Raw genomic sequence first — 56,655 nt, 5'->3', positions numbered from 1 at the left:
AGGGCCCCGAGGTGGGGGAGGAGTCGCTGCGCAGCCGCGTGCACGCGCTGGTCGACATGACGGCGGAGCAGCTGGGGTTCGCGCCGTCGGTGCGGCTGGACGGGCTCCTGGACACGGCGGTCGACGACCTGACGGGTGAGCATCTGCTGGCCGTGGTGCAGGAGGCGCTGTCCAACGTGGCCCGGCACGCCCAGGCCACCCAGACGGCGGTGAACGTCGATGTCGGCGACGATGTCACCGTGCGGGTCGAGGACAACGGCGTCGGCATCCCCGAAGGCGGCCGCCGCAGCGGACTCCGCAACATCGATGAACGGGCCACGGCATTGGGCGGCTCGTGCACGGCCGAGCCGCGGCCGGGTGGCGGGACCACGCTGACCTGGTGCGTCCCACTCAAACCGGAGTGACCTGGTCAAGGGCCTGGCGATCGCCGCCCTAGCGGGTCCGCTCAGACGGTGTGGTGATCTCCGGCTTGACTCTCCGCCAGGTCGAGTAATCCCGGTCCGCCCCGCCCCGTGCAAGGGACTTTGGTCCCTAGCCCCCCGGTACCGGACCTCGGCGTTCTGGTCACACCGGGCCTGGGCCGGATTGTGTTCACGCTGCACGCCCTGCCGGCGATCCGGCTGGTCAACCACCTCGTTGACGGGGACGCCGTCATCCCCGGGTCGCCGGCGGGATGGACCACGTCATCTCCGTCCACGTCGACATGATCACCGGCATCCGGCTCGTGGAGAGATAGCCCCACCACGCTGAATGTCCGATCGCCGTCGCCGGCCGTCCCGGGGGGAGCCGGTCGGTCCTGCCGGAGAGCCGGGCCTTGTCAGCGGCGTACCACCGCCAGGGGACAGCGTGCGCTGTGGACGACTCTGCGGCTGACCGAGCCGAACAGTTGTTCCTTGAAGACGTCGCGGGCGCGGGCCCCGACCACCAGCAACTCCGCCTCGTCCCCCAGCGTGGCCAGGACCTCTGCCGGATCACCTCGATGTGCCTCTTCCGTGACGTCCACATCGGGGTTCCCGGCGTGGCGACCCGCCAGCACCGCCGCGGTCAGCCGGCGGACCTTCTCGGGCATACGCATGTCCGCGGGGTTACCGGGGCGAGCCTTGCCGGAAAGGACGTGGACGGTGCGGAGCTGGCGGCCCCGAAGAGCGGCCTCGGCGAAGGCGAATCTCAAGGCGTGCGCGGAGCGGTCGCTGCCATCGACTCCGACGACCACCGGGCCGCGTATGCGGCCGCGCCCTTCGGGGACGACGACGACCGGGTGCGGGGTATGGCCGACGACCTCGTAGGCGGTGGAAGCGGCCGGCAGTGTGTCGGCGCCTCCCGCGCCGTGGCCGCCCAGCACCGCAAAACCCACCCTGTCCGTCTCGGTCAGCAGCATGCGGGCGGGGGGACCGTGCAGGAGCAGCGGCCACACCTTGACCTCCGGGAATGCCTCCCTGAGACGATTGATCTCCTTGTGCAGGAGCTTCCAGCCGTCCTCATCGGACGCACCGGGCTCCGTGCGGTCGCCGGGGGCGGCGACGTGTACAAGGTTCAGCGGCAGGCGCCGCAGCCGGGTTGCGTCCACGGGGGTGGTGTACGAGTTTCCGCAGGTGAAGAGCGTGGCGTTGTGACGTGAGACGGCCACCGCGTAGATCCTTCGAGATGGATGATCAAGAACGAAGGAGAGAACGCGATGGCCGTGGACAACAGTGTGGACCCTGCCGAGTGGATCGCCGAGCAGATCGGGGCGTGTGAGCCGGATCTGCTGCGGTCGATGGTCAAGACGATGGCCGAGGCGTTGATGAGCGCGGAGGCCGAGGCCGTCTGCGGTGCCGGCTATGGCGAACGCTCCGAGGAGCGGGTCAACCGCCGTAACGGGTACCGGTCCAGGGACTGGGACACCCGGGCCGGCACGGTGGAGTTGGCGATCCCGAAGCTGCGGTCGGGGTCCTACTTTCCCGAGTGGCTGTTGGAACGGCGGCGCCGCGCCGAGCAGGCCCTGGTCAGCGTGGTGGCCACCTCCTATCTCCTCGGGGTCTCGACGCGGCGGGTGGACAAGCTGGTGGAGCAGATGGGCATCAAGGGCATCTCCAGAAGTCAGGTCAGTGAGATGTCCAAGGTGCTGGACGCTCAGGTGGCCGCGTTCCGTAACCGGCCGCTGGAGGGCGGGCCGTACGCGTTTGTGTGGGTGGACGCCCTCACCCAGAAGGTCCGTGAGGGCGGCCGCATCGTGAACGTGCACGTGCTGGTGGCCACCGGCGTCAACGCCGACGGGCACCGCGAGATCCTCGGGATCGAGGTGACCTCGGCCGAGGACGGCGCCGGGTGGCTGGCGTTCCTGCGCGGGCTGGTCGCCCGTGGCCTGACCGGCGTGCAACTGGTCATCTCCGACGCCCACGGCGGCTTGGTCGAGGCGATCGGATCGACCCTGCCCGGGGCGGCCTGGCAGCGGTGCCGGACCCACTACCTGCGCAACCTGCTCACCCGCGTCCCCAAGTCCGCGCAGCCGTGGGTGGCCACGCTGGTGCGCACCATCTTCGACCAGCCCGCCGCCGAAGAGGTCGCCGCCCAGCACGTCCGCGTGGTCGACTCGCTGGAGACCAAGCACCCGCAGGCCGCCGAGCACCTGGACGCCGCCCGCGACGATCTGCTGGCCTTCACCGCTTTCCCGCGGCAACTGTGGCGGCAGATCTGGTCGAACAATCCCCAGGAGCGCCTCAACAAGGAGATCCGCCGGCGCACCGATGTGGTCGGGATCTTCCCCGACCGGGCCGCGATCATCCGCCTCGTCGGTGCGGTGCTGATGGAACAGACCGATGAATGGACCGAGGCCCGCCGCTACATGGGCCTGGAGTTCCTCGCTAAAGCACGCTTGCGGGTGATCGAAGACACCACACCCGACCCCAAGATCGACAAGCGGGAACTCACCGCTTAACCTGCAGAAACAGGATCACGCGGAGGCGACTCTTACACCACTCCGCTGGACGTGACCCGCAGCCGTGCGTCCTCCGCCGCCCACAATGCCGCGTCGGACGCGCATCGGGAGCCGTCCACCCCCGTCACGATCCCTTCGTACATCACATCGATCACTTCGATCACCTCGCCTCTCGGACCGACCGGCCAAGGATCCAAAGACCGGGCCTATCGCAGGATCCCGCCGACCATGTCCACGGCCAAGAGCCACAAGGCCCTTGTACCTGGGTCCTAAGTCCCCCCGGCCGGTCCGCATGACGCCGGTGCGCGAACCAACCGACTCCCCGGCCGCAACTGCCCCAGTCCGACGTGGTCAAGGCACCGAGAATCTGGTGCTGCGCCGTCGGATGGCGGCAGAGTTGAGCAATGGAACCGGAGCCGCCGGTCCACCACCTGGCGGGCCAGCCGTGCCAGCGGGACACCATCAGTGAAAGCACGGGCGCGCAACGCGGCGAACGCGTCCTGCAGACCGGTGCCGAGCTGGACCGCGACCATCTCGGTCGCCTGGTACACCTCGATCCGGCCCTCGCCGGGCCCGCCCAGCGGCCACGCGCCCTGATCCGGGACCGCCCCGTTCGGCGGGGTCTGACCGGCGGTCAGCATCACCACCACCGCCGTCCGGCACAGCGTCACCGCGTCGGCGACCTGCTCCCCGATCAACGAACCCGGCCTGGCCCGGTACAGGGTAAGGGTGCCAAGCCGGATCGCCCCCACCTGCAGCGGAAAGGCGAACGTCGCCCGGGCCCCGGCCGCCGTGGCCACCGGCGCGAACATCGGCCACCGGGATGCGCCGGCAGGCGAGGACACATCGGCGATCAGTATCTGGCCCCCGGAGGCCCCCGCCTCGATGGACGGGCCCTCCCCCAGGGTGAACTGCTGCTCCTCCAGGAGCGCGGCCACCGCATCGGTGGCGTGCGCCCGCTGTCGCCGGTCCGGCCGGGTCGCCACCGACAGCGCCGCCCCGTCCACCTCGACCGGCACCACGGCCGCCTGACACACATGTGCGGCCGATACCAGCTCACCATCCGCGCACCCGGCGACCAGCTCCCACAACCGGGCCGCCCGCGCCTCGCCCGCCGCCGGTATCGCCGCTCACCGCCTCACCCTGCCGAGGCGACCAGATGGCCACGCCCTCACCCCAGCTTCCCGAACGGCGTGGGCGAGGGTGAACACCAGACCACCGAGACATGACAAGGCAGGGGCCCCGCGCCTGCGACTCGGCAGGGACAGCACAGCGGGCGTAGGGTGACCAGGAGAGTCTTCATGATCCCGGCTCCGAGTGCGGGCCGGCGGCCGATCCCGTCGCTCCAGACCCCGGCGACATCTCACCATCCGATGTCAGCGGGAAACTCAAAGGAGCACGGTCATGAATCAGCCTCTCCGGCGTCGCCCGGACCAGCCGCCCGCGCCGGTGCCCGTCGCCGCGGGTGCCCCGGCGCACCCGGCCCCGGCGCCCGGCCCGGCGTCGCCGGGCGGGCTGGACCCGAGCGGGTTCCTCGGGATGGCCGAAGCGCCGGCGCTCCTCGGTGCCGGACCCGCCACGCCGGGCCGGTCGGCACGCGAACCTGCCCACCGCGCGCCGGCCGATCAGTGACGGGGGCGCCACCGCGCTCGGACGGCATCTCGACATTGTCTTGACGAACGACCCCTTCACTCCGGCAAGGAAGTGGTCTGCGATGCCGGAACCACACCAGGTACCCCAACCGCCGGTGGACGGCGGGTCCCCCGACATCACCGGGTTCGCCGACGCACTGGTCCGCCGAGTGTTCACCGTCAGCATGGGCCTGCACCAAGCCCTCGCCCGGCTCAGCACACCTCACGTCGACCACCGTCGGCACCGGCAACGGCCCGAACGCGGCGGCCAGTCCGCGCGACACGCCGGTCCGGCCTCAGCCGATCGTCCGGTCACTCAGGCAGAGGCCGAGCGGCTACGCCAGGCCCTGCGACAGGCGATCAGCGAGCTGGACGAGATGATCCACGACATCCGCGCCGTGGCGTTCACCAACGCCATCGCCTCACAGGCGCCAACAACCGTTGGCCCACTCGACGGGGGAACCAACGCCACAGCCCCGCTCTCGGCCGCCGGGCGGCGGAACGGCCACGCCGACCCCCACCTGCGAACCCAGGTCCGGAGGCGGCCGCCCTGAGCCGAAGTGAGGAGAACAGCGGGCGGGCCTCTCGCTCTTCGCCCGGGAGCACTCGCCAGTGGTCTGCTGCCGGCGGTCGGAGCCCCAGGCTCTCACCCGGGCTGACCTGTGTTGATGTCAACGCGTGTACATCATGGCCGCTTCGCTGCCACAGGGCAGGGCTTTCGAGTGGACGCGGGTGATCGATGCCCTGGGAGCGGCGCGGTCGTCTCAACGATATGCCGGATCCACCGGTGTGGGGGAGGTCGGCCGCGCTACGCGCCGCTGGACTGGTTCAGTACCGCGAATGCGGGAGGAGTCTTGGTCGCGGGGCCCACGCAAGCAGGATGGAGCGATTCCGGCGCCGCCCCCTTGGCGGCGCGGCGGGCTTGAGCCGGTCGAGGTGAACGGGGGGTAGCTGGAAGGGCCTGAAGGTCTCTGCTTTGAGGGGATGACGCCTCTGGTGGCCGGTGCGGGTCACGCGCGAGCGTGGAGGCATGGACGAGACATCGGGTGCCACGAAGGCGGAGACGCTGGCGGTGCTGCGCGGGCGGGTGCATGGGCTGCTCGCGGGTTGCACGGTGGCCGAATCGCTGTGGGCGCCGCAGATCGGAGGTGTCGACGACCGGAACCGTGCCAGTGCGCTGAACCTGGCCCATTACTGGGCGCTGCGCCGACACGACCTGCGCGAACTTCAGAGCGGACTGGCCGGGGTGGGGCTGTCGTCGCTGGGACGCAGCGAGTCGCACGTCCGGGCTTCCCTTGATGCGGTCTTGGCGGCTGTGGATGCGTTGCGCGGGCGCGCCGCCGCCTCCGGCGGGCCGGTCGCCGAGCGGCCCATCGGCCTGGCCGGCGGGCGTCGGCTGCTGCGGCGCCGGGCGGCGGCGCTGCTGGGACCCGTGCCGGCGGGACGGCGTTCGCGGATCATGGTGACGCTGCCGGGTACGGCCGCGGACGACGCACCGATGGTCCGTTCGCTGGCCGAGCACGGCATGGACCTGGCTCGTGTCAACTGCGCCCACGACGATCCCGAGGCGTGGGCCCGGATGATCGAGAAGGTGCGGTCCGCTGGCGCCGCAGTCGGCCGTGACATCGGCGTCGCCATGGACTTGGGCGGGCCGAAGCTGCGGACCGGGCCGCTGGCCGAAGGACCGCCGGTGGTCCGGCTGCGTCCGGCCCGCGACCCGCTCGGTCGGGTCGTCGCCCCCGCCCGGTGCCGGCTTGGTGCCGCCGGGCCCGCCGATCCGGGTGGTCCGCCTCTGCTGCCGGTGCCGGGCGCGTGGGCTGCGCGGCGCCGTCCGGGTGAGACCGTCCGGGTTCGCGACACCCGCGGCGCCGAACGCCGCCTGGTCGTCGAGAGCGCGGACGGCCAGGGCGTCACGGCGGCCTGCGACCACACCGCCTACATCGCCACCGGCAGCCTGCTGCGTGCGGACGGAGAGCCGGACGTGCCGGTGGGCCCGCTGCCGCCGGTCCGCCTGCATCTGACGTTGCGCGGCGGGGACACGCTGATCCTCACCCGGGACTGCCGTCCGGTACCGGTGACCGGGACCGCGCGCATCGGCTGCACGCTGCCGCAGGTGTTCGGGCACGTGCGGCCCGGGGAGAGCGTCTGGTTCGACGACGGGAAGATCGGCGGCATGGTCGCCGCGTCCGGGCCCGACGAGATCGAGGTTCTCATCACCCGGGCCGGCGGCGGTGGCTCCCGGTTGCGCGCAGGGAAGGGGATCAACTTCCCCGACAGCGCCCTGCCGGTGTCGGCCCTGAGCGAGCGGGACCGCGCGGACCTGCGGTTTGTGGCCGCCCACGCGGACCTGGTGGAGTTGTCCTTCGTGCGCGGGGCGGGGGACGTCGCGGACCTGCTGGACGCGCTGGACGCGCTGGGCGAGGACCGCCTGGGCGTCGTCATCAAGATCGAGACGGCGCAGGCGTTCCAGAACCTGCCCGAGATCTTGCTGACGGCGATGCGCCGCCCGCGCGTGGGCGTGATGATCGCTCGCGGGGACCTTGCCGTCGAGTGCGGCTACCAGCGGCTGGCCGAGCTGCAGGAGGAGATCCTCTGGCTGTGCGAGGCCGCCCACCTGCCGACGATCTGGGCGACGCAGGTCCTGGATCAGATGGCGCGCTCGGGCCTGCCGTCCCGGGCCGAGGTCACCGACGCGGCCATGAGCGCCCGCGCCGAGTGCGTGATGCTCAACAAGGGGCCGCACATCGTGGAGGCGGTGACCGCCCTGGACGACATCCTGCGCCGGATGAGCGGCCACCAGGACAAGAAGGACACGCTGCTGCGGCCGCTGAGGTCCTGGCAGCCCGTCCACGAAACAGGAGGGACCCCATGAGCCTGAGCGCGCAAGCCCAGCACGAACACAAGGCGCTGATCCGGCTGCGTGACCAGCTGGTGAGCGCCTACGGGGCCCAGGTCCCGGCCGAGGAGATCGGCGCGCTGATCGAAGCGGCCGCTGCGAAGTACGCGGCCGCCGCGGTCCGCGACTTCGTCCCCTTACTGGTGGAACGGGACGCTCGTGCCGCGTTGCGCCGTCGCGGCCGCGGCGGCGTCGGGCCCGCTGAGAGAAGTTGACACCGATGGCCGCCGCAGGTGGCATTGCTCGGCTTCGGCGAGATCGTTGAGCGGCCGTGGGCGATGAACGGGCTGCTGGGCGTCCGCCCGGTGGTCACCGCCCCGCCCGCCGCCGACCATCGGGCCACCGACGGGCACATCGGCGCCGCTCCTTGAAGCCGTGGACCGGCTACTGCAGACATCGGAGGAACTATGACGCCGCAAAAGGCACGTGAACTGGCCGCCCTTTCGCTTGAGATGGTCGCGCCAAACATCGATACCGCGCGAGTGGGCTGGGACGCCGATCTGCGCGAGGACCTCGGCCTCGATTCCCTCGACTTCCTCAGCTTCGTCGAGGGGTTGAGCGATGAGTCGGGTCTACGTATTGAGGAGGACGACTATCCAGAGCTGTTCACCCTGAACGGCTGCGTCGCCTACCTCACCCGCCAAGCTTGACCAGGGATCGTAAGCGGCGGTCACGTGAGCACGGTCAGAACGGTGCCGTGCGGCCACCCGATCATTCATCCCCGATCGGCCGGCTGCCGCATCCGAGCTCGGTCATCGACGGCGTCTACCGCGGTGAGCAATCGTTGGTCACCCTCGGTGAGGACGGGACTGTCCGTGCCTGGACGATGCCGGGTCCCGTCATCAACGGTCCGAACGATCCGGTGTTCGGTCTGAGCTTCGACGCCACGGGTCGCAGGCTCGGCGTCGCTGCCGGTGCGATCGACAACACCGTGACCATGTGGGATGTCGCCACGACTCAGCATCCGTTCCAGATCGGACGGATCGCACGGAACAGTCAGGACGCCCCTCCGTACTCCGGAGCGGGCACGCTGACCCCCAACGGGCGGGTGTTCGCGGTGGGCGACACCGTAGGCGGTGTCCAGGTCTGGGACTTCAGGGACCCGGCACGTCCGGTGAAGTTCGGCCCGGCTCTCTGACGAGATCGCTTCGCCTGGCCTCCCCGGCTATCGCGGTCGGGCCCGTGGGCCCCAGCAAGCGCCCCAGCGGCCGTCCTTGTGGACGCGATCACGCCCCGGTGAGCCAGCAGGCCGCTTCCCCGGTATCGATCAACCGAGTGGCTGGCGCCTAAGGGGAGCCGCCGCAGAATCCGCAGAACCTCGTCACTGCCCGGGTGGGTGCCTTCCGCAGCAGGTCAGCGAGTAGCGCCCCCGGCTGGCCAGCTCCCGCACTGGCTGCCGCGAAACCCGTTCCCGCGTGCCGCAGGACCTGCCGCAACACCCGGACCTGCCTGCCCGTCTGACACCGGGGGGGCTGTGTGCGAACGGCGGTCAGCAAGGCGCGACCGTCGAGGCCGGCCTGGGTGAGCCGGGAGACCGGGCGACTGGGCTGGCTGCACATCCGCACCTGCCGCCTGAGGTGCCCTAGATCTTCCGGGCAGGCCCCCAACTAGGGTTGGGGAGAACCGGAAGGGAAGGTCGTTGGCACGACAGAGGCGGCATTTCACCCAGGAGCACAAGGACGAGATCGTCCGCATGGTCCTGGACGGCCCACGCCCCATCGCCCATGTGGCCCGTGAGGTCGGGATACACGACACCACCTTGGGTAACTGGGTCAAGGACTACCGCAGAAGGCACGGCGGCGACTCGGCCGCCGCTTCGGCCGGCGAGCCGAGGAGTGCTCGGGAACGTGAGCTGGAACGTGAGGTTCGAAAGCTTCGCGAAGAGAACGAGTTCCTGGTAAAAGCCGCGGCCTTCTTCGCGAAGGATCACCGGTGAGCGCCAAGTACGAGCTCATCGACGCGGAGAAGGCCAACCATGCCGTCATCGACATGTGCGCCTGGCTGCGCGTGTCCCGATCCGGCTTTTACGACTGGCGGAGTCGGCCCTTGTCGGCGACCGCCGAACGCCGGGAGCGTCTCAAGGTGATGATCGATGCGGTCTTCGAGGCCAATCACGAGACTTACGGGTATCGGCGGATTCACGCGGTGCTGACGCGCTCAGGTGAGGAGGTCTCGCCGGAGTTGGTGCGGCAGTTGATGCGCGAGCTGGGCCTGAAGCCGGTACAGCCGCGGCCGTGGCGGCCGGTCACCACCCTGGCCGGTGGGCCCGGCGTGATCCCCGACCTGGTCAACCGGGACTTCACCGATCCGCACAGCCCCTGGCAGCGAGGAACGAACGAGAACACAAACGGCCTGCTCCGCCAATACTTCCCCAAAGGCACAGACCTATCGAGATGGGACGAACAAGAACTCGCAGCCGTTGCTCACGCCCTCAACTACAGGCCCCGCAAGACACTCGGATGGAAGACACCCGCCGAGGCCCTGAATGAGCATCTACTATCGGTCCAGGAAGCCGGTGTTGCGACAACCGGTTAAGCCCAAGAACTACACCAGCGACGAGTTCGACCGGCACCTGACCAAGAAGTACAACATGCCGCGCTCGGTCGGCAGGACCGGTGTGTGCTGGGACAACGCGATGGCCGAGTCATTCTTCGGGGCGTTGAAGAACGAGTGGCTCAACCGTATGGTGTTTGCCACACGCAGCAAAGCTCGGCGCGCGGTTGTGCAGTATATCGAGGGCTTCTACAATCGACGCAGGCTTCATTCCGCGAACGGTTATCGGACACCTCTTGAGGTCCACACCGAGTACCTGAGCTGACAGCAAGCAGCGTAGATCTGCCCGCAGATCACCCCGTCAACAAGCTGTCCGGAAAACACGGAGCCCCTCACGCCCCGCGAATGTTCATCGTTGAGTGTGCCGTCTTGTTCGGCTGTGGCGTAGTGGATCTGTGCCGCAGCGGCCTTGTTCGCTGCTTGCGGCGCGGAAGTCCGGGAGGGCTATCAGTTCTGCGGTCAGGCGGTCGGCCAGCGCCTTCTCCTCGGCCTCCGGCAGTTCCTGCCAGGGCTCCTCATCGGATGCAGTGATCCCGGCCAGTTCCTCTTCGAAGGCGTCGAACCATCGGGCCTGGACGCACCAGCGGTGTTCGACGCCCTGGAGGACGAACGCGGCTTCCAGGCTGATCGGTCGTCCTGCGTACTGGGCGGCCTTGGCGCGCAGCGCCGACGCTTGGCGGCGGGTGTCGTCGTCGGCCTCCGTATCGGCAGCCACCGCGTCGAGCTCGGCGAACTTGTCGGCGTCGAAGCGGTCAGATGCTAGGTAGACGAGGCGTTGGTCGGCGGTCACGGCCAGGTCCAGGAACGTTGCCACAGACAGGTCATCGGGTTCCAGGTGGACGGTAGGGCCGTGGCTGGTGGGTGTGGCCGGGATCAGCGTCAGACCGCGCTCGGTGGCCAGTCTCGCGATCCGCTCGGCCAGCGGTGTCAGCTCGTCGGCTGCTGCTGAGGGTGTCATCTGCTGCCTACCTTCTACGGTGAGGACGTGGATGACTACGGACGGTAGTGGCCTGATCTGACATGCAAGAGGGGCTCAGCGTGTTGGGACTGTGCCTGTCAACGTGTACCAGGTGAGGCCCTGGTGCGCGGGTGGGCCTTCGTACCAGCGGCCGTAGCCGTCGGGGTGGATGTAGCCCTGCCAGGTTTGGGCGCAGCGCTGCCGGTGATGTACCCCGGCTTTTGTGGGGTCGCGTTATTGGGATCCTCGTGTCTTCGATCATGAGGAGTGCCCCCAGGCGCCCAGAAGTTACCTCCCTGAGTTCCGTCGCAAGGCCACGGCGCGGAGTTTAAGGACCGCTTCTGCTCCGGTCAGTCCCCGGCGGGTACCGGAGACATCGAGCGTGTCGGCCACGGTGTGTGGCCTGCCGCGCCCTCGATGATGCCGGTGGTGATCGGCCACCCGACTTGCAGGGCCTGGTCAGTGAGGTGAACGATGTGGTGTCGCCGTTGGGTTCAGGTGGTGCGGCTTGTTCGCTTGGCGAAGGTGTGCGGGGGCTGGTGTCGTCGTTGGTGGTCTCGGTGGAGTTTCAGGATGAGGGTGCTGGTGGCGGCGATGAGGATCATCAGTACGCCGCAGCCGACGAGGATGGCGGGGGCGCTGGTCCGGTCGAGGAGGACGCCTCCGACGGCTGCTCCGAGGGGGGAGGCGGTCAGGAGCACGGCGGTGCGGGCGGCCAGGACCGTGGTGAGCGAGTCGGCGGGTGCGCGGTCTTGGAGCAGGGTGAAGGAGAGCGCGGAGTAGGGGCCGTAGAGGAGTCCGGCGAAAGCGAAGCCGATCAGGGAGGGCAGGGCGGTGTGGGTGATGGCGAAGGGCAGCATGCCCAGTCCGTGGCCCGCGATGATGCCGAGCATGGCGGCCCACACGGGCAGCCGTATGGCCGCGCCCAGGGCGAGAGCACCGATGACGGCTCCGATCCCGAAGGTGGCCCAGTAGGCGCCGAGCAGACCGGCGCTGGCCTTGAGGTCGTCGGAGACGAACAGGGGAAGGGCGGTTTCGACGGGGCCGAAGGACAGGTTGAACACCCAGGTCACGACGAGCAGGCCGAGAAGTTCGGGCTGGCGGCGCAGGATGCTCAGCCCGCGCCGTGTGCCACCGGCCGCCGGTGCCGGTGCGGGTGAGGGGGGCAGAGTTGTGCGGCCGGTCTGGAGGGCGAGCACGGCGAACGTGGCGGCGTCCAAGCCGATGATCCATGCCGGGGACACCGTCCCGGCCAGCAGGCCCGCGAGAGCGGGGCCCGCGATCGTCGCGGTCCACAGACTGGTGCTGATCGCGCTGTTGGCGGCCAGCCGCTGGTCGTCGGGGAGCAGGGGGGCGAACAGGGCGTGCTTGCCGGCCTTGCCCCAGGCGTGAAGCAGCGAGGAGGCGCCCAGGAGCCCGACGTAGCGGACCGGGGTGAGCGCTCCCACCGCGTGCACGAGCGGGACCGATCCCAGCAGCACCGCCCGTAGCGCGGAGTCGGTGACCAGGAGACGCTGCGCGGAAAGCCGCCGCATCCACCGGCCCAGCACCAGTGCGCCGACAGCGCCCGGCAGGACGTAAGCGGCGACGGCGATGCCGACCAGGGCGCCCTGGCCGCCCTCGGGCGCCAAGGTGAGCGCGAGCCACGCGACGGCGACGACGCTCATGCCGTCGCCCAGGTCGGACAACGCGAAGACCGGCATCAGCCGCCGGAAGGTCCGGTCGGCGAACAGCGAGCGGTAGTTGCCAGGCACCAGACGTCCCGGCGATGCTGAGAACATTCACGACACACTCGCCCTTCACGCACGCGTGAAGTCAACGCCGGGCCGGGGAAGGGGTGGGCATGCGGTACCTGCCCATCGGTGAACTCGCGGACAGGACCCGCGTGCGCGCCTCAGCACTGCGCTACTGGGAGGAGCGCGGCCTGCTGCCCCGCGCACACCGCGAAGGTGGTCGCCGTGTGTGGCCGGTGAGCACCGTCCGCCGGGTCGCCCTGATCAGGATGGCGCAGCGGGCCGGGTTCACCCTCGCCGAGATCACACAACTGCTCGCCGGCGACACAACACCATCGGCTACCCGCCAGTGGCGGGACATGGCCACGCGCAAACTGCCCGAACTCGACCAGCACATCGCACAGACCCAGGCCCTGCGACAGGCAGTCGCGGACTGCCTGGAGTGCGGCTGCATGAACTTCGATCAATGCGTACTACTGAACACTGACACGGCGCCCTGACCGCAGACGCACCCCGCGGCCATGCAGGAGCCGAAGCAGCAACGGTCGCTCTTACCTCGAAACGATCAGCAAGCGGGCGCGGGCGGCGGCCTGTGGCCGGTAGCGGCGCCGGTCGACCGATACCTCAGCTGTCCGTACAGGCCCAGCAACGGCGCTCCCACCCAGCACGACGCCGGTTGCGGCTCCCACGGCGTGAACGACCATCTGCTTGCCCGGGGGGAGGCATGATCGACACTGTCACGTGCCCGGCCAGACCGTGGGGCCTTCCCAATGTGCGTCCCGGTGTGCGAGCCCGCCGGTCAACGCGATCGAGCGGCCGACCAGGGCCCGGCCCCCGTCTTCGGACTGCTTGGCATGCAGTTCGACCTAGGGAGGCAGACTGATTACACGCTGAGCTCATATCCCTCCTGGTCGCGCGTGCGGTGCAGGCGGCGGTGTCCGATTGCGGTGTGGAAGCTCCAGTAGCCGGGGAAGCTTCTGTTGGCGATCACGGTGCGGAGTTTGAGGACCGCCTCTGTCCCTGGCCAGGCCTCAGCGGGCACCGCCGCGCCAGCCGTGTCGGCGGATTCGGCCACATCTGTGTGGGTTCGGCTACCACCTGGGCCGCTCCGCCCAGGATCTCCACCTTGGTCTCCCGGGTGATGACCAGCCGCGAGGATCGCTCTTCCTCTGCCTCCAGCGTCCGTCCGACTCGGCGATCTGTTCCCTGATCTCCTCGATCCGCTGCGGGAGCGCCTCATCCCACCGCGGCCAGTTCCTTGGCGACCGCTTCTGCCGCTCGGGGAGTCTCCATGCCCTGCACGGCCCACAGGTAGATTGGACACCATGACCGCCCAGCCCGAGGAACCGACCGCGCCGCGCGATCCCGGCGAGGATCCGGCCGCGATCTTCGATGCGCTCCCGCCGTCGCATCGCGACCAGTTCCGGGCCGAGTACGACGAGGCGCTCGACGCGGCTCACGACCTGGCGCGGTTCAAGCAGGTTCAGACCTTGCTGCGTCAGTGGCGTCTGCGGGCGATCGCCTACGACCGTCCCGGATACGACGAGGCGGTACAGGACGCCCTCCAGGGCCGGGAAGACACCTTCGCTCGCTACACCCCACCGGGCTGGGAAGGCCGGGTGTGACCTACCGCTTCGACGGCTTCCACGGACGGGCGCTGTACGAACTGAACGGCCTCCCCGACGAAGTCCGCGACGGCCCACTCCTGAACCGCCTCCTCGACCTCCTCGAAGCTCCGTGGGACGCGGTACCGGAACGACCATGCTGTGAGCTGGGATTTTGCTGCGGTGCCGTAGCGGTCACTGCGACCTCGCGAGGTGTTGTTGTCTCTGCCGTACCGATTGGTCGGGAGCCTGCTCGGCCTGTTGGTGATGCTGGTCCGGTCTGATCTGTCCAAGGACGTCGAGTTGCTGGTGCTGCGTCACGAGAACCAGGTGCTGCGCCGTCAGGTCGCAGGTCGTCCGCGCTGGGATCATGGCGACCGGCTCTGGTTTGCGGCGTTGTCCCATCTGGTGCCGCGCTGGCGGTGGGGCGAACTCTTTCCGGTTGTTCCGGCGACGATCCTGCGCTGGCACCGTGACCTCGTTGCCCGTAAGTGGACCTTCACTGATCGGCGCCGTCCAGGTCGCCCCCGCACAGGTGCGTCGATCAGAACGCTGATCCTGCGGATGGCGCGGGAGAACCCGGCGTGGGGGGCATCGGCGGATCCAAGGAGTGGTGGCCCGTCTCGGCTACACGATCGCGGCGTCCACGGTGTGGCAGATCCTGCATGCGGCCGGCATCGATCCGGCACCGCGTCGGGCGGGGCCGACCTGACGGCAGTTCCTGACCGCTCAAGCGCACGCGATCATCGCCTGCGACTTCCTGGTGGAGACGGCCGTGCTCAAGCGGCTCTATGCGTTGGTGTTCATCGAGCACGGTACCCGCAGAGTTCATCTGGCCGGGGTGACCGCGTGCCCGACGGGGGCGTGGGCGGTGCAGCAGGCCCGCAACTTGGCCACGAAGTTGGAGGATCGTATCGGCGCGCTGCGGCTTTTGATCCACGACCGCGATCCGGTCTTCACCACCGGCTTCGATGAAGTATTCAAGGCTGAAGGGCTCCAGGTCGTCAGGACCTTGCCGCGGACGCCGCGGATGAATGCCATCTGTGAGCGCGTGATCGGCACCCTTCGCCGCGAATTTCTGGACCGGGTGTTGATCCTGGGGGAGCGGCACCTGGCCATGGTGCTTGGCGAGTACCTGGACCACTACAACGACCACCGGCCACACCAAGCCCGCCAGCAACGACCTCCAGATGCCGAATCCCAGCCCATCAAGAACCCGGCTGAACTCAACGACCTGCGATCCATCCGGCGAAGACCCGTCGTCATGGGCGTGATCAACGAATCTCACCGCGCCGCATAACCCCAGCTCAAGACACGTAACTCAATAATCGAGCGGGACACGTTAGGGTCGGGATGGTAGATCATCGAGGGCGTGGGAGGGGTGAGCCGGTGGATCTGCGGCTGGACCAGATGGCTGAACGGCGCGGGGTGCTGGCCGAGCCGGTGGACTCCAGTTCCTCGGTCTGCCGGGATTCGCAGCGACCGGGCCAAGATTGTAAGCGCTCCCGGCTCACCTGCGGATCCGCTCCTTTGACACCACGGCGTTTCGCCGGCGCGCGGCGACGGCCAGCTGTTCCAGCAGCGGCGCGGTCCGGGCCCAGCCGAGGCACGCGTCGGTGATGCTCAGGTCGGGGCGCAGCGGTCGCGCGTCTGGGCACTGCCTGCCGTCGGCGAGGTAGGACTCCAGCATCACCCCGGCGAGCGCCTGGTCGCCGAGCCCGATCCGGTCGGCGAGATCGGCGAGCACCACCGGCTGGCGGTTGTGGTCTTTGCCGCTGTTACCGTGCGAGCAGTCCACCACGATCCGGCTGTGCAGCCCGGCCTCGGCGAGCGCGCTGACCGCTGCGGCGACCGACGCGGCGTCATGGTTGGGCACCGTGCCACCGCGCAGCACCAGGTGCACGGCCGGGTTCCCGTCGCTGCGCAGCGCGGTGACCCGGCCGTCCGTGCCGATGCCCGGGAACACGTGCGGCAGCCCGGCGGCGCGGATGGCGTCGATCGCCAGGTCGATCCGGCCGCCCAGGGTGTTCTTCATCCCCACCGGCATCGGCAGCCACGACGCGAGTTGGCGGTGCGGCGGGCTGGTCACCGTGCGCGCGCCGATCGCGGCCCAGCTGACTGTGTCCGCCACATGCGGCGCGAGAACCGGGTCGACGAACTCATAGGCGAGCGGCAGGCCCGTGCGGGCGGCGTTGACCAGGAAGGCGCGTCCTGCCCGGATGCCGCCGGCGATGTCGCCCGCGCCGTCCATCGTGGGATCGCGCAGCAGCCCCACCCAGCCCGCGACGGTGCGCGGTTTCTCCAGATACGCGCGCAGGACCACGACGAGGTCGTCGGCGAACCGTGTGGCGGCGTCGGCGAGTCGGCGCGCGTAGTCCAGTGCGGCCACCGGGTCATGCACCGAACAAGGCCCGACGATCACCAGTAGGCGCGGGTCGCGCCGGTCGAGCACGTCGGCGATGGTCTCGCGGTGCGCGGACACCGCCGTCCGCAGCGCGGGGTCGAGTGGTGTGTCGGCGGTGAGGTCGGCAGGCGTGGGGAACGGGTCGTGGTCAAGCATCCGTGGTGGTCCTCTTCTGTTCGTGATCCGCGTCACCGGCGCTCACCTGGCGCGGCAACGCGGACGCGGCGATGGCGGCGAGAGCGACGAGAGCCAGCACCCAGCAGAAGGCGTCGCCGTACGCCGCCGCCTGGTCCGCGCGGGCCGTGATCCTCGCTTGCAGGACGACGGCGAGCACTGCCGTGCCGATCGAGCCGCCGAGCGTGCTGAGCAGGTTCAGCGCGACCGCCGCCCGCGGCAGCCGCGGCCGGCTCACCCGGCGGTAGACGATCGTCATGATCGGGGTGCTGATCATGGCCGCGCCCACCCCGCGCAGGAAGAGGGAACCGGTGACCACCACGTCCGGCACCCCGTGCCCGAGCTGGGTGAACGCGACCGTGCCAGCCGCGACCAGCGCCATCCCGCCGAGGACCAGCGTGCGCGGAGCCGTCGTGTCCACGAACCGGGTCACCAGCACGGTCCCGGCGGCCGCCCCGACCCCCTGCGGGGCGAGTAGTACTCCGGTCTGCCAGGCCGACAGTTCGCCGGGTCCCTGTAAATACAGCGGAAGCAGGAACATCGTGCCGAACACCGAAGCGCCCAACGCCAGCAGCGCCAGTGCCGCGACGCCGAACGGCGGCCGGATGAACAGGAGCGGGTCCACCAGGGGGGTGCCCTTGGCCCGGACGCCGTGCAGAGTGAATCCGGCGAGCATCGCCATGCCGACCACCAGCGCCGCGACCACCTGCCACGCCGGGCTTTCGTGCGCGACCCTGGTCAATCCGAACACCAGCACGGCAAGGCCGGGGGACAGCAGTGCGGCGCCCCGCCAGTCGAACCGGGCACCGGTCGCCGTCGGCGGCACGGCGGGCACCAGCCGGGTCGCGAGCGCGAGCGCGATCACCCCGATCGGGATGTTGATCAGGAACAACCAGCGCCACCCCGCCGCCTGCAGCACCGCGCCGCCGACCAGCGGCCCCAGCACCGGGGACAGCAGCGGCAGCACCCCGACCACCGCGATCACCCGGCCGATCCGCTCGCGGCCGGCGACGCCGGCCAGCAGCGCCTGCCCGGTCGGCGGCAGCAAGCCGCCCGCGAGCCCTTGCAGGACGCGGAAGACGACCAGGCTGGGCAGCGACCACGCCAGCCCGCACAGCAGCGACGCCACCAGGAACGCGGCGACCGCGACGAGCCAGGTGCGGCGTCCGCCGAACCGGTCGGCCAGCCAGCCGGACGCGGGTATCGCGGTGACCACGGCCAGCAGGTAGGCGGTGGTCACCCATTGGACGTCGGCGACCGGCGCGCTGAACCGGTCGGCGAACGCGGAGACCGCGACCGACACGATCGTGCTGTCCAGGGTGGCCATCACGGTGCCGAGCACCAGCACGAACGCGATCCGCCACAGCTTCGCGTCGATCTCGCTCATCGGAGAAGTTCCTTAGCGTCGTCGTTGAACCGGTCAGGCAGGGTGCGCAGCACCGCCACGAGCCGGTCGGCGACCTCCCGTGCTTGCGCGCGGGTCAGCACGCCGCGCTGGTGGCCGAGCACACCGGACCACCCGCCGTCCCCACGGGGCACTATGGTGACGGTCACCGGGTGGTGGGTGTGCTCGCGCACCGTGACGTCCGTGATGGTGAGCCCGGGCGCGGGTTCGCGTGGCCATTGGGGGGCCGGCGGGCAGTTCTCGAACACCACCAGGCTGTCCACCACCGGGGCGATCCCGGTCAGTTCCGCCAGTTCGGTGAGTCCGATGTGCTGGTGCTCAAGCATGGCCTGCCGGCGGGCCTGCAGATCGGCGAGCATGGCGGCGACCGTTCCGGTCAGCCGGACGCGCACCGGGACCGTGTTGGCCAGCGGACCGATGATCTCCTCGACCCCGGGCAGGTCGGCGCCGCGCCCGGACACCATGACGCCGAACCGGACGTCCTCGCGCCCGGACCGGTCGGCCAGCACGGCGGCCCAAGCGCCCTGCAGAGCGGTGTCCGCGGTGACGCCGTCGCGGGCGGCGGTCTCGGTCAGCCGGGCCACGGCGGCGGCGTCGAGGTCGAACAGCACCGGCTCGGCCGGGTCCACCCCGGTGACCTGGAAGTGCCCGCCGTCTGGCAGGGCGGCCAGCTCGGCCCGCCATGCCCGCAGGTCGCGCCCGTGGTCGCGGGTGGCGAGCCACTGCGAGTAGCGGGTGAACGGCACTGGCTCGGGTAGTGGCCTGCCGGCGTACAGCGCGAACAACTCGGTGGCGACACGCGGCGCGGACCAGACGTCACAGAGCAGGCGGTGGACGGTCAGCACCACCTGGTGCTGCTCCGGTCCTTCGGGCACCACCGTGAGCCGCCACAGCGGGCCCGTCGACAGATCGAACCTGTCCGCGGTGAACTCGGCGCGGATGTCCGGGCGCGGGTCGGCCGGAATGACCTGGAAGTCGTGCTCGGCGGGGAACACCGCGCCCAGGTTGGGGTGCCTGCGCAGCAGCGCGCCCGCGGCGGCCCGCAGCGCGGGCACGTCCAGCGGTCCGGCCACGGTGAACGCCACCCGCACCGGGTACGGGTCGGCCGCGCCGCGGGCCGGGCCCAGGATCAGCTCCTGCGATGGGGTCAGCGGCACGATCTCCCGGGCCTCGGGCAGCTCCCGGACCGCGGAGTCCATCTCCGCGCGCAGGTGGTCGCCCAGTTCGGCGATCTCGGTGTCGGTGAAAACCGCGGCGGGCCAGGTGAATCGGATCCGAAGCCGGTCGTCGACCATCGCACTGACCATCAACCGGTACGGCAGCGGCATGCCGTCGGCACCGCCGGTCGCCGACCCCGGTGGCCCCGCGTGCGGCGGGCTTTGCCACGGCCCGCCGGTGGAAGGGCCGGACCGGCCGAGGTAGTTCCACCTGATCTCGGGGCGGCGGACCAAGCCGTCGGGCACACCGAGGCCGTCGCCCGCGGCCCGCAGATGGTCGCGGACCCGGCGCAGCGCGTCGGCCGCCGACTTCCCGGCCGCGGTGATCCGGGCCGGATAGACCGCGGTGAACCAGCCGACCGTCTGCGCGAGGTCGGCCTCCGCCGGGCGGCCGTGGCCTTCCAGCGCCACCAGCAGGTCCGGCTCGCCGCCGCGCCAAGCGGCCACCGCGCGGGCCAGCGCGGTGAGCAGCACGGTGTCCGGCGTCGTGCGGTAGGCGGCGGGCAGCGTGGTCAGCAGAACGTGGCTGGTGGCCGGGTCCATGGCCAGTGTGTGATGGCGGGCAGTGGCCGCGGTGTCGCGCCCAGGGTCGGCGGGAACCGCCGACAGCGGCGTGACGGGTGCCTGTGCGACCCGCCGCCAGTGCGGCAGTTCGCCGGCATGGTCGGCGGCCCGCAACGCGTGCGCCCAGCTGAGGAACGACTGCCCGTGCGGGACCAGTCGCCGCCCGGTCTCGTACGCCTGGCGCAGATCGTCGAGCAGGATCCGCCACGACACCGCGTCCACCACGAGGTGGTGCGCGACCAGCAGCAACGTGGCCGGCCGGTCCGGGCCCGCATCGAACACGACCGCGCGCAGCAGGGGACTGGTGTACGGGTCGATCGCCGCCCGCGCGGTGGCCAGCCGGTCGCCGACCGCCGCCGCCGGATCGTCGGTGCGCACCACGGTCAGTACGTCGGCGCCGGTGACCGTGCCGGGCTCGGGGATGCGCAACACATCGTCGGCCAGGTACGCCCTCAGTACGTCGTGGCGGGCCAGCACCGCGTCCAGCGCGGCGCGCCAGCGAGCTTCGTCGCCGCCCGGCGGTACCGACACCTGCACCCACTGGCAGAACTGGGCGGCGGTGGCCCCCGCCATGCGCAGCAGGTCCCGCATGACCGGGGTCAGCGGCGCGTCGCCGACCGCCGGCGCGGCGGGTTCTTCCGCGGTGTCCGCGCGGTCCGCGCGGGCGGCGATCCCGGCGGCCGTCGCACCCTCGACCACGTCGCGGACGGTGACGGTGAAGCCGGTGCGCCGGATCATCGACGCCACCCGGAGGGATGCGATGCTGTCCCCGCCGTGCTCCAGGAACCCGTCGTCCGGGCCGAGGTCATCGGTGCCGAGCACGGTGCGCAACACCCGCAGCACCGCGGCCTCGGTCCCGGTCGCCGGTTCCCTGGCCGGTGCGCGGGTGTGCGGCGCGGGGTCGGGCAGCGCCGCGGCGTCCAGCTTGCCGCTCGGGCCGAGCGGCAGCCGGTCCAGCGGCACGTAGGCGGCCGGCACCATGTGATCGGGCAGCGTCGCGGCCAGGTGCGTGCGCAGCGCCACCGGGTCGGGTTCGGCGCCGTCCGCCGGGATCACGTAGGCGACCAGCCGGTCCGCGCGCACCACGACCGCGCAGGCCCGCACCGACGGGTGCCGCCCGAGCACCGTCTCGATCTCGGGCAGCTCGATGCGGAACCCGCGCAGCTTGACCTGGTGGTCCGTGCGGCCGAGGAACACCAGGTTCCCATCGGGTCGCCAGCGGGCCAGGTCGCCGGTGCGGTACATGCGTTCCCCTGGGGGGCCGAACGGGTCGGCGACGAACCGCTCGGCGGTGGTCCCGGGGCGGCCGATGTAACCGCGCGCCAGCTTGGGTCCCGCGAGGTACAGCTCGCCGGTCACGCCGACCCCGGCCGGTTGCAGGCCGCCGTCCAGCACGTAGGCGCGCACCATCGGATCGGGCCGCCCGATCGGCAGCGGCCCGGGGTCGTCCGGCGCGTAGCGCCAGGTGACCGAGTTGATGGTGACCTCGGTGGGGCCGTACGCGTTGAACAGTGCGCGGCGGGCACCCCAGCGGGCGGCCAGTGCCGGATCCAGGCGTTCCGCGCCGACGACGAAGAACACGTCCGCGTCGATGGTCGCGTCGTCGGGCATGGCCGCCAGGAACGACGGCAGCAGGTTCAGCCCGGTCACCCGGTGGCGGCGCACGTAGTCGAGCAGCTCGCCGCCGGGCACCCGTACCTCCGCGGGCGCGATCACCGAGGTTCCGCCGGACAGCAACGGGAGCATGAACTGCCAGAACGCCACGTCGAAACTGGTCGAGGCGAAGTGCAGGTAGCGCTCGCCGGAGCCGATGCCGACCACGTCCTCCTGCAACGCCACCAGGCTGGGCACGCCGCGGTGCGGTACCGCGACGCCCTTGGGCCTGCCGGTGGTGCCGGAGGTGTAGATCACGTAGGCCAGCGAGTCGCCGGTGGTATCGCGGTGCGCGGCGACCGGGTCCGCGTCCCACGTGGACGGACCGGTGAGGTCGGCCGGATCGACGGTGGGCAGCCCCTCGACGTCCGTCCCGGACACCGCGGCGGCCGGCGCGATGTCGGCGATCATGTAGGCCAGCCGGTCCGCCGGGTACTCCGGGTCCATCGGCACGTACACGGCCCCGGCCTTGAGGACGCCGAACAGCGCGACGACCAGCTCGACGTCGCGGTCCAGCAGTACCGCGACGGGGTCCTGCGGTCGCACTCCGGCGGCAAGCAGCGCGTTGGCCAGCCGGTTGGCGGCGCGGTCCAGTTCGGCGTAGCTGAGCGAGCGGTCCCGGCACACCACGGCTTCGGCGTCGGGGGTGCGGCGCACCCACGTGCCGAACTCCTCGAGCGCGCCGCCCGCCGGCCTGCTCGGTTCCGGGCCGACCCCGAACCGCAGCACCTCGGCGCGTTCGCCGGCGTCGAGCATCGGCAGCGCCGCCGCCGGGCGGTCCGGATCGGCGACCAGCTCGTGCAGGAGCGTCCGCAGCCAGCGGCCGTACCCGCGCACCGTCGCCTCGTCGAACGCGTTCCGCTGGTAGCCGAGCCCGATGGTGAACTCCTCGCCGGGCAGCACCATCACGGTCAGCGGGTAGTGCGTCGCGTCGGCGATGTCCACACCGGTCTGCTCGATGCCCGGTGCGACGGTCTCGCGGTGGCGGCTGGAGAGCGGGAAGTTCTCCATCACCAGCATGGTGTCGAACAGGTCACCGAGCCCGATCGCGCGCTGTACATCGGGAAGCCCGACGTGGTGGTGTTCGGTCAGCGCGGTGGATTCCGCGTGCACCCGGTCCAGCACGGCGGCGGCGGTCTCGCCCGGCGCCGCCCGCACCCGCACCACGACCGTGTTGCCGAGCTGGCCGACCATCCGCGCCACCTCGGGCACGTCGGCCGGGCGGCCGGACACCGGGCAGCCGAACACCACGTCCCGCCGACCGGTCAGCCTGCCGAGCAGCAGCCCCCACACGGTGTTGAACACCGCGGCCGGGGTGACCCCGCGGTCGCGGGCGAACGCGAGCAGCCGGGCGGTGAACTCGGCGCCGAGCGGGACCACGATCCGCTCCGGTCGCCGCACGGCGGACTGCGCGGCGGCCGGGGCCAGGTGGGTGCCCGACTCCAGCCCCGCCAGCGCGTCCCGCCAGGCCGCGAGACCCGCCTCGTGGTCGCGGGTGGCCAGCACCCGGTGGTAGTCGGCCAGCGGCGGCGCCACCGGGGCGGCAGGGCCGCCGCTCAGCTCGTGGTAGATGGCGAGGAGGGTGCGGCCGACCAGCGGCATCGACCAGCCGTCGAGCAGCGCGTGGTGGATGGTGATCACCAGCCGGTGCTCGTCCGGGCCGAGTGCACACAGCAGGAACCGGATCAGCGGCGGCGTTCCCGGGTCGAACGGGCGCCGGTGCTCGGCCCGGCAGTGCTCGGCGAACTCCTCCGGCCGCGCCGTCACGGCCTGGAAGTCCAGCCTCACCTGCGCGGGTACCACCTGGACCACCGCGCCGGACCCGGTGGTCTCCAGGTACGCCCGCAACGCGGGATGGGTGTGCAGCAGCCGCGTGGCGGCCGCCCGCATCCGATCCGGGTCGAGGGCGCCGCGCAGGTGGCTGACCGCCTGGACCACGTAGACGTCGGCGTCGGTGTGGTCGCGGACCGCGGTGTGGAACGCGAGCCCGGCCTGCAACGCGGTGGCGGGCAGCACCTCGGCCGCGGGGCCGTCCCGCTCGACCCGTGCGGCATGCTCGGTGAAGGCGGCCAGCGCGGTGCGCCAGGCCTCGACCAGCGCCTCGACCGCGGTCGCGGGCAGCACCCGGCCCGCCGCCGTCCACTCCACCGCGAGCAGCGGGCGGTCGCCTTCGCGGACGAAGCAGTTCACCGCGAGCACCTGCTCCAGTGCTTTGGCCTCGGATTCGCACACCGAGAACGGGTTCTCGCCGGCCGGACGCCAGCCGGGTACAGGCGCGAACCGGCCCAGGTAGTTGAGCAGCACGTCCGGCGGCGGCCCGGTCAGCTCCACGCCCCGGACCTCGGGGTCGAGGTGGCGCAGGACGCCGTAGCCGAGACCGTCGCCTGGCACGGCGCCGCCGGCGGTCATCGCCGCGCGCAGCAGCCGTCCGGCGGCCGGTCCACCGGCCAGCGCGTCGGTCAGTTCCGCGTCGGCGCGGACGGCGTCGGCGGGCACTCGAACCGGGTGCTCCGCGGTGAACCAGCCGACCGTGCGGGCGACGTCGTGCTCGCCCTCGCGCCCGTGCCGTTCCACCGTGACCGTCTCGGCGTCCACGCCGCCCCCGCGCCACAACCGCAGCGCGAGCACGAGTACGGCCAGCAGTACGTCGTCCACCCCCGCGCGGTACGCGGCGGGCAAAGCGGTGAGCAAGGCGGCGGTCGTATCGGCCGAGGCCACGTCGGTGGTCTCGATGGCCGTGGCCACGGTGTCGAGGCGCTGGTCCAGCCCGCGCCCGCCGAGGTGCGCCTGGCGCAGCGCGGTCCGCCAGTGCGGCAGCTCGCCGCGCCGGGTGCCCGCTGTGCCCTGTTCGGCCAACCGTAGAGCGTGGGCCCGCCACGAGGTGGTGACCCGGGTCGGCGGCTCACCTGTGCACGCCGCGCGAAGGTCCGGCAGCAGCACCCGCCATGAGACGCCGTCGATCGCCAGGTGGTGTACCACGACCAGCAATCGGCCGCGCAGCGCGGCCACCCGGACCAGGTCGCCCGCGACCGGGTCGAGCTCGCCCGCCAGCCGGCGCGCCACGACGTCCGCCGGTTCGTCGGCCGAGGCGGCCTCGGTGACGACCGCGGCGACGGAGCCGGGCGGCGGCACGGTCAGTGGGTCGATCCGCAGGCGAAGCGCGTCATGGTGGTCGAGCAGGGTCTGCACGGCCGCGCGAAGCCGGTCCAGCGGCACGTCCTGGTCCGGCTCGACCACGGCCCACTGCGCGTACCCGGCGATGGCCGCGCGGTCCGGGTTGCCTTCGAGCAGCACCCGCACGATCGGCGGTGCCGGGACGTCGCCGAGCGGCTCGTCGGGCTCGCCCGTCCCCTGGCCGGCGCGCAGCGGCCGGACCATAGCTGCGAGGGACGCGAAGTCGCGGCGGGCCAGCAGGTCGCGCGGGCGCAGGTCGAAGCCGTGTTCGCGCAGCCTGCCGCTCACCCCGATCGCGGTGATGCTGTCGCCGCCGAGGACGAAGAAGTCGTCGTCCACGCCGACCTCGGGCACGTCCAGCACCTCGCCGATCACCGCGCACAGCACTCTCTCCGGCTCCGTGGCCGGTGACCGGCCGCTGCCGGTGCGGGAAGGCTCGGGCAACGCCCCGCGGTCCAGCTTGCCGTTCGGGGTGACCGGCAGCGACGCCAGGACCGCCACCGCCGAGGGCACCAGGTGCTCGGGCAACCGCTCGGCGAGCCATGACCTCGCCGCGTCGCCGTCGACGTCGCCGACCACGTAACCGACCAACCGGGTGCCGCGCACCGCCGCCGCGGCCGCGCGGGCACCGGGGACCGCGCCGAGTGCTGCCTCCACCTCGCCCAGCTCGATCCGGTGGCCGCGCACCTTCACCTGGTCGTCGCGCCTGCCGAGGTATTCCAGTTCCCGTTGCCAGCGGACCAGGTCACCGGTGCGGTACATGCGGTCGCCGGGGGCGCCGAACGGGTCCGCGACGAACCGCTCCGCGGTGAGGCCGGTCCGGCCGAGGTAGCCGAGCGCCAGGTGCGGTCCGGCCAGGTAGAGTTCCCCGGCCGCGCCCGGCGGGACCGGGCGCAACGCGTCGTCCAGCACGTAGGCACGGGTGCCTGGCACTGCGGTCCCGATCACCGGCGCCGGTCCCGTGACCGGTGCGCTGGCGGCGTCCACCGTGGCCTCTGTGGGGCCGTACATGTTGACGGCGGGCACCCCCGAGTCGCGCACCCGCCGCCACAGCGCGGGCGGGGTCGCCTCGCCGCCGAGGACCAGCAGGACCGGGCGCCGTGCGCCGTCGAGCAGGCCGCGGTCCGCCAGCGGAGCGGCCATGGACGGTGTGGTGTCCACGACGTCGATGCGGTCCCGCGCGAACGCGGCCAGCAGGGCGTCGGCGTCACGTGCGGTGTCGCTGTCGTAAAGGTGCAGTTCGTGCCCGCACAGCAGCCATGTGAGCTGGTCGAGCGCGGAGTCGAAGGCGAACGAGTACGTGTGCGCGACACGCAGCCGCCGGCCGGCCGCGCGCTCGGCTCCGGCGATCGTGGTCGCCCGCTGCCGGTGGACCAGTTCGGCGAGCGCGTGCGCGGGGACCAGCACCCCTTTGGGCCGCCCGGTCGACCCGGACGTGAAGATCAGGTAACCGCCGTCGCCCGGCCGTTGGCCCGGGACGGGTTCCGTAGCCGATCCGGGGCCGTCCTCGGCGAGGTCGTCGGGGGTCAGGACGAGCGCGGCGCCGGACTCGGCCACCAGCTCTCGGGTCCGCCGCGCCGGCTGGGCCACGTCCAAGGGCAGGAACACCGCCCCGGCGTCGAGCACCGCGAGCAGCGCTATCACGAACTCCACCGAACGCGGCAGCTCCAGCGCGACCACGTCGTTCGCGCTGACGCCCCGCGCGCGCAGGCGCCGCGCCAGCCGATGCACCCGGTCGGCGAGTTCCCCGGCGGTGACCCGCCGCTTCCCGTGCACCAGCACCGTCCGTCCGCCGGGCAGGGCGTCGAGCAGGTCCGGGACCGGAGTCGGCCGCCCGGGGACCGCCGGGGTCGTCCAGCTGCCGAGCAGCGCCGCCCGCGCGTCGGCGGGCACCAGGTCCGCGGTGCCGACGGTCGGCTCGTCCGGCCCGGTCAGCGCGTCGAGCAGCGTCAGCAACCCGGTGAGCCGCGCGTCGACCCCCGCCTGGTCGTGGGTCCGGGCGTCCACCTCGAACCCCAGGGAGAGTCCTCCGCCCGCGGTCGGGAGCACGCTCAGCCCCAGGTCCTCCGGCGGGCCACCGGCGATGTTGCGCATGTCGCCGGAGCTTCCGGCGAAGTCCAGCGTGAGGTCGAACGCCTTCAGGTTGATGCCCCGGCCGTGCAGCAACGCCCCGGCGCCCGGCACGGCGAGGTCCCGCGGCAGGTTCTCGCCCCGGTAGCGCTGGTGCGCCCGCATTTCCCGCAACGCCTCGGCCACCCGCGTGGTCAGCTCCGGGAGCGTGTCGGTCTTGTGCACTCGCACCCGCAGCGGCAGCACGTTCACTGTCATGGCCGGGGTGCGCAGTGCCCTGCCGAACCGGCACGTCAACGGCATCGCGAGCACCATGTCGTCGTGGCCGAGCACCCGGTGCAGGAACGCGGTGTAACCCGCGATCAGCACTTCAGCCCAGGTCGACCCGATCCGCTCGGCGTAGGTCTTCAACTCGGCCAGCCGCTCCGCGGGCAGCACCGTGCTGGCCGCCACGGTCCGCTCCGGTGTGCCCGCGGCGTGGCCGGTGTCGCCCAGGTCGGGCAGCGGAGTGTACCGGTCCGTCCAGTACGCCCGGTCCTCGGTGAGCTGGTCGCTCACCTGGTAGTCGGCGTCCGCGGCGACCAGGTCGGCGAACGCGGCGAACGGGCACGGCGGCACCGGTTCACCGCGTACCAGGGCCGTGTAGTGCGCGGCGATACGGCGGTTCAGCATGGCCGCGGTGTAGCCGTCGATCACCAGGTGGTGGCTGAGCTGGACGTACCAGACCTCTGTGTCGGACAGGCGGAGCACGGTGTGGCCGGACAGCCGCCGGTCCACCATCCCCCGGCACTCGTCGGCCGCCTGCCAGCGCAACTCGTCGATGCGCGCCCGCGCCGCGGCGGGTGGGTCCGCCTCGGCGCGCAGGTCCATCACCCGGGGCGCGGGCACCGCGTCGGCGGACACCGTCTGGCGCGGACCGTCCGGGGTGTCGCGGACCCGCAGCCGCAGGCTTTCCGCCTCCTCGGTGGTCGCCCGGATCGCCTTGGTCAGCGCGGCCACGTGGACGGGTTCGCGGCCGGTGATCTCCACCACGTCACCGACCACGTAGTACGGCGAGTCCGGTTCCAGCCGCTGAGCGTGCCAGATGCCCAGCTGGGCGCCGGTCAGGGGCAGGTCGGTCATGCGATGCTCCCTCGATCCACGGTGGGAACGACCATCGGCGTGCCGGTCACCGGGTCCGGCACGACCAGGCACGGCAGGTCGAACACCTCTTTGATCAGCGCGGCGTCCACGATGTCGGCGGGTGCGCCCTCGGCGACCACCGCGCCGTTCCTCATGGCGATCACGTGGTCGGCGAACCGGCACGCCTGGTTGACGTCGTGCAGCACCGCGATCACCGTGCGGCCCTCGTCGCGCAGCCGGCTCAGCAGCGCCAGCAGCTGGTACTGGTGCGTGATGTCCAGGAACGAGGTCGGTTCGTCCAGCAGCAGGTACGGGGTCCGCTGGGCGAGCGCCATGGCCACCCAGACGCGCTGCCGCTGCCCACCGGACAGCTCCTGCACGAGGCGCTCGGCGAGGTCGGTGATCCCGGCCGCGGCCATCGCCCCGGTCACCGCCTCTTGGTCCGCCTCGGACCACCCGCTGAACAGCGACTGGTGCGGGAACCGGCCCCGCGCGACGAGCTGGCGCACCCGGATGTCGTCGGGCGCCGAGGGCTCCTGCGGCAGGAACGCCACCGACCGGGCGAACCGCTTGGCCGCGATGGTGCCGATGTCGGTGCCGTCGAAGGTCACCGTGCCCTCCACGGGCCGCAGCAGCCGCACGAGTGCGCGCAGCATGGTCGACTTTCCGCACGCGTTCGGGCCGACGACCGCGGTGAGCGCACCGTCCGGGACGTCGACCGAGAGCCGGGTGGACACCACCCGGTCGCCGTAGCGGAGGGCCAGGTCCCGTGCGGTGAGGCGGCTGGTCATCCGCTCCGCACCTCCTTGCTGAGAAGCCAGATCAGATAACAACCGCCGATGGCGGTGGTGACGACGCCGACCGGCAGTGATACCGGCGAGAGCAGCAGCTGGGCGATCAGGTCGGCCGACTGCAGCAGCACCGCGCCGGTCAGCGCCGCCGGCAGCAGGCCGATGCCGGAGGTGCGGGCGAGGCGCCGCCCGATCTGCGGCGCGGCCAGCGCGACGAACACGATCGGCCCGGCGGCGGCGGTCACGGTGGCCGTGCAGCCGACCCCGATCACCACCAGCTGCACCTGCAGCGACTCCGTCCGCACCCCCGTTCCGACCGCGACCTCGGTGCCCAGCGCCGCCTGATGCAGCGCCGGTGCCCGGGTCACCAGCGCGGCGAGGAGCACCGCGATGACGCAGAACGGGATGCGCACCTGCTCCCAGCCGAGCCCGTTGAGCGAGCCCGCGCTCCAGCCGACGGCGGCGATCGCCACCTCGAGTTCGGCGCGCAGCACGATCCACGAGTTGACCGCGGTGAGCATGGCGTTGACCGCGATGCCGATCACGATCAGCCGCAGCCCGGAGACCCCGCCGCGCATCGCGAGCAGGTACACCAGGGCCGCGGCGACGAGGCCGCCCAGCACGGAACCGGCGGTCAGCCGGGCGGGCGTGCCGGACAGGACGGTGATGGCGACCAGCGCGCCCGTGTAGGCGCCCGCGTCGAGGCCGATCACGTCCGGGCTGCCCAGCGGGTTGCGGGTGACGTTCTGGAAGACGGCGCCCGCGGTGCCGAGCGCCGCGCCGAACACCACGGCGGCCAGCACCCTCGGCAGCTGCCACTCGCGGATCATCACGTTCGGGCCGCCGCGCTGCCCGCTCAGCGCGGCGAACACCCGCGCGGGGCTGGTCCAGCCGTCGCCGTAGCACAGCGCGGTGAGCCCGAGCGCGAGCAGCAGCACCAGCATCACGGCCGTGAACACCAGCGTCCGGCGTTCCACCAGGGCTGAGAAGCGGCCCCGGCGCAGCACCAGGGCGGTTCCGGTCGCGCTCATGGTTGTGCCACCCCATACCGCCGTACCGCCCAGATCAGGGCGGGTCCGCCGAGGAAGGCCGTGACGATGGCCACCGGCACCTCACCGGTGGTCAGCAGCACCCGGGCGGCGGTGTCGGCGGCCAGCAGCAGGACCGGGCCGAGGACGGCGGCGAACCCGATCAGCCACGGCACTGAGCCGTCCGCGGCCCGGCGCACCAGGTGCGGCACGATCAGGCCGACGAACAGGATGGGACCGGCGATCGCGGTCGCCGCCCCCGCCAAGGCGGTGATCAGCACCAACGTGACCAGCCGGACCCGCGTCACGTTCACGCCGAGGGTGTGCGCCACCGCCTCGCCCAGTGCGACGGCCGCCAGCTGGCGGCTCAGCAGCAGCGCCGCGGCCACCGCGACCGCGATCACCAGCAGCGGCATCGTGTTCGGTGCCTGCTCCCGGCCGGCCAGCGAACCGATCGACCAGAACCGGTACTTGTCGAACACGGTCGGCGAGATCAGCCGCATGCCCAGCGTGAGACCGGTCAGCACGGAGCTGAGAGCCATTCCGGCCAGCAGCATTCGCAGCGGTGAACGCCGGCCCACCGCGGCGACCAGCGCAGCCGCCGCCACCGCGCCGACCACGGCCGCCAGCAGTTCGCCGAGTGCGTTCACGGTGAGCCCGAGGCCGGACCCGACGCTGATCGCGAACCCGGCGCCCGAGGTGACGCCCAGCACCCCTGGTTCGCCGAGCGGGTTGCGCGACAGCACCTGCACCAGCACCCCGGACACGGCGAGCGCGGCGCCGACCCCGATGGCCAGCGCTCCTCTCGGCAGCCGGATGTCGCGGACCAGGGCGACGTCGTTCGGGTCCCCGCTCCCGGACAGCGCGTGCAGTGCCGTGGCCGGCCCGATGAAGTGCGCGCCCACTCCCACGCTGGCCACCATGACCGTGGCCAGCGCGACGAGCCCGGCGAGCAGCAGAAGCGGCCGCCGCGCACCCCAGGTCGAACCGGTGCTGTCGGCAGCAGTAGCCGTGGCGGTCATTTCAGCAGGGGCGCGAAGGCCTTGTCAGCCGCGTCGAGCGTCATCTCCGCCTCCCGGTAGGTCGCGGCTTCGGTGTATCGCAGCGGGAAGACCTTGCCCGCCTTGACCGCGGGCAGGTTCTTCCACAGCGGCGAGTCCAGGACGGACTGCACCGGGGGCGGCACCGAGCCGTCGGCCTTGAGCGAATAGGTGATCGCGTCGGCCTCCGCGAAAGCGTCGGGCAGCTCCTCGATCGACGGGTACTCGCTGACGGACCTGGAGCCCTTGCCCTCGACCTTGACCGCGCCGTAGTAGTTGGCGCCCATGTCCTGCGCCACGTTGGTGCCCCACGAACCGTGGAACTCGCGCTGGAAGGTGCCCTTGGCGACCTCACCGTAGGCACCGACGTGCCCGAGCTTCAGCTTGGGCAGTACGGACTTGTACTTCTCGGCCAGCTGCTTGGCCTTCAGCTCGTACGCGGTCCGGGTGGCGTCGAAGCCCTTGAGCGCGCCCGCCGCGTCGGCCTGCCTGCGGGACAGTTCCCGCCACGCCTTGGGCACCGACGGGCCGAGCGTCACCACCGGTGCGATGGACTCCAGGCGCTTCATGTTGATGTCGGCGAGCGCCGGCTTCGGCACCCCGATGACGATCAGATCAGGGTCCGCCTTCGCGATCGCATTGTAGTTGGTCTCCGCGGCGGACTCACCGGCGACCTTGGAGATCTCGTCGTACCGCTCGCGTTCCGCGGCGCCCATCATCGGCAGGCCGCGTTGCCAGGTGGAGATGCCCACCAGCGGGGCGCCCGAGTCGAGCAGCGCGGGCACCGCGTAACCGGTGGCCACCACCCGTTTCGGCTTCGCCGGGATGGTGATGGTGCCGTTGTCCGCGACGAACTTCCTGGTGGGTCCGGCGTCGCCGCCGGCGCCGGCGTCACTGGAGCCGCAACCGGCGGCCAGCGCGGCCGCGAGCGCCAGGGCGCCCACGATACGGAACCGGGCGGAGGGGCTCCGGGTGGAGACGGGCATGGTTCTTCCTTGGTAGTGGGGGGCGGGGGTCAATGGCGGGGTTCGTGCTCATGGGTCCTCGTCGAAGTCGGCGACGCCGCGCTTCCAGTAGCCCGTGATGTCGTAGTCGGCCCTGGCCAGCCGCAGTTCGTCGCGGACCCAGCGGCGCAGCGGCTTGAGCACCCCGGCTTCACCGGCGAGCCACACGTACACCCGTTCGCCCGGCGGGACCTCGACCCGCCGCACCGCGTCGGCGAGCAGGCCGATGGTGCCGGGCGCGGCGGCGCCGCGATGCAGCCAGCACACCTCGACCCCTTCCGGCGGGTCCAGCCCGATCTCCTCCCGGGCGTCGGCGACCTCGATGAACGCCCAGCCGCGGGCCGTACGGGGCAGTTCCTCCACCCGCCGCGCGATCGCGGGCAGCGCGGTGATGTCGCCGCCGAGCAGGTAGCGGTCGTAGGGCGGCACGATCAGGCCGCCGGGCGGGCCCGCGACGTGGACGATCTCACCCGGGCGCACCGACCGCGCCCACGCGGCGCCGAGCCCTTCGGTGCCTCCGGCGCCGTGCAGCGCGATGTCGATGTCGAGTTCCCGGTTGACCGGGTCGTAGCGGCGCACCGTGTATTCGCGTGACGTCGGTGCCGGCCGCGGCCAGCGCAGCAGGTCGCCGTCGGGCTCGGGCAGCCGCAGGCTGCCGTCGTCCTCAGGGAAGATCAGCTTGACGTGCTCGTCCGGCGCGTGCGACTCGAATCCGTCGACGCCCGGCCCGCCCAGCGTGACCCGCACCAGGCCCGCACCGACCATGCCGGTGCGAAGCACCTCGGCCGCGCAGACTCGGATCGGGTAGCGGACCTTCGCGGGCACGGTGCCCGCCCGCACCTCGGCGATCCTGGCCAGGTGCCCGGTCACTGGTTCACCCCCGTCCGGGCGGGCACGGACAGCGCGGAGAGCGCGTCGGCGGTGGTGGTGACCACGCCGCAGCGCTGCGCCACGTACTCGCAGGCCCTGTCGTGCCAGGCGCGGGAGAAGTCGGCGACCGCGTCGGCGACGAAGAAGGCGCGTATGTCGCGCATGAACGCCTCGACGGCCGTGGCCTGGCAGCCGATGTGCGCGTACACGCCGGTGATCAGCAGCTGATCGCGCCCCCGCGCGGTAAGGGCTTCGTGGAACGTGCTGCGCTGGAACGCGCTGTAGCGCCACTTCACCAGCACCGTGTCCACGGGTTCCGGTACGAGGTCGGTCACGATGTCGGCGGCGCGCGGGTCGTCGTCGATGACGGCGCCGATGCCCGGTCCCCAGAACTCGGTGAGCAACCCGCGGTCGGCGTCGGCCTGGCGGCCCGGCTGCGCGGTGTAGAACACCGGCACCCCGGCCGCGCGCGCCGCGGCGAGCAGGCGTGCGGTATTGGCCGTCAGCTCGGGGATCGGCGACCCGGCAAAGGGAGCAAGGAAGTAGCGCTGGGCATCGTGGACCAGCAAAGCCGCTCGCGCCGGCTCAAGTGGCCAGCGCACCCGGCCGTCGGGCAGTTCGGCCGCCGCCGGCAGCGGATACGGCGCGATCTTCGGCAAGGACATCGGTCACCCTTCCTTCTCGTGGGCGGCCAGCGCCGCCCGCAGATCCCGCTTGCTGGTCTTGCCGACCCCGGTGACCGGGAACGCGTCCACCACGCGCACCAGGTCGGGCACCTTGAACGCGGCCACCCCGCGCTCGCGCACGAACCTGCGCAGCTGAACCCCGGTCGGCGCCGCACCGTCCGCAGGCACCACGTAGGCGCAGGTGCGCTCACCGAGGTAGGCGTCGGGGACCGCGACGACGGCCGCGTCGAGCACGTCCGGATGCGCCATCAGGTGGTTCTCCACCTCTTCGGCGGCGACCTTCTCACCGCCCCGGTTGATCTGCTCCTTGACCCGGCCGACCACTTCCAGGTGCCCGGTCGCGGTGCGCCGCACCAGGTCCCCGGTGCGGTAGAAGCCGTCCGGGGTGAACGCGACTTCGTTGTGCCCGCCCGCGCGGTAGTAGCCGCGGATGGTGTACGGGCCCCTGGTGAGCAGCGCGCCGACCGCGCCGTCGGGCACCACGTCGGTGGACGCGGCCAGCGGGTCGTCCGGGTCCACCACGCGGATCTCGTCGTCCGGCGATATCGGCCGGCCCTGGGTGCCCAGCACGATCTCGTCCGGGTCGTCCAGGCGGGTGTAGCAGACCAGCCCTTCGGCCATGCCGAACACCTGCTGCAACCGGCAGCCCAGCGCGGGCCCGATCCGTTCGGCCAGCTCCCGCCCGCACTTGGCGCCGCCGACCAGCAGCACGTCCAAGGAGGACAGGTCGTGGCCGGTGCGTCCCGCCGCCTGCACCCAGGCCGCGGCCAGCGGCGGCACCACGCCGGTGATCGTCACCCGTTCCGCCTCGATCAACGGGAACACGGTGTCGGCGTCCGGACGCGGTGCCAGCACGACCTTGGCGCCGGCGTGCAGCGCTCCGAGCACCCCCGGCGAGCTGAGCGGGTAGTTGTGCGCGGCCGGCAACGCGGCGAGGTACACGCTGTCCGGGGTCAGCGCGCAGATCCGCATGCTTTCCCGCACGCTGTAGAGGTAGTCGTCGTGAGTGCGCGGGATCAGCTTCGGCAGGCCGGTGGTGCCCCCGGACAGTTGCAGGAACGCCACTCCGGCCGGGTCCGGGTCGGGCAACTCGCGGGGCCGCGCGGCGGACAGGTCGCCGAACTCCGCCGAGCCGACCACGTGAACCGCCCGCAGCGACGGCACCGCTCCGGCCACCGCGCGCGCGGTGGCCGCGTGGTCGTGCCGCTCGTGCTCGCCGACCGTGATCACCGCGACCGCCTCCGCCTGTCCGGCAATGTGCCGCAGTTCGCTGTCGCGGTGCGCGGGTAACGCGAACACCGGCCACACGCCCAGCCGCCACAGCCCGAACACCACGGGCAGGAATTCCGGCACATTCGGCAGTTGCACCAGGACGCGGTCCCCTGCCCGGACCCCGGACTCGGCGAGGCCGGCGGCGATGCGGTGTGCGCGTTCGTCCAGTTCGGCGTAGGTCCACCGGGTCTCGCCGCCGACCACCGCCGTCCGCTCGGCATGGGCCGCCGCCAGCGCGGTGAGCAGCGCTCCGAAGGTCTGGCCGCGCCAGTGGCCGGCCGCGCGGTAGCGAGCGACGGTCTCCGGCGGCCACGCGACGACGTCCGCGCTCACGACCGCGTCCCCTCTCCGAGCGCCCGCAGCAGGGTCTGGAACTTCGCCGTCGTCTCGTCGAGCTCCCTGTCCGGGTCGGAGCCGGAGACGATGCCCGCGCCCGCGTGCAGCCGCACGATCCGCTCGGACACCTCGGCGCTGCGGATGGTGACGACCCACTCCCCGTCCCCGGAGATGTCGGTCCAGCCGACCAGTCCCGCGTAGTAGCCGCGGTCCGCCGGTTCCAGCGCGGCGATGGCGTCCCGCGCCGCGGCCGGCGGCACCCCGCAGACCGCGGGGGTCGGATGCAGCGCCTCGGCCAGGCCCAGCGCGGAGGAGGTGGGGGCGGCGGGGGCCGCGAGCGTACCGGTGATCTTCGTGGACAGATGCCACATGGTCGGTGTCCCGATGACCGACGGCTCGGCGGGCACGTGCAGGTTCACGCAGAACCGGCCGAGAACGTCGGCGACCCCGGCCGCCGTGTGCGCGTGTTCCGCTCTTTCCTTCTCGGACGCCAGCAGGGCGGCGACGCGGCGCCGGTTCTCCGCGTCGTCGGCGCACCGGGGCAGTGACCCGGCGAGCGGGTTGGCCACGACCTGGTCACCGCGCCGGGACACCAGCAGTTCGGGGCTCGCGCCGACCAGGGTGCGCGGCGCGGAGTCGCCGGGTGCGCTGACGTCGATGGCGAACGCGTGCGCGGCGGGGTCCGCGCGCACCAGGCGGGTCAGCAGCGCGGGCACCGAGACCGGTCCGTCCGCGGCCAGTTCGAGGCCGCGGGCCAGCACCACCTTGCTCAGCTCGCCGCCGTCTATCAACGCCAGCGCACGGCGCACGGCGTCGGTGTAGCAGCCGGGCTCCGGCCGGGGCCTGATCGACCAGCGCCGCGCGGGCGCGTCGGGCACCGGAGCGTCGACGGGCGCGCCGGCGCGCCGCACCACTGACGGGACGACCAGTGTGGCCGGCGCCTCCGGGCGGAACCCGAGCGCGCCGATCACCACCGGACCCGCCGCCCCGCCGACGGTCGCCACCTCGGCGAGTGCCGCCGCGGCCGCGGTCGCCCGGTTCCCGGGGGCGCCGCCGACCACGGCGTCCACCCCGTCGGCGAGCAGGGTGCCACGAGTCGAGGAGAAGTAGTACGAGCCGGGCAGATACGCGGCCAGCAGGTCGGCGGCGCGGTACACTGGGAGCGGGCGCGTCAGCGCGGGTACCGACACAGGAGGTTCCTTTCCGTTAATTTCAGGTTGGCTGACCTGAAATCGACGATTGATGGGAGATTCCGGTCACGCCCGCAGAGTGGCGCCACCGTCGACGTAGATGTTCTGCATGGTGATGTGCCGGGCGTGGTCAGAGGCCAGGAACAGCACCGCGTCCGCGATGTCCGCCGGTTCGGCGACCCGACCGAGCGGGATGCCCACCCGGAACCTGTCCGGGTCGCCGTGCAGCACCCGGCTCTCCGCGTCCTCGTCCGTCCACAGCAGGCGCAGCATGGCGGTGTCGGTGGATCCTGGGGAGACCGCGTTGCAGCGCACACCCGCACCCGCCACCTCGAGCCCCAGGCACCGGGTCAGCATGGTCGCCGCCGCCTTGGACGCGGCGTAGGCGGCCATCCCGGTACGGGGTACGCCCGCCGCGTTGGAGCCGACGGTGACCAGCGCGCCGCGCTGTCGCCCGGTCATCCGCCGGGCCAGCTCCCGCAGCACCGTGAACACGCCGGTGACGTTCACCGCGAAGGTCGCCGCCCAGTCCTCGTCAGAGGTCTCGCAGACCGTTGCCGGGCGCAGGATCCCGGCGACCGACACACCGATGTCCACCGGGCCCAGCCGATCCTCGGCCGCTGCGATCATCGCGTCGACCGCCGCCACATCCGTTACATCGGCGGGGAACGGCATCACCCGATCGGCGCACCGGGCGGCCAGCCGGGTTAAGCCCTCGGTGTCGACGTCGACGGCGGCCACGGTGGCACCCGCGTCGGCCAACGCACTTGCCACGGCCGCACCGATGCCACGGCCCGCACCCGTGACCAGCGCGTTCTTCCCGGCCACGCCTGGCCAGCTCTCCGGCAGCGCCACTCGATTCTCCTCTTTATTAGGTTAGGCTCGCCTAACATAGCGAGACCTCAAGCGGGCGTACAGACCTAATCTGGCCAAATCGAGCGATGTGCCCCAAACCGCGCCACGCTCGCCCTGATGCGAAGGCGGCCACGGTGGATGGCGCAGTGGCGCCCGAGTTGGGGAGCATCAGAGCCCAGCAAGTTCGGGGAGCCGGCGCCCAGATCGAGTGAGGCGTCGGTCACCGTGGAGGCGAACCCGCGCCGCCACGGGCCGACTTCGGCGGCGACGCGTTCATCGCCGAGGACGCCTTCGCCGCCGAGATCATGCGGATCGCCCGAGACGACAGAACGGCAAGGGCGGTGACCACTTTTCCCTCTTGATAGAAAGGTTAGGCTAACCTAACATCATCTCATGTCGCGCAGCCCGCCACCCAAATCGGCGTGGATGACAAAATCCGTTGCCGTGCACACGTCGAAGACGACTGAAGACATGGCATCAAGGCACCGAGCCGATGATGAACCCGGCCGAGCACGTGAAATCGTAGAATCCCGGCATGGTCTCGGACATGTTCGTCGAGCGCTCCGCCGCACACGGCTTTCGCGGTCGGCGGTAGAGCACCGGCCGCCGCATTGTCCACATCAGACTCATTGGGAGGCCGCATGGCCGAGGAGAAGGCAGGATCGGCATTGGACGCGGATCGGCTGCGCACAGACGTCGCGAAACTGCTCGGCGAAGCACCCGAGAACATCGATTCCTCGGCCAACCTGCTGGACCACGGCCTGGACTCGATCCGCATCATGAGCCTGGTCGAGCGGTGGCGTGAAGAGGGCGCCGAGATAACGCCCCTGGAGCTCGCCGAAGCGCCGACGCTGGCCAGCTGGATCGAGATGATCGGGCGAAAAACGGCGGCGGGATGAGTGCCCAGACCACGCGTGGTGGTCGTCGGTGGAGGTCCAGGCGGCTCGACCGCGGCCAGGTCGGCCGCTTGTCGAGGCCACCGGGTGGCGCAGCTGGTAAAGGAGACCTTCCCCATAGACGCGTCACCGGCGGCACGCCACATCACAGGGCAGGTGCCGAACGTGAACGGTGGTGCGCACAGAACCCGCTGACCACATCCGGGCTAGGGCTGTGACCGGGATGGTCCACCGTGATCGGAAGGCGGCTCGCGGGACGAGCGCACGCGCAACGGCTGGTATTACTGGGGCATGCAGGAAGAGACGGCACGCTCCGCGATCGACACGTTCCTCTCCGCGTTTAACGCCTCGGCCGACAGCTATGTGACTGCCCTGCTCTCCCAGGCCCTGACCTCAGACGTGGTCTTCTGGGGGCCGTTGGGTCGCAGCGAAGGAATCGCGGCGGTCGAGCGGTTCGTGCTGGACATCCGGCGCCACCCGGCGGGGACCGGCACGATGGCGCGCTGCTCAGCGGTGGACATGCCTGACGAGTGGGCCCGGTACCAGTGGGTCTTCACCACGCCGGATGGAGGCCCCCGCCTGGCGGGAACGGACGTCGTCCATCTGCGGCGGAGCCTCATCGACCAGGTCATCGTCTTTGCGGGGGAGATCGAGCCGTCCGCCTCCTGAGTCGTCCTTCTGTCGCCGTCCTTCTCGTGAAACTGTCCCTTTCGGCACTCCGGGGCTGCGGTTCGCGGTCGGTCAGGCTGCGGCGCTGAGGGGGCGTCCGCCCCAGCGGATGACCTTCTCGCTGCGGATGCGGGCGCGTTCCTTGCGTTGGGCGGTAAGTACGTCGGGGTGGCGGGCGTTGGCATTGCGCCAGCGCAGGTAGCAGTGCAGTGCCTGGGTTTGCGTAGGGTGGCTGCGGTGGTGGGAGTTGGCCAGGGTGAACTGCCGCAGCGGGCCGAAGTGGGCCTCGATCGGGTTGGCCCAGGATGCGTAGGTCGGGGTGAAGCACAGCTCGACCTTGTTCTTCTTCGCCCAGCGACGCATGTCGGCGCCAGTGTGGGCGGAGAGGTTGTCCAGGATGATGTAGATCGGGGCGCCGTCGGGTCGGGCGGCGCGGACCGACTTCAGCGCGGCCAGGGTGTTGACGGTGCCCTTGCGGCGGCGGTTGACGCCCCACAGGCGGTCGTCGCCCACGGAGTAGCAGCCGTGGAAGTAGGTGACGCCGTGGGTGCGGCGGTAGGTCGCCGGCAGCCGGTTTGGCTTGCCCTGCTTCGCCCAGCAGGAGCCTGCGGTGGGCCGGATCCCCAACGGCCCGAACTCGTCGAAGGGGAAGACCCGGTCCGGGAAGCGGTCCAGAACCTGCTCGATCCGGTCGAGCTTGGCGTCGCGATGAGGGTCGGGTGATTCCTTCCATGTCTTGGTGCGCATACTTGGCCGCCCGGCAGAGGATGTCCCGCTCGGCCTCCAACTCCCGCACTTTCCTGCGAAGCTCCCGATTCTCCTGTTCAAGCACGGCGTCCGAGGCTACCGGGGCCCCACCCGCCTCCCGCCGCCGGGCCGACGGCTCGGCACCGGCCTGCCCACGGGCCCGCGCCTGGCGCACCCACAGACGCAACGTCTCCCGGTTCACGCCCAAGTCCTTGGCCACCGACGCATACGTCCGCGTCGGATCCGACAGATACAACGCCACCGCATCGGCCTTGAACTCCTCGGAGTACACCTTCATCCCCACACGGGACCCCTCTCACCCCCAGATCTCAATAATCCAGGGTGCTCAGGGTGTCCACACCTCGGGGGGAAGGCCCGCCAACTACGGCTGCGGGTCCTGCCCACCGCCCGCACGAACCTTTCGAACGTACGCATCCGCGGGATGGCTGTATGACCGGTGATCAGCGCTTGCACCGTCCCCGTGCCCAACCCTGCGTCTACGGCGAAACGTAATGAGCTCTCAATTCATTTATTCAGGTCGATGCCAAGGGCGTGCAGCATAGTGGGGAACTTGGCGGAGGTCTCCGCGAGCTCGCCGTCCGGGGTGGAGTCGGCGACGACATCGGCTCCGGCGTAGATGCGGATCGCCGATGGCGTGACCTCGGCACACCTGAATGTGATGGCCCATTCGCCGTCGCCTGAGACGTCGCACCAGCCGACGGCTCCGCTGTAGAAGCCGCGGTTGAGCTTTTCGATTCGCCCTATCAGAGCGTGGGCCTCCATTGTCGGAGTGCCGCAGACGGTCGGGCTCGGATGAAGCGCAGCGAACAGGTGCAAGGAGGAGATCTCGGGGGAGGCGAGCCTTCCGGTTATCTGTGTGCCGAGGTGCCACCTCGTGGCGGTCTTCACCAATGCAGGCCTGTCCTGAATGGTCAGCTCCGCGCAGTAGGGACTCAGCCCGCCCGCGACCGCATCGACCACGCCGGCGTGTTCGCGCAGATCCTTGTGTGAGACGAGCAGTGCCTGACCGGACTCGGTGTCCCGGACCGGATCCGAATAGCGGGGCGCCCATCCCGCAAGCGGGCGAGCCGAGACTACCGCGCCGGACCGCCGGACGAGCAGCTCGGGGCCGCCCCCGATCAGCACCCGCCCGGCCGGTAGGTCCACGGCGAAGACATAGGCGTCGGGATCGTTGTGCGCAAAATGCCGCAGTAGCGTTCCGGGGTCAGCGCCGATCACGTTGTTCAGCCGTACCGAGCGTGCCAGCATCACCTTTTCCAGGTGCCCGCTGCGCAGTTCTTCCAAGGCGGCGGTAACAGCCTGCTTGTATTCGTGGGGTGAAGGAATCTGGTCGATGTTGGAGAAGGACGGCGTCACCGGGCGGGTGACCGGCGACACGCTGCCCGATCGCGTCCACTGGACCGCGGAGGGAACGGTCAGCCGTGCCGGGACGTCTGCGCGGAAGGGGATCGCGCCCACCAGAATCGGTCGCGGGTGGTCGTCGGCCACCCGATCCAGCGTGGTGCGCATCCGCATCAGCATGGTTGCGGGGTCGCGGGCGTTGCAGCTCGGTAATGTCTCCAGCACGCCCTGAGCGAGCAGAGTGTGCCGGGGCGAGCGAAAGTAGAACGAATGGCCCGGCCGGTACCCGTCTAACGGGTCGATGCTATGAGACGCCTGCGTCACGCTGCTCAAATGCTCTTCCGTTCCGTGAGCGAGTCGGGGTCGCAACGCCGCTGCTGTCGAGACGATCGTGCTTGGCTGCGGCTGGCTATGGCAACTTGTCAGTTCCACCCTCGGCAGTGGGACAGGGCGAGTGCGATGAGGGTCCGGGTGGTGGTGGCGACCTCGGAGAGGGCCACGCACTCGTCGGGGGTGTGCATGCGGGCGATGTCACCTGGGCCGTACTGGACTGTTGGAACACGGCCGAGACCGGTGAGAAGGCGTAGGTCGCTGCCGTATGGGGCGCCCCAGACGGCCGGGGTGGCGCCGGTGACCGTGGCGTGTGCCTCGGTGAGCCGGTTCAGCAGGTCGCCGTCCGCAGCGGGAAGGCGCCCGGAGGCGAACCGGCCGCCCCACCACTCGACCTCCACAGGATGGCGGCGCAGCCATTCGTCGGAGGCACAGACGTTGGCCACCGTTTGCTCCAGCGTTCGCCGTGCGGCCTGCTCGGGCTCGCCCAGGGCGACGCCGATGCGGCCCTCGGCGACCAGGACCCCGGGGACCGTGGACGACCAGTCGCCCGCGTGGACGGTTCCGATCTCGATCGCGTATGGGAGGTCCCACCGTTCCATCAGAGTGTCGACGCTCGTGTTTCGGCGGCGTTCCAGCGCTCGCAGCGCGGCGAAGAGTGGCAAGAATTTCTCTATTGCACTTACCCCGTCGTAACGCCGGGCGGCGTGGGCTGCGCGACCGCGTATCCGAAGGCGGAACGTCAGCGAGCCCGCGTTGGCGGGGACGACGTCCAGTCCGGTGGGCTCAGGGATGACACAGGCGTCAGCCCGCCAGCCACGCTTGAGGAGGGCATAGGTTCCCATGCCACCGTCCTCCTCACCGGGCACACAGGCGATCAGGACGTCGCCGCGTAGCTGCCGACGGCGCAGCGCGCGCATCGCGAACAGCGAGGCGACCAGGCCACCCTTCATGTCGCAGGCGCCGCGTCCATACAGCAGGTCGCCGTTGATACGGCCGCTGAAGGGGTCGTCGCTCCAGGCGGACGAGTCACCGGCCGGGACGACATCGACGTGGCAGTTCAGCATGAGGGAGGGGCCGCCACCGGTGCCGGGCAGGCGGCCGACGAGCCCCCAGGCCTGGCTTCTCGCGACCTCCATGCCGGGGAAGTCGGTCTCGGCGGTGACCTGGTTCAGGGGGATGGGCCAGTGGTCGACTTCCAGGCCCTCGGCCCGCAGCCACGTGGCGAGTCGGTCCTGAATCTGTGCTTCCGCGGCGGAGCCGCCGATGCTGGGGATGCGGACCAATTCGGCGAGAAGTTCGGCCATGCCCGCGACATCATCTCGCGTGACGCCGGTGGCGATGGTCACGGTCGGTCCGTGAGGTAGCCGCCCATGGTCTGGAAGAACTCGGTGGCGGGCAGGTCGATGTCGTCGTCGGTGCGGACTCTCTCGATGACGAGGCCGTGGTTGCGTCCGCGGTGAGCGTCCGCTCCAGCGACGATCACCACGCCGTCGCCTTCGCGAATGAAGACGCGTCCCGGAGTGCCGCCGTAGACGCCCTTGGAGACTGATGCCTTCAGCACTCGGACGCGCTGCCCCTTGTAGTGGGTGAAGGCGTTGGGGTACGGGTCGGACTGCGCGCGGACCAGGCGTTCGGTGGCTTCGGCGGGCCAGGCCCAGTCGATGCGGCTGTCCTCGATCGAGCGTTTGTGGAAGAAGCTGGCCCTGGTTCGGTCCTGCGGGGTGAAGTCGGTACGACCGGAGGCGAGCAGGTCGAGCGCTTCGGTGACGATCGGGCCGAGCAGGTCGACGGTGCGATGGAACAGGGCGGTGGCGGTGTCGGTGGGGCCGACCGGGACTGCGCGCTGGACGACGATGTCGCCGGCGTCCAGTTCGTCGTTCATCATGTGCGCGGTGACCCCGACCTCCTTCTCGCCGTTGATGAGCGCCCAGACGATCGGGGAGAAGCCTGCATAGGCGGGGAGCAGTGAGTCGTGGATGTTGAGGGTCCCGCGCGCTGGAAGGTTGAAGATCTGCGGCGGGATCCAGGTCCGCCAGTTGTTGGCGACGATGAGGTCGGGGTCGGCGGCTTTGAGCCGGCCCATCAGTTCTTCGTCGTCGGGACGGTTGCGCAACAGTGTCGGCACGCCGTGCTCGGCGGCCAGGTCGGCGACCGAGTCGTCCCAGATCTTCTCGTAGGCGTGGTCGCTCTTTGGGTGCGTCACGACAAGTAAGACCTCGTGTCCGGACTCCAGCAGCGCCTGGAGCGTCCGGTGTCCCCATGTCTGGTAGCCGAACATCACGACCCGCATGTGGCCTCCTTGTGCGGACATTCAGTGGAGGTTAGGCTCACCTCTGTTAGGTGAGCCTAACCTAATCGAAATGTCGCACTCTGGGAAGCCCGTAGATGTGCGCGATGGGCCCAGGACGCGTCGCTAATACCGGTCTCGCCCTGCCCGGAACCCATGACTCCCGACTAAAGCTGTCCGCCCCTGGAAAGGCTCTTCCATGCTCCCCTCGGACATGCACGTTTACGATCTCATCGGCATCGGCTTCGGTCCGTCCAACCTCGCCCTAGCCATCGCGCTGCGGGAACGGCGGGCGCGAACCGGCGATGCGGTGGACGCGGTGTTCCTCGAGAAGCAGCCGGCGTTCGGCTGGCACCGCGGAATGCTCATCGAGGGCACGACCATGCAGGTGTCCTTCCTGAAGGATCTGGTCACGATGCGCAACCCGGCGAGCGGCTTCGGCTTTCTCAGCTACCTGCACGACCGTGGTCGGATGGCCGACTTCATCAACCACAAGACGATGTTCCCCTCGCGGGCGGAGTTCCACGATTACCTGGAATGGGCCGCGGTCGCGTTCGACGAGCAGGTCGAGTACGGCTCGGAGGTCGTCGGCGTGACCCCGGTCGTCGTCGACGGCGTCGTCGAGTATGTCGACGTCGTGGTGCGGCAGGGCGGCCGCTCCGACGAGCTGACCACGCGGCGCGCTCGGAACCTGGTGATCGCCGCGGGACTGGAGCCTGTCCTGCCCGACGGGACTGCCGAGAGCGAGCGGATCTGGCACACCGAGGAACTGCTCGACCGTGTGACCGGCCTGCGCGACCCGCGGCGGCTGCTGGTGGTGGGCGCTGGTCAGAGCGCCGCCGAGGCCACCGACTACCTGCACCGCACTTACGCCGACGCCGAGGTCTGCGCGGTCTTCACCAAGTACGGCTACACGCCCGCCGACGACAGCTCGTTCGCCAACCGTGTCTTCGACCCGGAGGCGGTCGACCACTTCTACACGGCGTCCGACGAGGTCAAACGGATGCTGATGGACTACCACCAATCCACCAACTACTCGGTGGTCGATCTGGAGCTCATCGACGAGCTCTACCGGCGGCACTACCAGGAGAAGGTGGCGGGCGAGGAGCGGCTGCGCATCCTCAACGCCTCGCGGATCGTCGACGTCGCGTGCGATGGCGCGGGGGTGCGGTCCACGGTGGAGTTCCTGCCGACCGGCGAACGCACCACGCTGGACGCCGACGTCCTCGTCTACGCGACTGGCTACCGGCCGTGCAACCCGCTGAACCTTCTCGGCGGGGTGGGAGAGTACTGCTTGCGACACACCAACGGCACCGTGCGCGTGGAGCGTGACTATCGCATCGCCACCAGCGGGGCGATGAGCTGCGGCATCTACCTGCAGGGCGCCACCGAGCACACGCACGGCATCGGCTCCACGCTGCTGTCCAACACCGCCGTCCGCGCCGGTGAGATCGCCGATTCGATCGGCGAACGCCTCGGTTCCCTCGACCGGAACCCGTACGCCGTCCGCTGACCTGTCGGCGAACCTCCGCCGTCCGGGTCAAGCGTTGTGCCTGGCAGAGCCCGGCCCCGCGCCGGGCTTCGTGGCGCGGGGAGATGCGGCGGGGTGCCCCGGGGTTGGGGGCGGTGCCTTTTTCGTGCGGCCGTCCGTGGTGGCGTCCCATGGGGATGACCAAGGTCGTGCGGCTGACCGGGTCGGCGGTCACCTGGCAGCGAAGCCCGAAGACGTCCTCCACCAGGACCTCGGTGACCACCTCGCCGGGGGTCCCTCGGCCACGATCGCGCCCGACTTCATCACGATGACGTGGTCGGCGTACCGGCACGCCTGGTTCATGTCGTGCAGCACCATGACCACGGTCCGGCGCTCGCGCCGGTCCAGGTCGATGACCAGGTCGAGCACGTCGATCTGGTGGGCGAGGTCCAGGTAGGTCGTCGGCTCGTCCAGCAGCAGGATCGGGGTGCCCTGTGCGACGGCCATCGCGATCCAGGCGCGCTGCCGCTGCCCGCCAGGTCGTCCACCGGCCGCGCGGAGTGCTCCAGCATCCCGGTCGCGCGCAGCGCGGCGGTCACGTCTGATGGGGGGCGCGGCCCTGCCCGACCAGGTCCACGACTGTCAGGCCTTCCGGCGCGACCGGCGCCTGCGGCAGGATGCCCAGGCGCCGCGCGACCTGTTTCGTCGGCTTGGCGTGGATGGCGTGGCCGTCGAGGTGTACGGCGCCGTCGCGCCGTGACAGCAGCCGTGCCAGGGCCCGAAACGGTCCAACTTGAAGGCGTCGTCCGCCGCCGGACGGGAGGCGTTTGGGCGGACCCAGCTCGCGTGGCGGCTGGGTGAGATTTCGGGGCGTCAACCGGGGCATCGACCGTCATCAGCGCCGTCGTCGACTCCGGTCCCACCGACAGCCGCCGTGAGGAGCCGAGGCAGGCGTACAGCATGATGGCCGGGACCATTGCCCACAGACCGGCGATCGGGGGCAGCCCGGCCAGCACCGCGTACGCCATCACCTGCGGCACCAGATACGCGGCGACCGTGATCCCGGCCAACGTGTCCCCCCGCCAGCCAGGCACGCCGGTAGCCGCGCAGGGCTCGGATCCCGGGAAACGGTCGGCTGAACACTGTCGACCTCATGACTTCGTCGGCGCCATCGGAGGAGGGCACTCGCCTAGGAAACGTGACGGACCCGCACGAGGGCCGGCGCCCCGGCGGGGCGCTTCGTCGTGCGCGCGGCGCTCCCGGCGCCGTCGGTCGACAACACCCAGCCGTGGAGGTTCGTCGACCGGCCTATGGGCTGGAGCTGTGGGCCGACCGGGCCCGGCCGCTGCCGATGGCCGACCCGGCCGCGCGCGAGATGGCGATCAGCTGTGGTGCCGAGTTGTTCAACGCGCGGCTGGCCGTCCGGCGTCTGGCTTCACCCCGGTCACCGCCCGGACGCAGCCGCGGTGACCGGGCGGGGGACGTTAGGACGTCGCGCCGGGACCTTCGGCCCGGGGACGGGCACTGAGCAGCGGTTTAGCGTCGAGGTGGAGATTCGAGACGAGTTCAGGAGGGACGTCCCATGGCGGCTCCAATCATCGTAGGGATCGACGGCTCGGCGCATGCCTGGCGGGCTCTGGACTGGGCCACGGACTATGCCGTCCGACACGGCCTTCCGCTGCACCTCGTACACGGGTCCCGTGCACTGGTGGCGGACGGGACGATCCCGGACGACGCCCTGCGCCGGTTGATCGCCGAGCGTGAGGACCTGCTCGCCGAGGCCCGGCAGTACGCGTTGAAACAGCACTCCGGCCTCGACATCGAGACACGGCTGGTGACCAAGGATCCGGGTGGCGCGCTGGTGGACGAGAGCGGGCACGCGGAGCTGGTGGCCGTGGGGTCGCGCGGGCTGGGCGGCTTCGAAGGACTGCTGTTCGGTTCCGTCGGCCTGTACACGGCAGCGCATGCGCTCTGCCCCGTAGCGGTGGTCTCTCGTTCGGCCCCCTATCCCGCCGACGCACCCGCGGAGATCGTGATCGGGATCGAGGGGCGGCACGAGGAGAGGCTCTTCGTCGAATGGGCCTTCGCCGAGGCCGCCTCCAAGGGCTCCAGGATCCTGGCGCTGCACGCGGTGGGCGGCGAGTTCGGCTCTCCCCGCCGGCGGGTGATCGAGGACATGGAGCTGTCGGAGGCCCTGGCCGGCCTGCGGGAGCGGTATCCGGACGTCCCGGTCGACCAGTTGGTCTCCGACCGGACACCGTCCCGGGCGCTGGTGGAGGCGTCGGAGAACGCCGGCCTGGTGATCGTCGGCGCCCGCCGCAGGCGCGGCCCGGTCGGCATGGCGCTGGGACGGGTCAACCATGCGGTCCTGCACCACGCGAAGTGCCCAGTGGTGGTCGTCCCCACCAACGAGTGATCCCTGAGCCCTCGGCAGACCGGCCGCCGGCGGCACGTCCGAGAGGAGTTGACCATGACCGAACAGATCATCGTCGGAGCCGATGGCTCCGGCCCGTCCGCACGAGCCGTGGCCTGGGCCGCCGACGAGGCGGCCCGATTGGGGTGCGAACTGAGGATCGTGCACGTGGTGGAGAAGTGGGGCTTCGACGTCCCGCTGACCGCCGCGCCCGGGGAGGCGCGCTCACTGTCCCGGGAAGGCAGTGAGACGCTGGCGGCCGCCGAGCGGATCGCGCACTCCCGGCGGCCGGAGGTGCCGGTCAGCGTGGACCTGGCGTCGGGCCGCACCGTCCGAGTCCTGGCCGACCGTTCCGAGCGGGCACTGGAGCTGGTGGTGGGGCACCGCGGCCTGGGCGGGTTCGCGGGTCTGCTGCTGGGGTCGGTCGGGCTCGGCGCCGTCCGGCACACCGCATGCCCGGTCGTGGTGGTACGCGGCGAACAGGCTGGCGGGCGCCGGGAGATCGCCGTTGGCGTCGGCCTCGGCGACGACTCTGCGGCACTGGAGTACGCGTTCCGGGTCGCGGACGTCCGTCACGCGCGGCTCCGCGCCGTGCACGCCTGGCCGTTTTCCGAAGCCTTGGACGAGGCGGGCGCGGGCGCCGATCTGCGGCATATCGAGGAACGGGCCAGGTGGCGGGTGATCGAGGCGCACGCGCCGATGCGCAAACGCTTCCCCGGCGTCGAGGTGGTCGAGCACATCGTGCAGGACAATCCCGCCGCCGCGCTGGTCACCGCGTCCCGCGACGTCGACCTGGTGATCGCGGGTTCGCACACCCGTGAGGGACTGACCGTGCCGCGCAGCCGCGCGGTGACCCACGCCCTCATCCATCACGCGCACTGCCCGGCCGCCATCGTCCCCATGGGCGGTGAACCCGCATCGTGAGCGGCAACCGAAAGGCCCGGCCTCGGCCGGGCCTTTCCCTATTCACTGAGGCGGGACAGTTCAGGCGGCGGTTCCGTAGCCGTCAACGGTCGGAGTCGGCCCTACTCGCACGCCTGCCACGCGCTGGCAGGAGATGCGCACGAACTCCGGGGAGGATCCGTGCTTCCATGCCCGGAGAGCGTCGCGGGCACGGTCTCCCGGATCCTGGACGATCCGTGCCCGTCCGACGACGGTGACCGACCAGCCGGCGGGGCCGGTGGCGTCCAGGTCGTCGGCCTCGAACGCCACGATCGTGTCACGGGCCGCGGCGGCCAGGCGGCCCGAGCCGGGCGGCACGCATAGGACCACGTCGCCGCGGTCCAGGACGAAACCGACCGGCATCACGGCAGGAAGCGCCTGCTCAGTGAAGACGATCCTCCCGACCTTCACCGTGCTCATCAGGCCAAGGCACTCGCCTCGTGTCAGGCTCTGCGGCCTGTCCGTCTCGTCGTTCATACCTCCATGGTCCGGCGACGCCGGTGTCGGCGGCAGGGGCCAACGTCACAGGCGCGGATGCCGTCCGTCCCTCCCCGGCCGGACGTTCGCGCCGGCCATCGGGGACGGTGCCGTGGCCGGTGCCGGGCGGGACGACCACGACGCACGCCGAACGCCGCAGGCATGCCGTCCGGACCGGACCGATGACCGGCGTCAGCGCGGAGTCATCGCGGTGGCCCCCGAGGACGAGGAGATCCGCCGCCGCGGCATGGTCGAGGAGGGCCCGCGCCGGTTCTCCGTAGGCCAGTTCCTGACGCACCCGCACCGCGGGGTCGGAGCCGAGGACCGCCCGGACGTCGGCCGCGAGTGCGCGCCGCGTCCGTTCCCGTTCTCGCTCGGGGGACGGCCGGTGATCTGCGACGGCGTAGGACGCCACCAATTCCCGCCTGGCACGCCAGGACCGGACGGCCACCAGCTCGGCGTGCCGCAGCGCGGCCTCGGCGGCGGCCCAGCGCAGGGCGCGCAGCGAGGCCGGGGATCCGTCCACGCCGACGACGATCCGGCAGGGGCTGGGGAAACCTGTCATCGTTCTCATCTCGATTCGGGTGTGAACGGAGACCGAGGGCATCGGACCGAGACGTCGATCCGATGCCCCTTTCCGGATGCTCCGGGCTACTTCTCGATGGTGATCCGCTTGGCCTCGCTCTTGACGGCCTTGGGCACCGGCACGCGGACGGTGAGGATGCCCTGGTCATAGGTCGCCTTGATGTCGTCGGCGTCGATGTCGGCCGGGAGGGTGAAGGACCGGGTGAAGGAGCCGTAGCGGAACTCCGACCGGTGTGCTTCCTTGGTCTCCTCGTGGCGTTCGGCGTGGATGCGCAGGATGCCGCCGGCGACGGTGATCTCGACGTCCTTGTCGGGGTCGATGCCGGGCAGCTCGGCGCGGATCACGTAGTTGCCGTCCTCGACGTAGTTCTCCACCCGCATCGTCTGTCCGGCGGCGGTCCGGAACATGGTGAACGGGGACTCGATCCAGTCGAACAAGTCCGGGAAGATGCCCCGTGTCTCGCGCCGCTCCAGTCCGCTCATGATGCCTCCTCGGCTTGGGTCCGCGGACGCCGCCGGAGAAGAGCGCTTCCGTCGCCTTCCCTCATCGGCGGCTGCTCACTCTCATGCTTTCTCGACCGGTGCCGACCTCCTACGGCCATGGGTCCTGCCCAGCCGGGACCAAAGTCCGTCCCCGTGGTCAGCCGCCTCTCCGGGCGGGCTTGCCGTTCCGCAGGTGGCTCTGCCAGGACGCACCGGGTTGGATCTCGATGTCCTCGGTTCCGTAGGAGATGTGGACGGGAGAGGCCGCGCCGGGGCGGAGCGCGACACGGATCAGGTCCTGGCGGCAGCTCAGGTCGATGCCCCAGTGCCCCCGGTAGCGGAGCCCGAGGCACAGCTCACCGGCTGCGGGAGGCAGGCGCGGCTCCAGCCTGAGCGTGCCGCCGCGGGTGCTGATCCCGGCATGGCAGCGCTGGACGAGGTCGACCGTGCCGGCCATCGCGCCCAGGTGAACCCCCTCGGCCGTGGTGCCGTGCTGAGCGTCGGCGAGGTCGCTGAACAGTGTTTCCAGGAAGATCTTCCATGCCTCGTCGCCGTCGGTGTGCGCCAGGATCCAGGCGTGCACCAGCGAGCTGAGGGTCGACCCGTCGCAGGTGCGGGGCAGGTAGTAGTCGATGGTCCTGGCGGCCAATGCCGGGCCGTGCTCGTACCCGAGACGTCGCAGGACGTCGTCGAGCTCGTCGGGTGACAGCACGTAGAAGAGCATGAGTACATCGGCCTGTTTGGACGCCTTGTAGCGGTTGGGCGAGTCGTCCTCGGCCTCCAGGATCCGGTCCAGCCTGCGGATGTCGCCGTAGCGGCCCCGGTAGCCGGTCCAGTCGAACTCCTCCAGGTCGGCGTAGCCGTCGAACTGGCTGATCACGCCGTCGTGGAACGGGACGTACATCTTGCGGGCCACGTCCTCGAACCGGGTGATCTCCTCGCGGGTCAGCGCGAGCCGTTCCTGCAGTTCGGCGCAGCGTTCTTCGGGCAGCGCGGCGAGCGCGTCCAACGCCCGGCGCAGCATCCACACGGCCAGGACGTTGGTGTAGGCGTTGTCGTCCAGGCCCGGCTCGTCCCGCCCCGGATAGGCGTCGTGGTACTCGTCGGGGCCCATGACGCCGCGGATCCGGTACCGGTCGGTGGAGCGTTCGTACACGGCCAGGTCCGCGAAGAACCGGGCGACCTCCAGCATGATCTCGGCGCCGTACTCGGCGAGGAACTCGACGTCGCCGGTCGCCTCGTAGAACCGCCAGACGTTGTGGGCGATCGTGAGCCCAACATGCCGCTGCAGGTGCGTGTGGTCGGGCAGCCAGCGTCCCGAGCGCGGGTTGAGGTGGACGCGCTGGGTCTCCTCACGTCCGTCGGCGGCGCTCTGCCACGGGTACATGGCCCCGCGGCGCCCGGCGGCGGCCGCGGCGCGGCGGGCGGCGGGCAGCCGCCGCCACCGGTACATCAGCAGCGCGCGGGCGATCTCGGGGAACCGCATGGTCAGGAACGGCAGGATGAACAGCTCGTCCCAGAAGACGTGGCCGCGGTAGGCCTCGCCGTGCAGGCCGCGGGCGGGGACGCCGACGTCCAGATCGACGCTGTGCTCCGACACGGTCTGCAGCAGGTGGAAGATGTGCAAGTTCAGGATGCGCTGTACCTCGACGTGGTCGACGCTGAGCTGGCACCGGCGCCACAACCGCGTCCACGCGATCGTGTGCCGCTCCAGCAGGGAGTCGAAACCGCCGGCCCGGGCGGCGGCTTCCAGCGCGGCCTGTCCGCATTCCTCGACGACGCGGTCGCGGGAGGTGAACACGGCCGCGACCTTCTCGACCGTGACCGGCGCGCTCGCCCGCACGGTGACGTCCAGGTCGTGTGCGGCCCAGCCGTCGTCGACCAGGTAGGCGGACTCGGCCGGGACGGAGGTCCGGGTGCGCGCCGCCATCGCGATCCCGATCTTCGAGGAGATCGTCGAGGTGCGCAGGAGCAGCAGTTCCGGATCGCTTTGCGGCGCCGGCTTCTCGCGGATCAGGTGGGTGCCGGGCAGGTTGCGGTACCGCTCGACTCCCGCGTTGACGACGCGTCCGTCCAGCGCGGACCGGATCTGCAGCCGCCCGGACCAGTCCTCGGCGACGATCGTGGTCTCCAGCGCGGCCAGGTGCGGGTCGTCCATGGACACGATCCGGCGCTGCGCGAGGCGGAAGGTCCGTCCGGCCCGGTCGCGCACCCGCACCAGGCGGGTCAGGACGCCGCGCCGCAGATCCAGCTCCTGCCGGTAGGACAGGAGCCGGTCCTCGCTGAGGGCGGCGTCGGGGTCGAACCATTCACCGTCTTCGGCGCGGAAGGTCAGCGCAAGCCAGTTCGGCATGTTCACCAGGTCGGCGTTGTCGTCGGGCCGGCCGCCGATCTCGGCCGCGAGCCGGTCGTAGCAGCCCGCGACGTAGGTCCCTGGGTAGTGGACGCCGTCGGCCGACGACTCGGGACCGGCGCCCCGGGTGGCGAAACAGCCGTTGCCGAGCGTGCACAGGGCTTCCCGCAATCCCTCGGTCTCGGGGTCGTAGCCGTCGTAGGCCAGGATCCACCGGTTCATGATGTCTCCTCATCCACCCGGCCTCACCTTTTTGGAGGCTGCCCGGTGTGGTCACGTTCTCACCGGACCGCTGGACCGGGCAGTGCCGGACGACCTGCGCCGGGCAGGACTTTCGGCCCTTCAGATCCGCGCCCTGACCTGCTGACATTGGGATTGAGGCGTCTTTGGTGAAGGAGGTCTGTCGATGGTCGCGCTACCGAGGGCCCAGCGGTCCAACGTCCTTCTCGGCTATGACGGGACCGAGGAGAACGATGCCGCGCTGTGTTGGGCGGTCGAGGAGGCCCGGCTGCGCGGGCTCGATCTGACGATCTGCCACTGTTGGCACTGGCCGTATCCGGAGGGGCACGTGGACCCCCGCATCCAGGCGATCGTCCAGCGGGCGGGGGAGAACCTCCTGCGGAAAGGCGCCCGCCGGGCCCGTGACCTGGGGGCCCCGGGGAAGGTGCATGCGCTGCTGCGGCGAGAGCCGGTGGGCGACACGCTGGTGTGCGAGTCCGATGACGCGGAGCTCATCGTGGTCGGCTCGCACGAACGGCACCGGCTGCCCGCGGGTTCGACGGCGGTGCGGCTGCCCGCGCGCACACATCGTCCCGTCGTCGCGGTCCGGCGGTTCGGCGGGCCGCGGGGACGCGTCGTGGTCGGGGTCGACGGGTCCGAAGGCGCGGACGCGGCCCTCGGCTTCGCGATCGAGGAGGCCGCGTTGCGCGAGTGCGATCTACGCGTGGTCTACGGAGCCTGGGAACCCGGTGCCGTACCCGATTGGGAACTGCCCCTCTTCACCGACAAGAACAGGCTCTTTCAGGTACGGGCCGCCAAGCTCGAAGAAGCCGTTCACCCATGGTGCCAGCGCTATCCGAAGGTCCCAGTGGAGGCCGCGCTGCTGCTGGAGCGCCCCAGGGAAGCACTGCTGCGCGCGGCCGCTGACGTCGCCCTGCTGGTCGTGGGAGATCGCGGCATCGGCGGCGTGGACCCGCTGCTGCTGGGCGCGACCAGTTCGGCGATGCTGCACCACGCTCCCTGCACGGTCGCGATCGTTCCGCCGCCGCGCCATGCTGCTCAGCGCGCCGCCTGACGGCAGGCCGCCTCCACGGGCATCACAAACTCGGCGCAGGCGGGTCTTTGGAGGTCAGTCGGGGGCTATTCGCTGTGGCCCGGATGGGCCGGAGGCTGGGGAAGCACGGGCTCGACCCGGTAAAGGGACGGCATGCCTCCGGTGCGCGGCCGGATCTCGCGGTGGACGCCGGCCAGCGCCGCGATCAGGTCGTGGGCGGTGATCAGCCCGACCAGAGCGCCGTGTTCGTCCGTCACCGGCGCGTAGTCCCAGCCCGCCTCCAGCATGGCCCTGGCCGCCTCTGCGACGGCGGCCTGCGGACGCACCGCCGCCGGACGCCGGGAGGGCAGAAGGGTCGTCACAGGCCGCCTGGCTTCGCGCGGAGCGGTGACGTTCCAGGCAGAAGTAAGCGTCTGGGCGTCGACGACGCCCAGGAAGCCGCCCTCGACGTCGGTCACCGGCAGGTGGTGGACGTCGGCCTTGCACATCAGCTCCCACGCCATGAGCACGGACTCGTCCTCGGCGATGGTGAGCAGGTCACGGGTCATCAGCTCAGCAACGGCGCGCTGCTCCAGTGGCGCGGTCATGGCTCCCCCTTCGGCCCCTCTGGTGCCGTAGTCACCGCGGCTTGGCCAGCCGCTCGTCGTACTCCTCGGTGCTGACGACAGTTACAGGCTTCCGGCTTCGGTTACAGGGCTCTAGGGCCGAAGGTCCCCGGGAATGGTGGACCCACGCCCCTGAACATCGCGTCCGCGAGCGACCAGGCTCAAAGGCCAGGAGGTGACGAGATGGACAGACGGGAGGTCCTGGTCGGTTTCGACGCTTCGCCGGCCGCCGAACGCGCGCTGCGCTGGGCGGCGGTCGAGGCGTCCCTACGGGACGTGCCCTTGCGGGTCTGCCACGCGTGGCACTGGCCGTATCCCCAACGTCCCCAGGCGGGAGAGGCGATGCAGGCCGTCCGCGGCATGGGGGCGCTGACGCTGGACGACGGTGTCCGGCTCGCGTGCGAGACCGTCCCCGGCCTGGACGTGCGGCCGGTGCTGCTGAAGGGCACGCCCTCGGGAGCGCTGCTGGCCGCCTCCGTGGACGCGGCGCTGATCGTGCTCGGCGCCCGGGGGACGGGCGGTTTCGACAAGCTCCCGCTCGGGTCTGCGGCCGTGCACCTCGCGGTGCATGCCGACCGACCGGTGCTCGTGGTGCCCGCCCAGGGCGGGCCGGAGCGCGCGAAGCGGATCGTCGTCGGAATCGACGGTTCCCCGGCCAGCGAGGCCGCGCTGCGGTTCGCGCTCGCCGAAGCGCGCCTGCACGGCGCCATGGTGACGTTGGTGTGCGCATGGTGGGACCCCGGCGTGCTGCCCGGCCCCGACCGGCTCCCGTTCACCGACCCGCAGGCCGTTAAAGAACAAGCCAAGGCACGGTTCACCAGCGCTCTCGGGCCGTGCCTGGTCGATTATCCCGATGTCGCGGTCGAGGAGCGTTTCGTGCGGGAGCGCGCCGGACGCGTTCTGGCCGACAACGCCCGCGACGCGATGTTGCTGGTGGTCGGCGATCGCGGGATCGGGTCGGCCCCGACCACCCTGCTCGGCGCGGTCACGAGGGCCGTACTGCATGAGATGCCGAGCCCGGTCGCGGTCGTCCATGAACGCGACCCGAAACCGCAGGAGTCGTCATGATGCGAGTGCTGGTGGCCTACGCCTCCGAACGCGGAGGGACCGCCGAGATCGCCGACTGGATCGGCGCCGCGCTGCGCGAGGCGGGGCTGGACGCCGACGTCCGCCCGGCCGGCGAGGTCGCGGGGCTGGACGGGTACGCCGCCGCCGTGGTCGGCGGTGCCCTGTATGCGGGGCGCTGGCACCGGGAGGCGCGGCATTTCGTCCGCCATCACGCCGATGCGCTGGCGCACCGGCCGGTGTGGCTGTTCAGCAGCGGGCCGCTGGACCACACCGCGCAGGAGAAGCAGATCGCGCCCGCGCCCGGCGTCGCCAAGTTCGCCCGGCGGCTGAACGCATGCGGTCACGCGACCTTCGGCGGACGCCTGTCCCCGGACGCCCGGGGTTTCCTGGCCTCCAAGATCGCCAAGCGGTCGAGCGGCGACTTCCGTGACCACGACCAGGTCGCCGGGTGGGCCGCCGGCATCGCCCGGGAACTGCGAGGAGCCACTGTATGAGCAGGCACGGTATGAACACGATCGTCGTCGGGGACGACGGGTCGGAATCAAGCCTGCTCGCGATCGACTGGGCAGCCGATGAGGCGGCTCGACGTCGCGTGGCACTGAACGTGGTCCATGTCGTCGCGCCGTGGTTGTTCGACGTGCCGGGGGATCCGGGAGCGACCCGGGTCCGCCGGCAGTTGCTGGACGGCGGACGCGATGTCGTCGACCTCGCCGTGGCGCGCGCCCGGGATCGTGTTCCGGGCCTTGAGGTGACGGGGGAGCATACCGGCGGGCAGCCCGCCAAGGTGCTCATCGAACGGGCCGAGAACGCGCTCATGGTGGTGACCGGCTCCCGCGGGACCGGCGGGCTCACCGGCCTGGTGCTGGGGTCGGTGGCGATGCAGGTCGCCTCCCATGCCGGCTGCCCCGCCGTGGTCGTCCGCGCGACCAGGGCCTCGACGCGGGGCGAGGTAGTGGTCGGCGTGCACGGCGCCCCGGCTGCGCTGCACCTGGAAGAGCTGTGGATCCTCCCATGGGTCTCTTCCACGTTCAGGTTCTCCACCAGGTCCTACGAGGGGTCAGAGTCGAACGTCCGTCCCGTCCCCGGCTGGCCGAAGGGCCGTCAGCGGGAGCGCTGGACAAGCTTGATCAGCTCCAACGCCAGGTAGGAGATAACGGCGATCGCGGTGATGCGCGCCCAGGCGGCGGCGTCGAGTGGTGCGGAGTGGAACAGGTCGTTCATGGCGGGTGTGTAGGTGTAGAGGAGTTGGAGGGCGATGAGGCCGAGGACGCTGGCCGCGATCCAGGGGTTGCGGTGGATGCCGCGCCACAGCAGGGGGCGGTCGAGGGAGAGGCAGTTGAACAGGTAGGTCGTCAGGGTGAGTGCGAAGACGTTGACGACGATGGTTTGCGCGACTTCGGGGGAGGCGTCGTGCGCGCGTTCCCAGTGCTGGAGCCCGAAGGCTCCGGCGAGCAGGATCGCCGAGACCAGCAGGATCCGGATGGTCAGCGCGCGGGGGATCAGCGGCAGGGACGGGTCGCGCGGCGGGCGGGTCATGATGTGCT

At 71.1% G+C, this 56,655-nt stretch carries 51 protein-coding genes and 5 pseudogenes (1 of these 56 only partly in view); 26 read left to right on the top strand and 30 right to left on the bottom strand.

What is annotated here, in order from left to right; translation table 11 throughout:
- On the top strand, positions 1-404 hold the 3' end of the coding sequence (locus tag ETD83_RS03085; RefSeq protein ID WP_138643490.1) for a GAF domain-containing sensor histidine kinase. It extends 1,318 nt beyond the left edge of the window; 404 of the gene's 1,722 nt are visible here — the last part of the coding sequence; its start codon lies beyond the left edge, outside the window; its stop codon occupies positions 402-404.
- A gap of 413 nt (positions 405-817) precedes the next feature.
- On the opposite strand, the gene ETD83_RS03075 is transcribed toward ETD83_RS03085, so the two are convergent.
- Complete coding sequence (locus ETD83_RS03075; protein ID WP_171063998.1) at positions 818-1,627, bottom strand: universal stress protein; 810 nt, start codon at positions 1,625-1,627, stop codon at positions 818-820.
- A gap of 48 nt (positions 1,628-1,675) precedes the next feature.
- On the opposite strand from ETD83_RS03075, the gene ETD83_RS03070 reads away from it, so the two are divergent.
- A complete protein-coding gene (locus ETD83_RS03070) occupies positions 1,676-2,917 on the top strand; it encodes an IS256 family transposase (RefSeq protein WP_138643497.1) in 1,242 nt (413 codons plus the stop codon).
- Between the two features lie 32 nt (positions 2,918-2,949).
- Here the strand turns inward: ETD83_RS03070 and ETD83_RS45235 are convergent, their stop codons facing one another.
- The gene (locus ETD83_RS45235; protein WP_268920404.1) at positions 2,950-3,072 is read right to left on the bottom strand and encodes a hypothetical protein; all 123 of its coding nucleotides are present in this window, start codon (positions 3,070-3,072) and stop codon (positions 2,950-2,952) included.
- A 114-nt stretch (positions 3,073-3,186) separates the two neighbouring features.
- A complete protein-coding gene (locus ETD83_RS03065) occupies positions 3,187-3,936 on the bottom strand; it encodes a GAF domain-containing protein (protein WP_138643489.1) in 750 nt (249 codons plus the stop codon).
- A 385-nt stretch (positions 3,937-4,321) separates the two neighbouring features.
- On the opposite strand from ETD83_RS03065, the gene ETD83_RS03060 reads away from it, so the two are divergent.
- From ETD83_RS03060 to ETD83_RS03015, 11 genes and pseudogenes are all read left to right on the top strand, one after another.
- Positions 4,322-4,549 (top strand): hypothetical protein, encoded by a 228-nt coding sequence (locus tag ETD83_RS03060; protein ID WP_138643488.1) that lies wholly within the window; start codon positions 4,322-4,324, stop codon positions 4,547-4,549.
- 82 nt (positions 4,550-4,631) lie between these two features.
- The gene (locus tag ETD83_RS03055) at positions 4,632-5,102 is read left to right on the top strand and encodes a hypothetical protein (RefSeq protein WP_138643487.1); all 471 of its coding nucleotides are present in this window, start codon (positions 4,632-4,634) and stop codon (positions 5,100-5,102) included.
- Positions 5,103-5,578: 476 nt separating this feature from the next.
- A complete protein-coding gene (locus ETD83_RS03050; RefSeq protein WP_138643486.1) occupies positions 5,579-7,420 on the top strand; it encodes a pyruvate kinase in 1,842 nt (613 codons plus the stop codon).
- A complete protein-coding gene (locus ETD83_RS03045) occupies positions 7,417-7,659 on the top strand; it encodes a three-helix bundle dimerization domain-containing protein (protein ID WP_138643485.1) in 243 nt (80 codons plus the stop codon). Before ETD83_RS03050 ends, ETD83_RS03045 begins: the two co-directional genes overlap by 4 nt.
- Before the next feature lie 18 nt (positions 7,660-7,677).
- A complete protein-coding gene (locus ETD83_RS03040; RefSeq protein ID WP_171063997.1) occupies positions 7,678-7,815 on the top strand; it encodes a 2-oxo acid dehydrogenase subunit E2 in 138 nt (45 codons plus the stop codon).
- Positions 7,816-7,851: 36 nt separating this feature from the next.
- Entirely contained in the window at positions 7,852-8,094 is a 243-nt protein-coding gene (locus tag ETD83_RS03035; RefSeq protein WP_138643484.1) for an acyl carrier protein, read from the top strand.
- A 176-nt stretch (positions 8,095-8,270) separates the two neighbouring features.
- Positions 8,271-8,582 (top strand): hypothetical protein, encoded by a 312-nt coding sequence (locus ETD83_RS03030; protein WP_138643483.1) that lies wholly within the window; start codon positions 8,271-8,273, stop codon positions 8,580-8,582.
- A gap of 501 nt (positions 8,583-9,083) precedes the next feature.
- A complete protein-coding gene (locus ETD83_RS03025; protein ID WP_138643482.1) occupies positions 9,084-9,380 on the top strand; it encodes a transposase in 297 nt (98 codons plus the stop codon).
- 53 nt (positions 9,381-9,433) lie between these two features.
- Positions 9,434-9,667: pseudogene (locus tag ETD83_RS45230) on the top strand (IS3 family transposase); the annotation flags it as partial.
- Between the two features lie 75 nt (positions 9,668-9,742).
- Positions 9,743-9,979: pseudogene (locus ETD83_RS44185) on the top strand (IS30 family transposase); the annotation flags it as partial.
- Positions 9,960-10,262: an integrase core domain-containing protein gene (locus ETD83_RS03015; protein WP_407921466.1), complete on the top strand. Its 303-nt coding sequence runs from the start codon at positions 9,960-9,962 to the stop codon at positions 10,260-10,262. The pseudogene ETD83_RS44185 and the gene ETD83_RS03015, both read left to right, overlap by 20 nt.
- An 84-nt stretch (positions 10,263-10,346) precedes the next feature.
- On the opposite strand, the gene ETD83_RS03010 is transcribed toward ETD83_RS03015, so the two are convergent.
- Entirely contained in the window at positions 10,347-10,955 is a 609-nt protein-coding gene (locus ETD83_RS03010; RefSeq protein ID WP_138643480.1) for a hypothetical protein, read from the bottom strand.
- 494 nt (positions 10,956-11,449) lie between these two features.
- Positions 11,450-12,709 carry an MFS transporter gene (locus tag ETD83_RS03005; RefSeq protein WP_205717465.1) on the bottom strand — a complete coding sequence of 420 codons (1,260 nt, stop codon included), beginning with the start codon at positions 12,707-12,709 and terminating at the stop codon, positions 11,450-11,452.
- A gap of 89 nt (positions 12,710-12,798) precedes the next feature.
- Here ETD83_RS03005 and ETD83_RS03000 point away from each other — a divergent pair, with 89 nt between their 5' ends.
- The 3 genes from ETD83_RS03000 (at position 12,799) to ETD83_RS43515 (ending at position 15,592) form a co-directional block, all read left to right on the top strand.
- Positions 12,799-13,188, top strand: coding sequence for a MerR family transcriptional regulator (locus ETD83_RS03000; RefSeq protein WP_138643478.1), 390 nt, complete (start codon positions 12,799-12,801; stop codon positions 13,186-13,188).
- 825 nt (positions 13,189-14,013) lie between these two features.
- Positions 14,014-14,313, top strand: a complete 300-nt coding sequence (locus tag ETD83_RS02995) for a DUF6247 family protein (RefSeq protein WP_138643477.1) — start codon at positions 14,014-14,016, stop codon at positions 14,311-14,313.
- A 742-nt stretch (positions 14,314-15,055) separates the two neighbouring features.
- A complete protein-coding gene (locus ETD83_RS43515; RefSeq protein ID WP_205717464.1) occupies positions 15,056-15,592 on the top strand; it encodes an integrase core domain-containing protein in 537 nt (178 codons plus the stop codon).
- Between the two features lie 210 nt (positions 15,593-15,802).
- Here ETD83_RS43515 and ETD83_RS02985 read toward each other — a convergent pair whose 3' ends face one another.
- From ETD83_RS02985 to ETD83_RS02930, 12 genes are all read right to left on the bottom strand, one after another.
- A complete protein-coding gene (locus ETD83_RS02985; RefSeq protein WP_138643476.1) occupies positions 15,803-16,852 on the bottom strand; it encodes a 3-deoxy-7-phosphoheptulonate synthase in 1,050 nt (349 codons plus the stop codon).
- Complete coding sequence (locus ETD83_RS02980; RefSeq protein ID WP_138643475.1) at positions 16,845-18,257, bottom strand: MDR family MFS transporter; 1,413 nt, start codon at positions 18,255-18,257, stop codon at positions 16,845-16,847. The genes ETD83_RS02985 and ETD83_RS02980 overlap by 8 nt, the downstream gene beginning before the upstream one ends.
- Positions 18,254-28,075, bottom strand: coding sequence for a non-ribosomal peptide synthetase (locus ETD83_RS02975; protein ID WP_138643474.1), 9,822 nt, complete (start codon positions 28,073-28,075; stop codon positions 18,254-18,256). Before ETD83_RS02975 ends, ETD83_RS02980 begins: the two co-directional genes overlap by 4 nt.
- Complete coding sequence (locus ETD83_RS02970) at positions 28,072-28,866, bottom strand: ABC transporter ATP-binding protein (RefSeq protein ID WP_138643473.1); 795 nt, start codon at positions 28,864-28,866, stop codon at positions 28,072-28,074. The genes ETD83_RS02975 and ETD83_RS02970 overlap by 4 nt, the downstream gene beginning before the upstream one ends.
- Positions 28,863-29,897: a FecCD family ABC transporter permease gene (locus tag ETD83_RS02965; protein WP_138643472.1), complete on the bottom strand. Its 1,035-nt coding sequence runs from the start codon at positions 29,895-29,897 to the stop codon at positions 28,863-28,865. The genes ETD83_RS02970 and ETD83_RS02965 overlap by 4 nt, the downstream gene beginning before the upstream one ends.
- Positions 29,894-30,916 (bottom strand): FecCD family ABC transporter permease, encoded by a 1,023-nt coding sequence (locus tag ETD83_RS02960; RefSeq protein ID WP_138643471.1) that lies wholly within the window; start codon positions 30,914-30,916, stop codon positions 29,894-29,896. Before ETD83_RS02960 ends, ETD83_RS02965 begins: the two co-directional genes overlap by 4 nt.
- Complete coding sequence (locus tag ETD83_RS02955; RefSeq protein WP_138643470.1) at positions 30,913-31,920, bottom strand: ABC transporter substrate-binding protein; 1,008 nt, start codon at positions 31,918-31,920, stop codon at positions 30,913-30,915. Before ETD83_RS02955 ends, ETD83_RS02960 begins: the two co-directional genes overlap by 4 nt.
- 48 nt (positions 31,921-31,968) lie before the next feature.
- On the bottom strand, positions 31,969-32,808 hold the full coding sequence (locus ETD83_RS02950; RefSeq protein ID WP_138643469.1) for a siderophore-interacting protein: 840 nt from the start codon (positions 32,806-32,808) through the stop codon (positions 31,969-31,971).
- Positions 32,805-33,473, bottom strand: coding sequence for an isochorismatase family protein (locus ETD83_RS02945; RefSeq protein ID WP_138643468.1), 669 nt, complete (start codon positions 33,471-33,473; stop codon positions 32,805-32,807). Before ETD83_RS02945 ends, ETD83_RS02950 begins: the two co-directional genes overlap by 4 nt.
- Positions 33,474-33,476: 3 nt before the next feature.
- Complete coding sequence (locus ETD83_RS02940) at positions 33,477-35,099, bottom strand: (2,3-dihydroxybenzoyl)adenylate synthase (RefSeq protein WP_138643467.1); 1,623 nt, start codon at positions 35,097-35,099, stop codon at positions 33,477-33,479.
- Positions 35,096-36,292: an isochorismate synthase gene (locus ETD83_RS02935; protein ID WP_138643466.1), complete on the bottom strand. Its 1,197-nt coding sequence runs from the start codon at positions 36,290-36,292 to the stop codon at positions 35,096-35,098. The genes ETD83_RS02940 and ETD83_RS02935 overlap by 4 nt, the downstream gene beginning before the upstream one ends.
- Positions 36,293-36,358: 66 nt before the next feature.
- Complete coding sequence (locus tag ETD83_RS02930; RefSeq protein ID WP_230420637.1) at positions 36,359-37,147, bottom strand: 2,3-dihydro-2,3-dihydroxybenzoate dehydrogenase; 789 nt, start codon at positions 37,145-37,147, stop codon at positions 36,359-36,361.
- Positions 37,148-37,788: 641 nt separating this feature from the next.
- Between ETD83_RS02930 and ETD83_RS02925 the strand changes: the two genes are divergently transcribed.
- The gene (locus tag ETD83_RS02925) at positions 37,789-38,046 is read left to right on the top strand and encodes a phosphopantetheine-binding protein (protein WP_138643465.1); all 258 of its coding nucleotides are present in this window, start codon (positions 37,789-37,791) and stop codon (positions 38,044-38,046) included.
- A gap of 288 nt (positions 38,047-38,334) precedes the next feature.
- Positions 38,335-38,712, top strand: coding sequence for a nuclear transport factor 2 family protein (locus ETD83_RS02915; RefSeq protein WP_138643463.1), 378 nt, complete (start codon positions 38,335-38,337; stop codon positions 38,710-38,712).
- 72 nt (positions 38,713-38,784) lie between these two features.
- Here ETD83_RS02915 and ETD83_RS02910 read toward each other — a convergent pair.
- The 5 genes and pseudogenes from ETD83_RS02910 to ETD83_RS02890 all read right to left on the bottom strand — a co-directional run.
- Positions 38,785-39,456: pseudogene (locus ETD83_RS02910) on the bottom strand (transposase); the annotation flags it as partial.
- 109 nt (positions 39,457-39,565) lie between these two features.
- Positions 39,566-39,757, bottom strand: a pseudogene (locus tag ETD83_RS02905) (transposase); the annotation flags it as partial.
- A 227-nt stretch (positions 39,758-39,984) separates the two neighbouring features.
- On the bottom strand, positions 39,985-40,989 hold the full coding sequence (locus tag ETD83_RS02900) for an isochorismate synthase (RefSeq protein WP_205717463.1): 1,005 nt from the start codon (positions 40,987-40,989) through the stop codon (positions 39,985-39,987).
- Between the two features lie 254 nt (positions 40,990-41,243).
- A complete protein-coding gene (locus ETD83_RS02895) occupies positions 41,244-42,500 on the bottom strand; it encodes an ArgE/DapE family deacylase (RefSeq protein ID WP_205717462.1) in 1,257 nt (418 codons plus the stop codon).
- A complete protein-coding gene (locus ETD83_RS02890; RefSeq protein WP_138643462.1) occupies positions 42,497-43,444 on the bottom strand; it encodes a methionyl-tRNA formyltransferase in 948 nt (315 codons plus the stop codon). The genes ETD83_RS02895 and ETD83_RS02890 overlap by 4 nt, the downstream gene beginning before the upstream one ends.
- Positions 43,445-43,655: 211 nt before the next feature.
- On the opposite strand from ETD83_RS02890, the gene ETD83_RS02885 reads away from it, so the two are divergent.
- Complete coding sequence (locus ETD83_RS02885) at positions 43,656-44,954, top strand: lysine N(6)-hydroxylase/L-ornithine N(5)-oxygenase family protein (protein WP_230420635.1); 1,299 nt, start codon at positions 43,656-43,658, stop codon at positions 44,952-44,954.
- A gap of 189 nt (positions 44,955-45,143) precedes the next feature.
- On the opposite strand, the gene ETD83_RS43510 is transcribed toward ETD83_RS02885, so the two are convergent.
- Positions 45,144-45,419, bottom strand: a complete 276-nt coding sequence (locus tag ETD83_RS43510; RefSeq protein ID WP_205717468.1) for an ATP-binding cassette domain-containing protein — start codon at positions 45,417-45,419, stop codon at positions 45,144-45,146.
- Between the two features lie 97 nt (positions 45,420-45,516).
- Between ETD83_RS43510 and ETD83_RS43505 the strand changes: the two genes are divergently transcribed.
- Positions 45,517-45,672, top strand: a complete 156-nt coding sequence (locus ETD83_RS43505; RefSeq protein WP_205717467.1) for a hypothetical protein — start codon at positions 45,517-45,519, stop codon at positions 45,670-45,672.
- A gap of 136 nt (positions 45,673-45,808) precedes the next feature.
- Here ETD83_RS43505 and ETD83_RS45830 read toward each other — a convergent pair.
- Positions 45,809-46,006, bottom strand: a pseudogene (locus ETD83_RS45830) (SulP family inorganic anion transporter); the annotation flags it as partial.
- 488 nt (positions 46,007-46,494) lie between these two features.
- Between ETD83_RS45830 and ETD83_RS02870 the strand changes: the two are divergent.
- Together ETD83_RS02870 and ETD83_RS02865 are read left to right on the top strand one after the other, a co-directional pair.
- Positions 46,495-47,328, top strand: a complete 834-nt coding sequence (locus ETD83_RS02870) for a universal stress protein (protein ID WP_138643460.1) — start codon at positions 46,495-46,497, stop codon at positions 47,326-47,328.
- A 54-nt stretch (positions 47,329-47,382) separates the two neighbouring features.
- Entirely contained in the window at positions 47,383-48,249 is an 867-nt protein-coding gene (locus ETD83_RS02865; protein ID WP_138643459.1) for a universal stress protein, read from the top strand.
- 60 nt (positions 48,250-48,309) lie between these two features.
- Here the strand turns inward: ETD83_RS02865 and ETD83_RS02860 are convergent, their stop codons facing one another.
- From ETD83_RS02860 to ETD83_RS02845, 4 genes are all read right to left on the bottom strand, one after another.
- Complete coding sequence (locus ETD83_RS02860) at positions 48,310-48,687, bottom strand: pyridoxamine 5'-phosphate oxidase family protein (RefSeq protein WP_230420634.1); 378 nt, start codon at positions 48,685-48,687, stop codon at positions 48,310-48,312.
- Positions 48,650-49,309, bottom strand: a complete 660-nt coding sequence (locus tag ETD83_RS02855; protein ID WP_268920403.1) for a universal stress protein — start codon at positions 49,307-49,309, stop codon at positions 48,650-48,652. Before ETD83_RS02855 ends, ETD83_RS02860 begins: the two co-directional genes overlap by 38 nt.
- Before the next feature lie 86 nt (positions 49,310-49,395).
- Positions 49,396-49,812 carry an Hsp20/alpha crystallin family protein gene (locus ETD83_RS02850; protein ID WP_138643456.1) on the bottom strand — a complete coding sequence of 139 codons (417 nt, stop codon included), beginning with the start codon at positions 49,810-49,812 and terminating at the stop codon, positions 49,396-49,398.
- Between the two features lie 157 nt (positions 49,813-49,969).
- Entirely contained in the window at positions 49,970-52,387 is a 2,418-nt protein-coding gene (locus tag ETD83_RS02845) for a glycoside hydrolase family 65 protein (RefSeq protein WP_138643455.1), read from the bottom strand.
- 184 nt (positions 52,388-52,571) lie between these two features.
- On the opposite strand from ETD83_RS02845, the gene ETD83_RS02840 reads away from it, so the two are divergent.
- The gene (locus ETD83_RS02840; protein WP_138643454.1) at positions 52,572-53,459 is read left to right on the top strand and encodes a universal stress protein; all 888 of its coding nucleotides are present in this window, start codon (positions 52,572-52,574) and stop codon (positions 53,457-53,459) included.
- 65 nt (positions 53,460-53,524) lie between these two features.
- On the opposite strand, the gene ETD83_RS02835 is transcribed toward ETD83_RS02840, so the two are convergent.
- Positions 53,525-54,025, bottom strand: coding sequence for a CBS domain-containing protein (locus ETD83_RS02835; RefSeq protein WP_138643453.1), 501 nt, complete (start codon positions 54,023-54,025; stop codon positions 53,525-53,527).
- A gap of 201 nt (positions 54,026-54,226) precedes the next feature.
- On the opposite strand from ETD83_RS02835, the gene ETD83_RS02830 reads away from it, so the two are divergent.
- From ETD83_RS02830 to ETD83_RS02820, 3 genes are read left to right on the top strand one after another with little or no spacing between them, the layout of a single operon-like run.
- Entirely contained in the window at positions 54,227-55,111 is an 885-nt protein-coding gene (locus ETD83_RS02830) for a universal stress protein (RefSeq protein ID WP_138643452.1), read from the top strand.
- Positions 55,108-55,605, top strand: a complete 498-nt coding sequence (locus tag ETD83_RS02825) for a flavodoxin domain-containing protein (protein ID WP_205717461.1) — start codon at positions 55,108-55,110, stop codon at positions 55,603-55,605. Before ETD83_RS02830 ends, ETD83_RS02825 begins: the two co-directional genes overlap by 4 nt.
- Positions 55,602-56,258 carry a universal stress protein gene (locus ETD83_RS02820; protein WP_138643451.1) on the top strand — a complete coding sequence of 219 codons (657 nt, stop codon included), beginning with the start codon at positions 55,602-55,604 and terminating at the stop codon, positions 56,256-56,258. The genes ETD83_RS02825 and ETD83_RS02820 overlap by 4 nt, the downstream gene beginning before the upstream one ends.
- Here ETD83_RS02820 and ETD83_RS02815 read toward each other — a convergent pair.
- The coding region (locus tag ETD83_RS02815; protein WP_171063995.1) for a cation transporting ATPase C-terminal domain-containing protein at positions 56,213-56,655 on the bottom strand (443 nt) is incomplete at its 5' end. The genes ETD83_RS02820 and ETD83_RS02815 overlap by 46 nt on opposite strands.

It is taken from the genome of Actinomadura soli (assembly GCF_005889715.1).
GTDB lineage: Bacteria > Actinomycetota > Actinomycetes > Streptosporangiales > Streptosporangiaceae > Spirillospora > Spirillospora soli.
The sequence above is the reverse complement of the archived record's forward strand: the minus strand, read 5'-3'. Positions and strand labels throughout refer to the sequence as shown.

Bases quoted from the DNA above. Each gene is read 5' to 3' on its own strand.
- ETD83_RS03070 (WP_138643497.1), top strand. From the start codon at position 1,676: ATGGCCGTGGACAACAGTGTGGACCCTGCCGAGTGGATCGCCGAGCAG.
- ETD83_RS03060 (WP_138643488.1), top strand. From the start codon at position 4,322: ATGAATCAGCCTCTCCGGCGTCGCCCGGACCAGCCGCCCGCGCCGGTG.
- ETD83_RS03055 (WP_138643487.1), top strand. From the start codon at position 4,632: ATGCCGGAACCACACCAGGTACCCCAACCGCCGGTGGACGGCGGGTCC.
- ETD83_RS03050 (WP_138643486.1), top strand. From the start codon at position 5,579: ATGGACGAGACATCGGGTGCCACGAAGGCGGAGACGCTGGCGGTGCTG.
- ETD83_RS03045 (WP_138643485.1), top strand. From the start codon at position 7,417: ATGAGCCTGAGCGCGCAAGCCCAGCACGAACACAAGGCGCTGATCCGG.
- ETD83_RS03035 (WP_138643484.1), top strand. From the start codon at position 7,852: ATGACGCCGCAAAAGGCACGTGAACTGGCCGCCCTTTCGCTTGAGATG.
- ETD83_RS03030 (WP_138643483.1), top strand. From the start codon at position 8,271: ATGCCGGGTCCCGTCATCAACGGTCCGAACGATCCGGTGTTCGGTCTG.
- ETD83_RS03010 (WP_138643480.1), bottom strand. From the start codon at position 10,955: ATGACACCCTCAGCAGCAGCCGACGAGCTGACACCGCTGGCCGAGCGG.
- ETD83_RS03000 (WP_138643478.1), top strand. From the start codon at position 12,799: ATGCGGTACCTGCCCATCGGTGAACTCGCGGACAGGACCCGCGTGCGC.
- ETD83_RS02995 (WP_138643477.1), top strand. From the start codon at position 14,014: ATGACCGCCCAGCCCGAGGAACCGACCGCGCCGCGCGATCCCGGCGAG.
- ETD83_RS02985 (WP_138643476.1), bottom strand. From the start codon at position 16,852: ATGCTTGACCACGACCCGTTCCCCACGCCTGCCGACCTCACCGCCGAC.
- ETD83_RS02980 (WP_138643475.1), bottom strand. From the start codon at position 18,257: ATGAGCGAGATCGACGCGAAGCTGTGGCGGATCGCGTTCGTGCTGGTG.
- ETD83_RS02975 (WP_138643474.1), bottom strand. From the start codon at position 28,075: ATGACCGACCTGCCCCTGACCGGCGCCCAGCTGGGCATCTGGCACGCT.
- ETD83_RS02970 (WP_138643473.1), bottom strand. From the start codon at position 28,866: ATGACCAGCCGCCTCACCGCACGGGACCTGGCCCTCCGCTACGGCGAC.
- ETD83_RS02965 (WP_138643472.1), bottom strand. From the start codon at position 29,897: ATGAGCGCGACCGGAACCGCCCTGGTGCTGCGCCGGGGCCGCTTCTCA.
- ETD83_RS02960 (WP_138643471.1), bottom strand. From the start codon at position 30,916: ATGACCGCCACGGCTACTGCTGCCGACAGCACCGGTTCGACCTGGGGT.
- ETD83_RS02955 (WP_138643470.1), bottom strand. From the start codon at position 31,920: ATGCCCGTCTCCACCCGGAGCCCCTCCGCCCGGTTCCGTATCGTGGGC.
- ETD83_RS02945 (WP_138643468.1), bottom strand. From the start codon at position 33,473: ATGTCCTTGCCGAAGATCGCGCCGTATCCGCTGCCGGCGGCGGCCGAA.
- ETD83_RS02925 (WP_138643465.1), top strand. From the start codon at position 37,789: ATGGCCGAGGAGAAGGCAGGATCGGCATTGGACGCGGATCGGCTGCGC.
- ETD83_RS02915 (WP_138643463.1), top strand. From the start codon at position 38,335: ATGCAGGAAGAGACGGCACGCTCCGCGATCGACACGTTCCTCTCCGCG.
- ETD83_RS02900 (WP_205717463.1), bottom strand. From the start codon at position 40,989: ATGCGCACCACGCTGGATCGGGTGGCCGACGACCACCCGCGACCGATT.
- ETD83_RS02890 (WP_138643462.1), bottom strand. From the start codon at position 43,444: ATGCGGGTCGTGATGTTCGGCTACCAGACATGGGGACACCGGACGCTC.
- ETD83_RS02885 (WP_230420635.1), top strand. From the start codon at position 43,656: ATGCACGTTTACGATCTCATCGGCATCGGCTTCGGTCCGTCCAACCTC.
- ETD83_RS43510 (WP_205717468.1), bottom strand. From the start codon at position 45,419: ATGGCCGTCGCACAGGGCACCCCGATCCTGCTGCTGGACGAGCCGACG.
- ETD83_RS43505 (WP_205717467.1), top strand. From the start codon at position 45,517: ATGGGGGGCGCGGCCCTGCCCGACCAGGTCCACGACTGTCAGGCCTTC.
- ETD83_RS02870 (WP_138643460.1), top strand. From the start codon at position 46,495: ATGGCGGCTCCAATCATCGTAGGGATCGACGGCTCGGCGCATGCCTGG.
- ETD83_RS02865 (WP_138643459.1), top strand. From the start codon at position 47,383: ATGACCGAACAGATCATCGTCGGAGCCGATGGCTCCGGCCCGTCCGCA.
- ETD83_RS02860 (WP_230420634.1), bottom strand. From the start codon at position 48,687: ATGAGCACGGTGAAGGTCGGGAGGATCGTCTTCACTGAGCAGGCGCTT.
- ETD83_RS02855 (WP_268920403.1), bottom strand. From the start codon at position 49,309: ATGACAGGTTTCCCCAGCCCCTGCCGGATCGTCGTCGGCGTGGACGGA.
- ETD83_RS02850 (WP_138643456.1), bottom strand. From the start codon at position 49,812: ATGAGCGGACTGGAGCGGCGCGAGACACGGGGCATCTTCCCGGACTTG.
- ETD83_RS02845 (WP_138643455.1), bottom strand. From the start codon at position 52,387: ATGAACCGGTGGATCCTGGCCTACGACGGCTACGACCCCGAGACCGAG.
- ETD83_RS02840 (WP_138643454.1), top strand. From the start codon at position 52,572: ATGGTCGCGCTACCGAGGGCCCAGCGGTCCAACGTCCTTCTCGGCTAT.
- ETD83_RS02835 (WP_138643453.1), bottom strand. From the start codon at position 54,025: ATGACCGCGCCACTGGAGCAGCGCGCCGTTGCTGAGCTGATGACCCGT.
- ETD83_RS02830 (WP_138643452.1), top strand. From the start codon at position 54,227: ATGGACAGACGGGAGGTCCTGGTCGGTTTCGACGCTTCGCCGGCCGCC.
- ETD83_RS02825 (WP_205717461.1), top strand. From the start codon at position 55,108: ATGATGCGAGTGCTGGTGGCCTACGCCTCCGAACGCGGAGGGACCGCC.
- ETD83_RS02820 (WP_138643451.1), top strand. From the start codon at position 55,602: ATGAGCAGGCACGGTATGAACACGATCGTCGTCGGGGACGACGGGTCG.